Source organism: Apilactobacillus apinorum (assembly GCF_001281175.1).
GTDB lineage: Bacteria > Bacillota > Bacilli > Lactobacillales > Lactobacillaceae > Apilactobacillus > Apilactobacillus apinorum.
The window spans coordinates 1-57,671 of record NZ_KQ440395.1; the positions used below are offsets into that span (position 1 = coordinate 1).

Sequence of the window (57,671 nt, forward strand, 5' to 3'; positions counted from 1 at the left end):
ATGGATAAAGACTCATTATGGGAAGCAATCAGTGAAGCATTTGAAAAAGATGTTTCGCCAACTACCTATTCAACATGGATTGAAACAGTTAATCCAATTAGCTTAGTTGATAATAAGTTAACATTAGAACTTCCATCTCCTCTCCATCGTGATTACTGGAAAGATAAACTTTCTGATTCGCTTGTAGAATATGCATATCAAATCACTAAGAAAGATATCGTTCCTAATTTCATTTTAGAAGGAGAACTTCGAAATTCTACTAATGAAAATAACGCTGATGAATCAACGCAAAATAATCATGTTGATGAACTTTTGCGTAGTTCCCCTTTAAATCCAAACTATACATTTGAATCCTTCGTTATTGGAAAGGGTAACCAACTAGCTCATGCAGCTGCCTTGGTTGCTTCGGAAGATCCAGGTAAAATGTATAATCCGCTTCTTTTATATGGAGGCGTTGGATTAGGAAAGACCCACTTGATGCACGCTATCGGGAATAAAATTCTAGAGCAAGATCCTCAAGCTGATATTAAATACGTTACTTCTGAATCATTTACCAATGACTTCATTAACGCTATTCAAAATCACCAAACGGAAAACTTTAGAGCTGAATATCGAAACGTTGATGTTTTATTAGTTGATGATATTCAATTCTTTGCTGATAAGGATGCCACTCAAGAAGAGTTCTTCCATACATTTAATGCTTTATATGATAATCAAAAGCAAATTGTCTTAACTTCAGATCGACTACCATCGGAAATTTCCAAGCTCCAAGATAGATTGGTTTCTCGTTTCGCCTGGGGATTATCAGTAGATATTACTCCACCAGATTTGGAAACTAGAATTGCAATCCTACGTACGAAGTCTGAAGCTGACATGATTAAGGTCCCAACAGATACGCTTACCTACATAGCTGGTCAAATTGATTCTAACGTTCGTGAACTAGAAGGTGCTTTATCGAGAGTACAAGCATTTGCTAGATTCAAACAAGTTCCAATTACTACAGATTTAGTGTCTGAAGCGCTTCGCGGATTAAATAAGGGTGATTCAAAACCCGAAGTTACAGTTGAACAAATCATTAAATCAGTATCGACTTACTTTAATGTTTCAACTGATGATTTAAAAGGGAAAAAACGAGTTAAGACGATTGTCACACCACGACAAATTGCAATGTATCTTTGCCGAACTATGACTAACAGTTCTCTTCCTAAGATTGGAACTGCGTTTGGTGGTAAGGATCATACCACTGTAATTCATGCTTACGATAAAATTGCTGATGCAATAAAATCTGACTCAACACTAAAAAATCAAGTAGATGAATTGAAAGAAACCATCGAAAGATAGTATTCTTAATGTGGAAAAATGATAAAGTTATCCACAGGTTATCCACATGTGAAAAACTTTGATACGCTTTATATGAGTTAACTTTTCCACAGAATACACAGGTTCTACTACTGCTTTATATAACTATATATATTAAATTTATATAAATACACTCACGGGGAGATATGAATAATGAAATTTTCAATCAAGAGATCAGCTTTCATTCAAGGAATTAATATGGTTTCTAGAGCAATTTCATCTAAAACTACTATTCCAATTCTTACTGGATTAAAACTAACAGTTTCAAATGATGCTTTAATCCTAACTGGAAGCAATGCTGATATTTCAATTGAAACAGTGATTGATAAAAATGATGCTGACAACCAACTAATCATTGAAGAACCAGGTTCAATTGTTTTACCTGCTAGATTCTTCAGTGGAATCGTTAAAAAATTACCTAACGATACAATGACACTTTCTGTTACTAATGGTTTCCAAACTGAAATCACTTCTGGAACATCATCATTTACTATTAATGGTTTAGATGCTGCAGATTACCCACACTTACCAGAAATTGATAACGATAATGAAATCTCACTTTCAGGTGATGTCTTCAAGGAAATCATTAACCAAACAGTTATTGCGGTTTCAACTCAAGAAAGTCGTCCCATTCTTACTGGGGTTCACTTTGTGTTAAAAGATGGTACTTTATTTGCTGTCGCTACAGACTCTCATCGTCTAAGTCAACGTAAAGTGGCTTTACCTGATAACCAAGGTGAATACGATGTTATCATTCCTGGTAGCAGTTTATCTGAATTATCAAAAATGATTTCAGACGAAACCGAAAACGTAAAAATGAAGATCACTGACAACCAAGTGCTATTTACAATTGGTGACACATACTTCTACTCACGTTTACTAGAAGGAACTTACCCAGATACTTCTCGTTTGATTCCAAATGAATCAGAAACTCAAGTTCAATTTGAAGCTTACGAATTACTAGGCGCTATTGAAAGAGCTTCTCTTCTATCACATGAATCAAGAAACAACGTTGTTAAACTAAGCATTAAGACTGATGACAAAAAGGTTACTATTTCCGGTAACTCACCAGACGTTGGTAATGTTGAAGAAGACGTTGAAAGCAAAGAATTATCAGGTAATGATTTAGAAATTTCATTTAACCCTGATTACATGAAGGATGCGCTACGTGCATTTGGTCACTCAATGATTAATGTGTCATTCACAACTTCATTACGTCCATTTACATTAGTTCCATCAGAAGATGCTGAAAACTTCATCGAATTGATTACACCAGTTCGTACTTTCTAATAATGTTTCTCATAAAACACGTCCCTTATCTAATAAAGTGGCGTGTTTTTTTAATTTAAAATCTAATTTTTATTTTAATTTTTACAGATTTGAGCTAAGATATATTAAAAGAGGAGGGATTTACATGTCTAAGATAAAGTCAATCCAGGATTGGACTTACAATAATGGATTAGATTTCACGTATTTAAGTGATCCAAAGACGATTCAATATTTAACTGGATTCTACAGTGATCCGGTGGAAAGAGTGCTAGCTTTAATTGTGTTCCCTGAAAAGGAACCGTTTATGTTTGCTCCAGCATTGGAAGTAGAAGCAATTAAAGATACTGGTTTTCCATATGATGTCTATGGATATTTAGACCATGAAAATCCATGGCAAAAGATTGCAGCTCACGTAAAACAACGAGTTGATAATCCTAAGGCCGCTGGACTTGAAAAAGAAAGTTTGACAGTTGCGCGACTAGAAAACTTACACGCAGAGTTAGGAAACATGAAATTCGAAACTGACATTACCGATTTCTTAAACACAATGCGTTTAATCAAATCAGAAGATGAAATTGAAAAATTAAAAGAAGCTGGTAAAGAAGCCGACTTCGCATTTGAAAAAGGATTTGCAGCAATTAAAGCTGGTAAATCAGAAAAATCAGTTGTAGCTGAATTAGAATATGCACTAAAACAAAAGGGTGTTATGGAAATGAGTTTTGACACCTTAGTTCAAGCCGGTGCGCATGCCGCTGAACCACATGGTGCAACAAGCGATAACTTGATCCAAAACAACGAAATGGTGCTATTTGATTTAGGAACTGTTCATGATGGTTATATTTCAGATGCATCTCGTACTATTGCCGTTGGTAAATTAGACGATAAACAAAAAGACATTTACGACGTTTGTTTAGAAGCTCAATTAGCTGCAATGGAATTCGTTAAACCAGGTGTTACTGCTGAACAAATTGATAAAGTAGCACGTGACATTATCGATAAAGCTGGTTACGGTAAGTACTTCATTCACCGCTTGGGTCATGGAATGGGAATGTCAGAACACGAATTCCCATCAATCATGGAAGGCAACAAGATGGAAATCAAACCAGGGATGTGTTTCTCAATCGAACCAGGAATTTATGTTCCCGGTTTTGCTGGGGTTCGAATCGAAGATTGTGTCTATGTAACTGAAGATGGATGCGAACCATTTACTCACACACCTAAAGAAATTAAATATTTATAATAAATAAACCTCTTAGATGGAAATCTAAGGGGTTTATTTTGCTTATAAAGTCAATTTTGATAGATTTTAGCGATTTTGACGTAATTTAAATGAACTAGTCTAGTTAAATTTAGAATTGCTGAGAAAGGCAAAAATTAGCTTGTAAACTATACTTTTGCCCGCTAAAAGGGTATAATAATACATAAGTAAAGGTGGGTGAAGTTTTGAAAAAGAATGTTTTCATCGATACCGAATATATTACTTTAGGACAGTTGTTAAAAGAAGAAGATGTCGTTTCTTCTGGTGGCCAAGCGAAGTGGTATTTAAAAGATCATGCAGTGAAGCTAAATGACGAACCTGAAGATCGTCGTGGTAAGAAATTATACGACGGTGACAACGTTGAAGTAATTGATGTTGGTTTGTTTTTTATTCGCAAAAAGTAGGCGTTAGTTATGAATTTAAAAGAACTAAAATTACGACACTTTCGTAATTATAGCGATGTAGAAGTGACCTTTTCACCTTCGATTAACGTCTTATTAGGGAACAATGCTCAAGGTAAAACTAACATGTTAGAAGCAATCTACGTATTAGCTTTAACCAGGAGTCATCGAACTAGTAATAATCGTGACTTGATTAATTGGCAGAGTGAATCTGCACAAGTATACGGCGAAATTGAAAAGGAACTTGGCACGACCAAATTAGAAATTGATTTGGGAAAAAAGGGTAAAAAAGCTAAAGTTAATCATCTTGAACAAGCCAAGCTATCTTCATATGTGGGTGAATTGAACGTGATTTTATTCGCCCCAGAAGACCTATCAATCGTAAAGGGCGCACCAACGATAAGACGTCGCTTTATGGATATGGAATTCGGTCAAATGAGTAATCAATATTTATACAATAATGCTCAGTATCGCAAAATTCTAAAACAACGCAATAATTATTTAAAACAGCTCCAGATGAAAGAAGCGAAAGACGAATTGTACTTAGATGTATTGTCTGATCAATTAGCCGCATATGGAGCGAAAATCATTTTTCAACGTTTAGAATTGCTTGAAAAGTTACAGGGATGGGCTGCTAATATCCACGCTGGAATTTCTCAGGATAAAGAAGTACTGAAATTTAAATATGTATGTGCATTGAAGAAAAAGGATCAATCTAGCGTAGACGATATTTACCAGGCGTTAACGGATTTATTTGCTGAAAATAAGCAAAAAGAAATTCGCCAGGGAAGTACGTTATACGGCCCACATCGAGATGATTTACAATTTATTATTAACGGGAAAGATGTTTCCACGTTTGGCTCACAAGGCCAACAAAGAACATCAGCACTTTCAGTAAAATTAGCTGAAATTGATTTGATGAAAGAAGAGACCAATGAGTATCCGGTCCTTTTATTGGATGATGTTTTATCTGAACTAGATGATAATCGCCAAACCCATTTATTAAAATCAATTCAAAATAAAGTGCAAACGTTTTTGACGACTACCAGTCTAAGCGGCATTGCTCGTGACTTAATTGAGGACCCTAAAATCTTCAATATTTCAAGCGGGCAAGTCGAATCGGAAGAATAGTCTGACTTAAGGGAGGAATAAAGTTGACTGATAAAGAAAAAGAAGAACAAAGAAAAAAAGCTGACGAGTATAATGCCAGCCAAATTCAAGTTCTAGAAGGTCTAGAAGCTGTTCGTAAGCGTCCAGGGATGTACATTGGATCAACTAGTGTCCAAGGTCTCCACCATTTAGTATGGGAAATTATTGATAACGGGATTGATGAAGCCTTAGCTGGTTTCGCCGATACCATTCACGTAACTGTTGAAAAAGATAACAGTATTACCATTGTCGATAATGGACGTGGGATTCCAACTGATATCCAAAAGAAAACAGGTAAGCCAGCCCTAGAAACTGTCTTCACTGTCTTGCATGCCGGAGGTAAATTCGGTGGTGGCGGATACAAAGTTTCTGGGGGTCTACATGGGGTGGGTGCCTCAGTAGTTAATGCCTTATCAACAGAACTAGACGTTACTGTTACCCGTGATGGTAAGAAGTACTACATGGACTTCAAGCGTGGACACGTTGCTTCTGAAATGAAATTCGTTGGTGACGATGATCCAGATAATCACGGAACTAAGGTCCACTTTGTTCCAGATCCAGATATTTTTACAGAAACTACTACTTACAACATCAAAACTTTGACTGAAAGAATTAGAGAACTTGCCTTTTTAAATAAAGGACTAAAGATTTCTCTTCGTGATAATCGTCAAGAAGAACCTACATACGAAGAATTCTTGTATGAAGGTGGAATTAAGCACTATGTTGAATACATCGACAAAGACAAGCAACCACTTTTTGAAGAACCAATCTACGTTGAAGGTATGGAAAACGATATTTCAGTTGAAGTTGCTCTTCAATACACTGATGATTACCACAGTGAAATGAGAACATTCACCAACAACATTCACACCATCGAAGGTGGAACTCACGAAGAAGGTTTCAAGCGTGCATTAACTCGTGTGATTAACGATTACGCTCGTAAGAACAACCTACTAAAAGAAAAAGATGAAAACTTAACTGGTCCAGATGTTCGTGAAGGACTAACTGCCGTTATTTCAGTTAAGCATCCAGACCCTCAATTTGAAGGTCAAACTAAAACTAAGTTAGGTAACTCAGACGCCAGAGCTGCTACTGACCACATTTTCTCAGAACATTTCTCTAAGTTCTTATTTGAAAACCCAACCTTGGGTAAACAAATCGTCGAAAAAGGGGCATTAGCTTCTCGTGTTAGAGCCGCTGCTAAACGTGCTCGTGAAGTTACTAGAAAGAAATCAGGATTGGAAATTTCCAACCTACCAGGTAAATTGGCTAACAATACTAGTCGTGATCCTGAAATTTCAGAACTATTCATCGTCGAAGGGGACTCCGCGGGAGGATCTGCAAAGCAAGGTCGTTCTCGTTTGACCCAAGCCATCTTGCCAATTAGAGGTAAGATTTTGAATGTTCAAAAGGCAACTATGGATAAAATCCTAGCCAATGAAGAAATCAGATCAATGTTTACTGCCATGGGAACTGGTTTCGGTAATGACTTTGATATTGAAAAAGTGCATTACCACAAATTAATCATTATGACCGATGCCGATGTCGATGGTGCTCATATTCAAACACTATTATTGACATTGATTTACAACTACATGCGTCCATTGATTGATGCGGGATATGTATACATCGCTCAACCACCTTTGTATCGTTTACAACAAGGTAAGATGATTAGATATATCGCAAATGATGAAGAACTAGAACAATGGAAAGCACAACTACCTGCTTCACCTAAACCAAGTATCTCTCGTTACAAAGGGCTTGGTGAAATGGATGCGGAACAACTTTGGGAAACAACTATGAATCCTGATAACCGTCGTCTACAACGTGTTGAAGCCAAAGATGCAGCGAAAGCTTCAGAAATCTTTGACATGCTAATGGGTAACAAGGTAGAACCACGTCGTAAGTTCATCGAAGAAAACGCAACATTTGTTGAAAACTTGGATATTTAACGACAAATGTTTCACATGAAACATTTTAATGTAGTGACCATGAATTGGAGGTAAAAACATTGGCCAATAATGAAGACCTATCAAGCCATCGTATTGAAAATGTTGACTTGTCTGAAAAAATGAAAACATCATTCTTGGACTATGCCATGAGTGTTATCGTGGCACGTGCCCTTCCTGATGTTCGAGACGGAATGAAACCAGTTCACAGAAGAATTTTATATGATATGCGTGAACTAGGACTTACTCCGGACAAACCATTCCGTAAGTCTGCCAGAATCGTAGGGGATACCCTAGGTAAGTATCACCCCCATGGGGATGCTGCCGTTTATGGTTCAATGGTTAGAATGGCTCAAACCTTTAGTTACAGATATCCATTAGTTAACGGACACGGTAACTTTGGTTCTGTCGATGGTGATGGCGCAGCCGCAATGCGTTATACCGAAGCAAAACTAAGTAAAATTGGGATGGAAATGCTAAGAGATATCAATAAAGATACTGTTGATTTCCAAGATAACTTTGATGGAAGTGAAAGAGAACCTGAAGTACTACCATCTCGTTTCCCTAACTTATTAGTTAATGGTGCTTCTGGAATTGCCGTTGGGATGGCTACTAACATTCCACCACACAACTTAAGCGAAGTTATTTCTGCTATTCATGTGTTAATGAATAACCCTGAAGCAACTACTGCTGATTTAATGGAAGTTTTACCTGGACCTGATTTCCCAACTGGGGGAGTTGTGTTAGGTAAGTCTGGAATCAGAAGAGCTTACGAATCTGGTAAGGGAAGCATCGTGCTTCGTGCCAAAACTGAAATCGAAGAACAAAAGAGTGGTAAACAACGTATTATCGCTACTGAAATTCCATACATGGTTAACAAGGCTAAGTTGATCGAACACATCGCTAACTTAGTTCGTGATAAACGACTAGAAGGAATTTCCGATATCAATGATGAATCTGACCGTGATGGTATGAGAATCGTGATTGATGTTCGTCGTGATGCATCAGCACAAGTTGTTTTAAACAACCTATACAAGCTAACTTTAATGCAAACTAGTTTTAGCTTTAACATGTTAGCCATCGTTGATGGAACTCCTAAGATTTTAAGCTTGAAGGAAATCTTAAACGAATATCTAGAACACCAAGTTAACGTTATTAAACGTCGTACTGAATACGAATTAGCTAAAGCTGAAAACCGTGCTCACATCTTAGCCGGTTTGATCGTGGCCTTAGATAATATCGATCGTGTGATTACCATTATTCGTGAATCACAAACTTCAGTCATCGCCAAAGACCAATTAATGAGTGAATTTGACCTAAGTGACAAACAAGCTCAAGCTATCTTGGACATGCGTTTAGTTCGTTTAACTGGTTTGGAACGCGATAAGATTGTTAGCGAACATGCCGAACTATTAGAAGAAATCGGTCGCTTAAAAGAAATCCTATCAAGTCGTTATAAGATTAACGAATTAATCTACCAAGAATTACTAGAAATTCAAGAAAAATACGGTGATGAAAGACAAACCGAACTACGTGTTGGTGAAGTCCTAAGTATTGAAGATGAAGACTTAATCGCTGAAGAAGACATTATGATTACCTTAACTCATAATGGATACATCAAGCGTACAGCTACTTCTGAATTCAAGAGTCAAAACCGTGGTGGTCGTGGAGTCCAAGGAATGGGTGTTCATGATGATGACTTCATCGAACAACTATTAGGAACTACTACCCACCATTCACTACTATTCTTTACTAACCTAGGTAAGGTATATCGTATGAAGGGTTATGAAATTCCAGAATACGGTCGTGCTGCGAAGGGAATTCCAATTATCAATCTACTAGGCATTGATACTGACGAAAAGATCCAAGCAGTGATTACCATTGATGAAAATGAAAACAACGATGGTAAGTACCTATTCTTTACAACCCTAAAGGGTACCGTAAAGAGAACCCCTGTTGAAGAATTCCAAAACATTAGAAGTAATGGTCTAAAGGCAATTCACCTTAAGGATGAAGATGAACTAATGCGTGTTTCAACTGTATCCGAAGACCAAAACATCATTATTGGAACTCACTTGGGTTACTGTGTCAGCTTCAAGGTCGCAGACGTTCGTTCAATGGGACGTTCAGCAACCGGTGTGCGTGGTATCCGTCTAAGAGATAATGACTACGTTGTTGGTGGGGATGTCTTAAATCCAAATGATAACGTCTTTGTAATTTCTGAAAATGGTTATGGTAAGCAAACACCAGCTGAAGAATACCAAATCAAGGGTCGTGGTGGTAAAGGTATTAAGACAGTTAACGTGACTGAAAAGAACGGTCCATTAGCTGGATTAACTACTGTTGCCGGTGATGAAGACATCATGTTAGTTACTGACAAGGGTGTCATGATCAGATTTAGTATTTCTGACGTTTCACAAACTGGACGTGCAACCCTTGGGGTTCACTTAATCAAGATTGATGAAGATTCTAGAGTTTCTACTGTTGCCAGAGTGCAAAAGGAAGAGGAATCTGATGAAGAAGAAACAGAAGTTTCTACTCCAGCAGAACCAACTGAAACTGAATCAAACGATGATCAAGAATAATTAGAATTAAATTAAAAGCCATTCAACTTATGTTGGGTGGCTTTTTTGTATGCTTAAAATAAAAAAAGGAAATAGTTTGTAATTGAAATATAACTGATTTATAATTTAATTCTAATGCAAAAAACTAGAAATGGTGGTGATTAAATGGAAAACAAGAAGATGACACAAAGCGAATCCAATCTTCAAATGATTAAGTCTCTTACCAGTAATGGATTAGGTGCTTTTAGTTATGGAATTTTTCAATATGGGATTAGTTTTATGCTCCTTCATGCAACCCATTCGCCACTTAGTTTCGGGATGAATATTGCGGTAGGACCACTGATTAGTTTGCTGACTTTTATTCCAATTGGTAATTTCGTTGATACCCATAATCACAAACGGATCATCTTTTGGGGGTATTTATTAAGAGTGATTGGATTTGCCTTACTTGCATTGGCATTGCCATTCTTCTCGGGAACAGCGTTATTGATTCCAGTGGCAATCTTTATCGCGGTAGATTCCATCCTAGTGAACTTAAGAAATACGGCCTATTCTGCATCGATTCGTCAATTAGTGAAGTTATCGGATGTCGCCAAACTAACGTCGTTAACGACCGCTGTTGCATCCGCGTCTAGAATTTTATCGCCGGTCTTAGGAATTACTTTATACGCTTTAATTAGTGTGGAAGGATTAATTGGCTTAGAAATTTTAGCCACCATCATCGCAATGGCAATTATGATGACTCTCCATTTCAATCGTGTTGAAAACGAACAAAAAGAACGCCTTTCACAAAAAGAACAGTTCAAGCAAACGATTGATTATGTTAAAAAGCGCCCGTTTATTCGTGACAGTATTATCGCTGAAATCGTGGTTAACTTTTTCTATACTGCGGTGGTAACTGGAAGTCCATTTATTATCGTCAATCAACTGGGACTACCTAATTCAGTCGTAATTTGGACTGAAACTGGTTATTCAATTGGTTATTTATTAGGTAGTTTGATTACTAGTCAATTAAAGGAACAACGCCATTTCGCAACTAAGATTATCACGACATTAATCCTAGTCGGAGTCAGTTTATCGGGATTAGGAGTCTTATTCTTCCTAACCAATAACCAAATGATTGTTTCAGTGATTGGAATGTTACTATCATTAATGATGGAATTATCATTCGCCATTTTTGATTTGGCAATTGAAATTCGCCTTCAAAGTACGGTTGAACATCACATCCTCGGTCGGGTTAGTTCAACACTTTACACGGTTGGTTTCGCAATTATGCCATTTGGTACATTGGTGTACACCTGGTTATTCGATATTTTCTCAGACGGAAGTTACATTATGATTATCAGTGGAGTGCTACTAATCATATACGCATTATTTAGCGTTTCAACTTTTATTAAAAATATTAAAAAAGATGATTTATACGTACAAAATCATCTAGTCAATGAATAAAAAACGGTTGGATTTAATCTAACCGTTTTTAGTTTATAATGGATAATAATTGAGGAGATGAGCCTATGAGCAAAGGAAAAATGCAACGATCACCAGAAGTCAGAAAACGGATTAAAGAGTTTTTACAATATACTAAGGTGGCGATTGCAAATGTCATTTTATTATCACTATGCTATGACATTTATGACTTCATTGAGCATGGGGGCAAAATGGATTTAGCGAACGTCTTATTTATTTCAGCAACCACTAGTATGGTCATTTTCGCTGCCGTTGCGTTTGATAAAAATGACTTTTTAAACATGAGTAGGATCGTTATTTCAAAAAGTTTTGTTCTATATACTGCTGTATCGATTGCCCTAAGTTATTTATTGGTTGTCGGTTTAAATTGGATTGATCAAGAAGTTTTAAAATGGACTCTGGGGAGCGTAATCATCTTTATAGTTAATTTCTATAAATACACCGCGCCATCGATTAGTCTCCAAATGGTCTTTGTGTATATTCTATTTGTTGTTTATAAAAAAATGATGAAAAAGTAGCTGTCATTATTGCAATGATGGCTTTTTAGTTACCAAAATGTAACCTAATTTTTTTATTTGTTACAGGGTATCGATGCTAGAATTATAGTTGATATTTTGAAAGGACGTTTAAGATGAATTATAGAAGAGAACTATCAACTATCTTATTTTTAGGTTTAACACTAGTACTATTGTCACTCGGCGTAGATGCACATGCGGGGGTTCGTTCTTATACGCAAAAAGGGGTCGCGCTTAGAGGTGGAACAGCGACTTACTTCGTGAACAACACAAACTATGCAATCGTCCCTAAGTATTCTTACGGATCCAGTAATGGCTACTACGAAAGTGGCACCTATCAAAACCAACCATATTATATGTTAGCTACCGGTGGAAACTTCCGTCGCAATGCTAAAACTAGTTACTATTTACCAGTTTCATATAATTCCAGCGGTGACATGGCCAATCCGCAAAGTGTTGCCGTTTCTAAATCAGGGCAATATGCATATGTAATGTATCCCGGATTTAGTAGCGGAATTGTCAGATATGATTTATGGAAACTAAACAGTTTAGGCGTCAACACTACTAATATGGCTGCGTTAAGATATGGTCTCAAGCGTCGTGATCCGCAAATCATGGCAGCGGTGAAATTTGGTCCTAGTTTAAATGTTGGTCACGGCCAATCATTAGCACTAAACCCTAAAACTAATCGTCTTTGGTTCATCAGAATGGATGTTGTAACTAGACATCCAGTATTTGTGTAGGTTAGTGCGAACATATTAGCACCAATTAAAGAAATTAAAACCACATTTAGCCACTCATATTCAATCAATAATGAATTGGCATTTGATAATAACGGAAATGCATACACTTATGTCAAGTATCGTCCATCAAGAAGACATGCGGGAAGCATCGTCATCTTTAAAGGAAAAATTTATGCTAAGTCAGCTAAGTTTAGAGCTATCAAACAAGGAATTGCGAACGGACCAGGGGTACAAACTCAAGGGATGAGTTACAACCCTGCTAACAACCGTCTTTACTTGGTTTCAGATGGTGTGATTACATCTGTTCCAGTTAGAAAGTTAGGCCACTTAAAGAATAAAGATGTTAGAACCACTCGCTTTGGCACTAATTTAGAATTTGAAGGATTAGCGTTTACTGGCAGTGGAACTGGATACATTATGACCATTCGTGGTGCGCAATTATTTACAATTGAGAACTTTTAAAAAATGAAACGGGGATGCTTCGCGTATTTACAAACGTATCGCGAAAAACATTCCCGTTTTTGTATTGAATAATTTAGTTTTTAATGTTAAACTTATGGAACGTGAGTATTTGTTATAAATAACTAGTACTCCTTACTCAGCCCAAGAGGTTGGGTCTAAAGTCCACAAGGAGGTGTAATTCATGGAAGAACACACATATGAAATTACTTACATCATTCGTCCAGATATGGAAGAAGGAGCTAAGAACGATTTAGTTGCTAAGTTCGACAAAATCCTAACTGACAATGGTGCTAAGATTGCTGATTCAAAAGACTGGGCAAAACGTCGCCTAGCTTACGAAATTGCCGGTTTCAATGAAGGTGTATACCACATTGTTAACTTGACTACTGCTGACAAGACAGCTCTAGACGAATTTGACCGTCAATCAAAATTCAGTGATGACATTCTACGTCAAATGACTGTAAGAAGATAATTTAAATTTAAACGTTTAAAAAGAGAGGAGTAATTTTCAGCATGATTAATCGTACAACTTTAACAGGTAGATTAACACGGGATGTTGATTTGCGATACACTCCAAGCGGTTCTGCCGTTGGGAACTTTACCTTAGCCGTTGATCGTTCTTTTACGAACCAACAAGGTGAAAGAGAAGCGGATTTTATTAACTGTGTTATCTGGCGTAAATCCGCTGAAAACTTTGCTAACTTCACCCACAAGGGTTCTTTGGTTGGAATTGATGGTCGTATTCAAACAAGAAATTACGAAAATCAACAAGGTCAAAGAGTATATGTTACTGAAGTTGTTGTTGAAAACTTTGCTTTACTAGAACCTCGTTCAAGTAACCAAGGTGGAAACAACATGGGCAACAATGCTCCTCAAAACAATGCAGGAAATAACAATCCATTTGAATCACAACCATCAAACGGTGGGAATGCAGCGGATCCATTCGCTAATTCAGGTGATCAAATTGATATTTCCGATGATGATTTACCATTTTAATGTGTAAATAAAAGAGGAGGGAAATTCTAATGGCTCAACAAAGAAGAGGTGGCCGTCGTCGCCGTAAGGTTGACTTCATCGCCGCAAACCACATCGAATACATCGATTACAAAGATACTAACCTATTAAGTCGTTTCGTATCTGAAAGAGGTAAGATTTTACCACGTCGTGTTACTGGTACTAGTGCTAAGAACCAACGTAAGTTAACTCTTGCTATCAAACGTGCACGTATCATGGGCTTAATGCCATTCGTTTCAGAAGACTAAAAATAAATTTTGGCTAGGACTGACTATTCAGTCCTAGTTTTTTTATGTGATAATATTTCAAGAATAGATGGAATACAATTAATGATTGTATTCCATTTTTTTGATTAGTCGCCGAATGTGATAAAATATAGATATAAAAAAATAGCAAAAGAGGAGTTACAATGAAGAAATTGTTCTCATTAACTAACCTCCCACCATTTTTAAAGAATAATGTTTTAAGGTGGATTGCGTTAGCTTTAACGGTATTGTCAATTTTCGGATTGGTTGTATCCTTCCTATATAACTTGACTGCCGGAATCGTATTTCTAGTGTGCGTTTGTTCATTACTATCTTATATCTTCAAAAAGATGAATGATCTAAGCGTCAGTACCGATAATTATATTTCAGATTTATCATATCGTATGCACCGTGGCGAACAAGAAACACTTTTGGAAATGCCAGTTGGTGTCTTAATGATCAGTGAAACAGGAGCTATTGAATGGGTCAACCCATACTTAACCCCTTATTTTGGTGACCAAGATTTACTTGGTAAGACAATTGAAGAAGTAAATGAAGAATTAGCCACTATCGTTGAAAACAACTGGGATAATCCAGATTATGCAACCATTAAGTGGAATGATCATTACTTTACAATGTTAGTCCAAAAGGAATATCGCACCATTTATATGATGGATATTACAAAGTATTATCAAATTGAAAAAGACTATAACGATGAAAAAATCGCGATTGGTCAAGTTTTCTTGGATAACTATGATGAAATTACTCAATCAATGACCGACCAGGAAATTTCTAATTTGAATAACTATGTTACTAACGAATTAACTAAATGGGCCCAAGAATTTGGTTTCTTCATCAAACAAGTTGATGAAGATCACTACATTATGATGGCCTATTCTAAGATTTTGAAAAACATCGAAGATGATAAGTTTAGCATCTTAGACCAAATTCGTGAATCAACATCTAAGCAAAATTACCCATTAACATTAAGTATTGGGATTGCTTATGGTGAAGACAATTTAAATGATTTATCAGAACAAGCACAAAGCGATTTAGACTTAGCGCTAGGTCGTGGTGGGGATCAAGTTGTGGTAAAAGCTAAAGACCACGAAGCTCGTTTCTATGGTGGAAAAACTAACCCAATGGAAAAGAGAACCAGAGTCCGTGCTCGTATGATTTCTCAAGCTTTACAAGAATTATTCAAGGAAGCTGATACCATCTTTGTTCAAGGTCATAGTCAACCTGATATGGATTCTATTGGTGCTGGATTAGGGATTCGTCGTTTAGCACAAATGAATGATAAAAAGTGTTATGTGGTTATTCCTGATGGGACTTTCCATTCTGATGTTCAACGTCTAATCGATAAAACTAAGGAAGATGAAGCCTTAGCTGAATATATTATTACACCAGAAGAAGCCCTTCAAATCGCAACTGACAACAGTTTATTAATTATGGTCGACCATTCTAAACCATCAATGAGTGTTTCTAAGGAACTATATGAACGTTTAGAAAACAAGGTCATGATTATTGACCACCATAGACGTGGTGAAGAATTCCCAGAAAACCCAGTCTTGGTATATATCGAACCATACGCATCATCAACATGTGAATTGATTACTGAAATGTTTGAATATCAATCACAAGATGCTCAACCAGTAAGCAAGTTAGAAGCAACTGCGATGTTAACTGGTATCTTTGTGGACACTAAGCAGTTTACATTGAGAACAGGGACTAGAACTTTTGATGCTGCATCATATCTACGTTCAGCTGGTGCTGATTCGGAAGAAATGCAACAATTTATGCGTGAAAATCCAGATAGTTACATGGCTAGAATGCACTTAATCTCTAAGGCTCAAGTAATTGAAGGTCATGAAAACATGATGTATGTAGCTGGTGAACAAGACTTAACTTATGACCCAGTTACCGCTGCTCAAGCAGCTGATTCCATGTTAAACATGTCTGGAGTCGACGCTTCATTTGTAATTACTCGCCGTCCTGAAGATCTAGTCGGAATTTCTGCTAGAAGTAATGGTGAAGTAAACGTACAAAGAGTGATGGAAGAATTAGGTGGTGGAGGACATCTATCTAGTGGTGCCACTCAAATTGCTGATAAGACAATTGAAGAAGTCGTAGCAATGCTAATGGACTCCATCAATGAAGTCAAAAATGAAGAAGCTCCAGAAGAATCAGAAGACAATTAATTCATTTAAAAAAGCGCCTAGAGAGTTTATAATAATGTAAAGATATTAAGAGGAGTGATTTGAATGAAAGTTATATTTTTAGAAGATGTTCGTGGTAAAGGTAAACGTGGAGAAATCAAGAACGTTTCAGACGGATATGCACAAAACTTCTTAATTAAACAAGGTAAAGCGAAGGAAGCAACTAACTCAGCTATGAGCCAACTAAATGGTGAAAAGAAAGCTGAAGCCAAAGAAGCTGCTGCTGAACTAGCTGAAGCAAAAGACTTAAAGAAAACAATCGAAGATGACAAATGCGTAATTGAACTAACTGCTAAAGTTGGTGCTGACGGTCGTCTATTCGGTTCAGTTTCATCAAAACAAATCGTTTCAGAAATGCAAAAACAACATAACATTAAGATTGATAAAAGAAAGATTGAATTAGGTGATCCAATCAGAACATTGGGTTACACTAATGTACCAGTCAAGCTACACAAGGAAGTTACCGCAACATTGCGCGTCCATGTTAGTGAACAATAAAAAGTTTCAAGAAATCGAGGGGTAATATGAATAACAATTTAACAAATAGTAATTCATTGCCTCCACAGGATTTAGCTTCAGAAAAGGCGGTCTTGGGGGCGGTCTTACTAGATAATGATAGATTAGCTGAATCACAAGAGTTTATTACCTCTGAAGATTTCTACAGTCAAAAAAATCGATTGATTTTTGCTGCCATGGAAACGCTGGGTGATAAGGGTGACCCAATTGATGCCACTACTTTACGTAGTCAATTGGAAGGTGAACACAATCTAGAAGATGCTGGAAACATTGAATACATCGTCGAAATTGCTACCACTACTCCTAGTGCTGCCAACGTCGCAGCCTATGCTAAATCAGTTCATGAAAAATCAATTGCAAGACGTTTGATTAAAACTGCCAGCGATATTGTTGCTGAAGGTTATAACAACGACGGAAATATTGATGAAGTTTTAGATAATGCTGAACGATCCATTTTAAATGTTTCCGAAAATCGTAATAGTACAGACTTCAGATCAATTTTTGATGTTTTGCAAGTTACAATGCAAGACATTGAAGATTTATCAAAACAAAAGTCAGAGATTACCGGTCTATCAACTGGTTTCCCAGCACTAGATAAGATGACTACTGGTCTTCATGATGATGAATTAATCATCCTAGCTGCTCGTCCAGCCGTTGGTAAGACAGCGTTTGCCCTTAACTTAGCGCAAAACGTTGGGACTAAGTCTGGTAAGGCGGTTGCTATTTTCAGTTTGGAAATGAGTGCCGAATCATTAGTTAGTCGTATGCTTTGTGCCGAAGGAAATATCAATGCCAATCACTTAAGAACTGGTCAATTGAGTCCTGAAGAATTAGACAATTTATACGTGGCAACTGGTAGTTTGGGTGAAGCTGAAATTTACATTGATGATACTGCCGGAACTAAAATCTCTGAAATCAGAGCGAAAACGCGTCGTTTAGCTAAAGATACTAATAACCTTGGGTTAATTGTTATCGATTATTTGCAACTGGTTGATGGTGGAAGTCAAGAAAACCGTCAACAAGAAGTTTCATACATTTCACGTCAATTGAAAAAGATTGCCAAGGAACTGGGTGTCCCAGTAATTGCGCTATCTCAATTGTCTCGTGGTGTGGAACAACGACAAGATAAACGTCCGGTTTTATCAGATATTCGTGAATCTGGATCAATTGAACAAGATGCCGATATCGTTGCCTTCTTATACCGTGATGATTATTACGAACGTGAAGGCGAAGATGATGACGATGAACCATCAGAAACACAAACAAATGAAGATGTTGGTGAAGTTGAAGTAATTATCGAAAAGAACCGTTCAGGTCCTCGTGGAACTGTGAAATTACTTTTCATTAAATCGCATAATAAATTTTCATCGATTGCATACAATCCAGATGATCAAGGTTAGAGAAAAACTAAATCCTTAGCACAGCTAAGGATTTTTTTGTAAAAAATACGGGGGTGACTTGATGAATGAAATTAAGCTGCATTGGTTATTTCTAGGTTCGTTAATTAATAATATTGCGGTTAGTACCGTTTGGCCGCTGACTACGGTATATATGCATGATGCATTGGGGAAGAGTTTAACTGAGGTGGGAATAATTCTATTCCTATACTCGTCTTCAAACGTGTTGGGTAATTATATCTCAGGGAAGTTATTCGACCGTCATAACCGTTATTTTTTGACGATTTTAGGAATTATTGGTTCTATCTTAATCTCATCCGGACTGATCTTTTTTAATGGATGGCCATTTTACCCAATTGGGTTAGTTTTATTTGGATTTACGACCGGTTGGAACTTAACAATGATTAATTCGTTAGGAACAACTGTCCATTTAAAATCAGGACGATTCATTTTTAACATGTTGTACTTAGCGCAAAACGTGGGGGTTGTATTCGGGACAATTGCGGTTGGTTTCATTTATCCAATCGGGATTGGATATGTCTTCATGTTATCGACCGTTATTTTAATTATTTATGGAATTAGCGCGATTTTAACTTACCATAAACCAGGATCAATTTACCCTGTTAAACGAGATAAGGAAAAAGCGGTCAAGGTGAAGTTACCAAAACCAAATCTAACAATTATCGCTACATTCTTTTTCACATTATCAATCATTTGGATTGTCTATGAACAATGGGTATCCAACATGTCGGTCTACATTACCGGATCTGGAATTCCATTATCAATGTATAGCTTATTGTGGACACTAAACGCTTTCTTATTAGTTATCTTCCAATTGGTAATTAATTGGATTGCGCAAAAACATGATAGTTTATACTTCCAAATTTACTTTGGGATTTTATTTATTGGCTTATCATTCTTTACATTGATTTTCACGAAAACTTACCCAGGATTTGTTTTATCAATGGTAGTGCTAACTATCGGTGAAGCTTCGGTAATTCCGTCGATTCCAGCGCTAGTAAATGAATTAACACCAGTCGCAGTCAAAGGAAAATACCAAGGATTAACCAATGCATTTTCATCAATTGGAAGAGCGATTGGACCTTTGGTAGGTGGAGTCATTATTGATTTCACTTCATACGGGATGCTGTTTATTCTATGTACGATTGCCTGTGTCGCGATTATTATCGGTTCAGAAATCGTTTCTAGATATGCTCGTAATAAAGTAACTAAATATTCAGAATAAAAAGGTTTACTACAAATAAGTAGTAAACCTTTTTTATTTTTCTAATATTAAATTAATAATTCGTTTGACATTGCCCATCTATGTAGAATATTATTAACTAAACTTTTCTAATTATTTTCTAATAAAAGAAGGAGGTAATTAATATGTCCAAGCTAATCGGTAAGATTAGTCAAAAGATGAAAAATTCCAAACCGGATCAAATATTATCTTTTGGCGCTTCAATTTCTCATGTTGAGGGATTGATACCATTAACAATTGGAGAACCTGATTTCAACACTCCAACACATATTAAACAAGCCGCTATTGATGCGATTAACGACAATCAAAGCCACTACACAGACTCACGTGGAATTGAAGAATTAAGAAAGGCAGCTGTCGATTTCGTTGCCAGAAAGTATGATATTCATTACGATGCTGATTCTGAAGTGATTATCACAGTTGGGGTGACTGAAGCTATTTTCGATACTTTAGCAGCCATCTTAGACCCAGGCGATGAAGTCATTATTCCAACTCCTGCATTTTCACCATACTTTAATTGCGTTGAATTCTTTGGCGCTCACTCAGTTGAAATTGATACCTCTAAAGACGGGTTTGTATTAACGCCAGCAGTATTGGATGAAACACTTCAAAATCATCCAAAAGCCAAGGCCATCATATTAAATACACCTAACAATCCCAGCGGTGTTTCATACAACGAGGAAGAAATTAAAGCATTGTCAGATGTAATTAAAAAATATGATGTTTTCTGTATTAGTGATGAAATTTACAGTGAGTTAAATTATGAACACGAACATACTTCAATTGCAAAATACATACCAGAACAAACAATTGTCTATAATGGTGTTTCCAAGTCACATGCGATGACTGGATGGCGTATCGGGGTCATTTATGCCCCTGCTGATATCATTACAGCAATTAAATCCGTTCATGAATATACGGTTAGCGCATTGACCGCAAACGCACAATTTGCGGCTGTAGAAGCCTTTACTAACGGTAGGGATGATGGTGTTAAAATGCGTGAAATTTATCGCATTCGCCGTGATTTATTACACCAAGGGTTAACAGAAGCAGGGATTGAAAGTGTTAAACCAAGTGGAGCCTTTTATATCTTTGCTAAAATTCCAAATCGATTTGGCGATGATGATTTTGCCTTTTGTCGTCGTCTAGCTACTGAAGCAAAAGTTGGTAGTGTTCCCGGTAGTGCTTTTGGTAAAGCCGGTCGCGGTTATTTCCGTTTAAGCTATGCTACTAGTGAAGACAATCTGAAGGAAGCAATTCGTCGAATTAAAAAATTTGTGGGGGAAAATTAGATGAAGTTATTAATGTACAATGCACAATCATATGAACAAGCTAATTTTGATCGATTAGCTGAAGAAAATGGCGTTCAAATCGATATGGTCGATGTACCGTTATCAAAGGACACAGTTGATTTAGCTAATGGCTATGATGCAATTACTGTCCAACAACATAGTCCGATTCCAGATGAAATTGTATACCAAAAACTATCATCATTTGGGATTAAACAAATCTCATTAAGAACCACTGGTTTTGAAATTATTAACTTTGAAGCTGCTAAGGAATCAGATATTAAAATTACCAACGTTCCTGCATACTCACCTCGTTCAGTTAGTGAATTAGTGTTAGCAGACGTGATGGCATTGCTGCGTCATTTAAAAGAAGTGCATAATCGCCAATTGAAAAACGATTTTTGTTGGGATGGCATTCAAGCCAAAGAAATTCATAACTTAACTGTTGGAATTATTGGTGCCGGGACCATTGGTAGTGCGGTTGCTAGAATTTTTAGAGCATTAGGTGCAACCGTATTAGTTGCAGATCCAATTGAACGTACTGACTTATACGATACCGTTGAATATGTGACTTATGATCACCTATTGGCTAATTCTGATGTAGTAACAATGCATACACCACTAACAAAAGAGATGGAACATTTTATGAATTACGATCGTTTCAAGAAGATGAAGAACGATGCGATTTTCATTAATGCATCTCGTGGTGGAGTCGTTGATACCGATGCGCTATTATCAGCGTTAAAAGTTGGTGAAATTGGTGCTGCTGGAATTGATGTTTTCGAAGGTGAAGAAACAATCAGCGGAATTAATTTAGGCTCATCTGGATATGACAATGAAAATCTAGACGAATTAATTCAAATGGACAACGTTTTAGTTACACCACATATTGGTTTTTACACAGATGCGGCAGTTGCTAATATGGATAAGTTCGCGACAGAAGATGCGATTAGTATTTATCAAGGTAAGCAACCCAAACATTTAGTAGAATTTGAATAAAGGGATGAAAGATATGAATGATTATACGTTTATTATTCGGTGCATATTTGCGATAACCATTCCACTTTTAGCGATTGTATACATGTATGATCGCAAGATAAAACCTAATTTTGTATTAATGACTGTGATGCTTAGCTTCTCAGCAATTATTTCCGCAACCGTTGTTGCGAATGTATTCATGTTAATGTAAATAAAAAGAGCCCTAATCAGGGCTCTTTTTTTGCTAAAATATAATCATTTGTGATATAGTTGCATTTGCAACTAAAAGGAGAGATTATGGAAGATATTTTAAGAGAAATCGGAAGTATCGCAAGATCACTAGATTCGATTAGTAACATTGAATTCAAACAATATGAGTTATCAAAAGGCCAATATTTATACTTAGCTAGAGTATTTGAGAATCCGGGAATTATTTTAAAGGATTTGTGTGAATTGATTTGCGTTGATAAAACTACTGGTAGTAGAGCCATTAACAATATGGTGAAAAACGGTTTATTAATCAAGAAGACTGATGGTAGCAATAATAAGAATCAGCATTTATATGTAACTAAGAAAGGTGAAGAGCTTTATCCAATAATTAATAATGAAAATAATTATTCTAGTAAAGTAGCCACTATTGGACTAAATAGTGATGAAATTAAAGAATTAACTAATTTATTGAATAAAGTTAAAAACAACGTTGTAAAAGATTGGAAAGACGTCAAAAACGGTAAAAAAAGAGATTATTAAGAGGGAGCTTGATAATGACAATTAGGATGAAGAAGATAACAACAGAAGATGTAGAGACTCTTCAAAAAATTAGTATTAAAACTTTTGATGACACTTTCGGTGAATTCAATAGTAAGTCTGATTTAGAAAAGATGTATGAAACTAATTATAGTAAGGAACAACTTTCTCAAGAGATTAATGATGATAATTCTGATTTTGAATTTATTTTCGTAGACAATCAGTTAGCGGGATATTTAAAAATAAACTTTTCTGAAGCGCAATCTGAAAAAATGGGAAATGATTTTGAAGAAGTCGAAAGGATTTATATTTTAAAAGAGTTTAAAAGACGTGGATTGGGGACACATCTTATGAACTATGCACTGGATGAGGGTCGCAAGAAAAATAAAAAAGAAATTTGGTTAGGTGTTTGGGAAAATAACATTAACGCTATCAAATTTTATGAAGAAAAAGGGTTCAAACCATTTTCAGAACATGTCTTTACGGTTGGCTCTGATAAACAAAAAGATATTTTAATGAAGAAAAACATATAAAAAAAGCCCTATTTAGGGCTCTTTTTATATGCTTATTCATTTCCATTAACTAAGTATTCAGGAGAAAATAGTTGTTTTACTTTGTCTGCGGATAAAATGTTGTTTTGAATCAATAAATGCGGCACTGTATCATGTTCCTTTGTCGCACGTTTAATTAATTCGGTCGTTTTGTTGTAACCTAAGATTGGTGATAATACCGTTGCGGTAACAGCTGATTTGCGAACGTCATCTAGACATTGATCAACGTTAACATCGATTCCCACTAAACAATTATCGACTAATGTGGTAATTGCGTTGGCTAAATGAATTTCAGCGGTTAAAATGCTCTTAAACATAATTGGTTCAAATGCATTTAGCTCTAATTGACCAGCTTCTGATGCCGCAGTTACGGTTGCGTCAAAACCAATCACTTCAAATGCCACTTGGTTAACAACTTCGGGGATGACCGGGTTAACTTTGTTAGGCATGATTGATGAACCTGCTTGGCGTTTAGGAAGTAATAATTCGTTCAAACCAGATTGAGGACCGCTACCTAATAGACGTAAATCGTTACTAAACTTGGATAAGTCGACTGCTAAAGTTTTTAAACTGGAGGAGAATGCGACGAAGTGATCCGTGTTTTGGATCGCATCGATCAAGTCTGTATCTTGTTTTAATCCCATGTTGGTGATTTTATTAATTTCGTCGACGATATGTTCACGATAATATTTAGTCGTATTAGTACCGGTTCCAATCGCAGTTCCACCCATGCTGATGCTCTTTAGTTCTTCGCTAGCTTGATTAATTCGTTTTAAATCACGACGGAAGAGTGAAGCATATGCATGGAAAGATTTACCGAATGTAGTAGGAACGGCATCTTGGAGTTGCGTTCGACCTAATTTAATGGTGAATTTAAATTGTTTAGCTAAGCCATCTAAGGTTTCGATTAGGCGGTTAATTTCACCGGTTAGCTTTGGTAAACGTTTTAACATGGCCATTTTACCCGCGGTGGGGTAAGTGTCATTAGTCGATTGTGCTTGGTTAACGTCGTCATTAGGATGAATCTTAATTTCTGGATGCAATCTCATAGCGACGTTAGCGATAACCTCATTCACGTTCATATTAGTGGAAGTTCCAGCTCCACCTTGGATGGCAGGAGTGATAAAACTCTCTAAATGATGGTGTTCAAGTAAGTAATCACAAGCTTCTACAATAATGTTATGTTTTATTACATCAATTGCATTTGCATCGTAATTAGCGGTGACAGATGCTTTTTTCAGTTGAATATAACTTTCAATCACAAGTGGGTCAACTTTCTCTTTGGTAATAGGGAAATTAGTTGCGGCTCTAAGGGAATGGATGCCATATAAAGCATCATCTTCCACTTCTAGTTTACCAACGCAATCTTCTTCTAAACGCATGCAAAACATCTCCTAAATATTTATATGTTATAAAATATAACATTAAGTATAAACCAAATAGGATGATAGTCAATTAAAATTATCAAGAATGTTTCATATGAAACGAAATTAGCTAATCTATAACGTTTTTTCTTATGTTTTTCACAATAGCTTCACAAGACAAAATAAAAAGTACCTATTAATAGAGATGATCATTTAAAAATAGACATAATGACTAATTTTTATTGAAACTAAACAATCAATGAATGATATTCATGCATTAAGTCTACATAGGATAGATTCAACAATATTAGGATGCTTTTAAATTTATACAAATTGTATAAATTTAAATCGTTGACTACTGCTACTAAAAGGAATAAGTTATATATAATGATAAATCGACTAAAGAAGTAACTGTTGGTTTAAAGAAAGAAGGATGTTCTTGAATTACTTAATCGCATTATTACTTATGATTTCATTTGCTAAGTTTTTCGGATGGGTTGCTGAAAAAGCGAAGTGTCCATCAGTTGTTGGTGAAATTATTGGAGGAGTTATCTTAGGACCATCTTTCCTTCATTTAATTAGACCAAACGATATGGTAACTATCTTGGCGCAAGTTGGGGTGGTTGCTTTAATGTTTATTGCCGGTTTAACCTGTGATGTTGACAGACTAAAGAAATACTTCACTCCGGGAATTATGGTTGCTTTATTGGGGGTTATTTTCCCGGTTGCGTCCATCTATGCCATATGTCGTTACCTTCAAATCTCAATTATCGAAAGTGCCTTTATTGGGATTGTCTTCGCTGCTACATCGGTATCAATTTCAGTTGCTGTCTTAGATGAAATGAAAGAACTCAAGTCTTCAGCTGGAGTGACGATTTTAGCGGCTGCTGTCGCTGATGACATTATCTCAATTGTTTTATTAAGTGTTGCAGTTCCAGTGTTGGGAATTGGTAACGGACACGGTAGATCTGATGCAATATTCTTGGTGTTATTACAAATCGTTTATTTCCTATTTGTATGGTTATGCTACAGAATTATCATGATTATGAGATCAACTTTAGAACCACTACATATTAATCCCGGTTTGTTAGGATTGCTATTTTGTTTACTACTTTCAGGAACTGCTGAAATGGTTAAACTAAGTGGTGTTACGGGAGCGTTCTTTGCTGGTTTGATTATTAGTCAAACTCGAATAAATAAAAAATTGTCAGTTAACATGAAAGCATTAGGTGGCTTAGCGATTATTCCAATCTTCTTTGTAAGTATCGGAATCAGTATGAACATATCAAGCATCTTCGCCAACATTAATTTGTTTATTGTTTTAACAATATTGGCAATTGCTACAAAGTTCATCGGTGCTTTTATTGGCGCCAAAGTTAGTCGTTTTGATGTCAAAAATGCTGCTGAAATTGGTGCTGGAATGATTAGTAGAGGTGAAGTTGGAGTAGTTATCGCTGAAGCGGGACTAAAGAGTCACTTTATTTCTAATGCTCATTACTCAACCTTAATTGCGGTAATTGTGGTAACCACAATTTTAGCGCCGATTATTTTAAAACCAATCGTATTATGGAAACAAAAATCTGAAGAATAAAAAATAGCCGTCATCTTAATGATGATGGCTATTTTATTATCTTTAAGTTCTGAGGTTGTTCTACGATGATATTTTGGTGGTTACGTAAGTAATCAATGATGATTTTAGGCATGTCATCTTCGAATGTAGCGATAATTTTTTCTCTTGAATACATGTTATAATCACCAGCACCGACTGAGCGATATTGATTCAAACATACTTTTAACTTTTGACTATCTGAAACGGGTTTTCCTTGATAGTCCATTCTAACTACTCGTTTACCAACTGGCTTTGTTAAATCAAACGTATAGTCAATTCCAGAATAGTAATCGTAGTTAAAGTATTGCACTTTGGGTTCGCTAAATTCTTTTGAGACAACGATTTGATTATCTGTAATCGTAAAGAAACTAGCGCATCTTTCTAGTGCTGCTTTCAAATCACCACCAGACACTTCTTCCACCGCTAAGGTATTGGGAAAAATATAACTGGTTAGAACGTCTCTGACCGAGACTGAATCGTTAAATCCTGGGATGTCGTCGTTAAACAACGTGGTTGCAGCAATATCAACCTTTGCGTAATCCATCTGAATCCGGTTAATTAAGTTTAAAAAACCATTTCCAGATAGTCTAGCTTCCATTGGATTATGAACTAATCCATCACCGTTAATTTTAGCGATAGGTTGATCTAACCATGCATTGACCTCTTCTTGAACTGATTCAACCATTTCTTGTAACTGGTTATTGATTGGATATTTTTCGCAGGCTAATAATTCCGCTGTTGCGTTGGTAATCTGTTTATTTGCGTCTAATTCTAACGTTATTTCTCCGACATCTTTACCTCGATAACCAGGCTGAGTGGTTGGGATGCCATTTACCTTATCGGCAATTTCGCGATGTTGATGACCAGTAACTAGTGCATCAATTCCAGGGACTTCTTGTAATAGTTGATATCCTTCGTTTTCACCGGTGCGATTTTCTAGTAGCTCCCCGTTTTTTAAATCGCTGTCGAAACCACCATGGTAAGCAACGATAACAACGTCCGCTAGTTTTTTTAGCATAGGAACGTATTGTTTAGCGACCTCTAATGCAGAGTTAAACTGTAAGTCCCCTAAATTGCGTGAATCTTCCCAGTGGGGAACGAATTGGGTCGTTAAACCTAATATCGCAATCTTAATCCCTTTGCGGTTAATAATTGTGTAAGGACCGTCTGAGATTTTACTGATATCATCGCCAGCAATATTAGCTGCTAGAATTGGAAAAACTCGGGATTTCCATGAATCAGCAATATAATCGAGGCCATAGTTAAATTCATGATTGCCTAAAACAGCTGCATCAGGGTGTAATGCATTGGCTAACTGACTAAATAAAGCGTTTAAATGTTTTTCTTGATTAGTGCGATAAATAAAATCCGTTAAAGGAGATCCTTGAATGAAATCACCATTTTCAATATAAAGCACGATTTCATCATCATCAGCTTCACTGCGGACCTTTTCAATCCCACTGGCAGCTTTTAAATAGCCGAAACCAGTGTTTTGCGCACTGGTTTTAAAATCAGTCGGTAACAAATAACCATGCACATCACTAGTGGATAATACTCTAATTTTCATTATGAAAGCTTCTTTCTAAGGGTTCCTGAAATGAAATCGATTAAAGTTACCATGACGATGATTCCGACTAGAATAATACCGACTTTAGACCAATCTCTGGTTTGAATTGCGAATAGTAATGGTGTACCAATCCCACCGGCACCCACCATACCTAGAATGGATGCAGAACGCACCGCAATTTCGAATTGGTAAAGGGTGTATGAGATTAATGATGGAATAATGTTAGGGATTGTTGCCAAGAATAAAACATCTAATTTGTTACCGCCAGCTGATTGCAAAGCTTCGTTGGCTCCAGTATCCATAGTTTCAATCGATTCACTAAATAGTTTACCTAATTGACCGATTGAATGAATTCCTAAAGCTAATACCCCGGCGAATGAACCAGGACCAACTGCTTTGATAAACATGATGGCCAATACAATTTCTGGAAAGGCACGTACGAATACTAAAACGATTTTTCCAGAAGTAGAACGCCAGTGAATCTTATGCTTTCGATCCGTTCTAGCAGCCCAAAAGGCAAAAGGTAAGCTAAGAATGGATGAAATAAAAATTCCTAAGAAGGCAATTGCTAATGTTTGAAGGATTTGAGTGAATAAATCTTCACCACTACCATCATAAAAGTAATTCCATTGAGGATGGAAAAGTCCATGGATAATTGATTTCGTTACTGAACCAGCTGAAGCTTGTAATCCACTGAAAGACAGGCTAGTAATTGACCAGTAGTAGATGAAACCGATGATGACAATCCAGAAAATAAATGAATATCTAGAAAGCCAACTTTTTTTAATTTCTTGTTGTGCCATATTATCTTAACCTTTCTTGGAATGCGTTACTGATTCCATCGATTATGATTACTGCTATGAAAATCGTAATGATAATCACTGAAGTTTGATTATACATAAATGATGAAAGTGATCTTTGTAGGTAGACCCCAATCCCACCGGCACCTAGGTAACCTAGGACGGTTGATGCTCGAACGTTAATTTCGAATGCATATAAGAAGTAACCAACGAAGTTTTTAAAAACTTGTGGTAAAACGGCTGCGCCGATAATTTGCATCTTAGTAGCACCGGTTGAACGAAGTGCTTCGATGGGTCTTTCATCAATTGATTCGATTGATTCGTAGAATAGCTTAGAAACCATTCCAAAAGAAAAGATTGCTAGTGTGTACACACCTGAAGTAGGGCCAATTCCCACAACAGCAACGAATAATGCTGCTAATAAAAGATCGGGAATGGTTCTGATTAAGTTCAAGAAGAATCTAACAACTCCGCGGATGTATGGGTTCTTCACTGTGTTTCTAGCAGCTAGGACAGAGAAAGGAATCGCAAAAATAGTTCCAATGGTTGTACCTAGAATTGCCATTTGAATTGTTTCTAGAAGTGGACCGGTGATGATATTGAAGTATGACCAGTCTGGGTTAGACATTTTAACAATTAAATCAGCAAATTGATTCAAGTTAGTAAACAATTCAGTCCAATCTACGCCAGTAATGATGGTAGAAAGGAATAATAAAATTATGATTAGAACTAACCAAAAAATACTAACTAGGTGATACTTTTTGGTTAATGGTTGTTTTGGGATATCTGTATTCATATTTATCACTTCGCTTTGTTTGCGTAAATTTCCGCAAAGTCTTCCTTTTTAACGTTTTCAATTGGTTGATCGTAAACAATTTCACCGGCGCGGATACCGATAATACGACTAGCGTAAGTTCTAGCGATACGAACTGAGTGAAGGTTAACTACAACAGTCATTCCTAGCTCTTCGTTTAGTCGTTTTAAGTCATCCATAACGGCGCTAGAAGTTACTGGGTCAAGGGATGCGATTGGTTCATCCGCTAAGATGATGTTTGGATCTTGCATTAATGTACGGGCAATCGCAACACGTTGTTGTTGACCACCAGATAGGTCATCAACCTTAGCGTATAGTTTTTCAATCATGTTAACGCTACGTAATGCTTCAACCGCTTTTTGTTTGTCTGCTTTACTAAATAGTCCCAAAACACTCTTCCAAGTAGGGTAGTAACCAACGCGACCATTTAAAACGTTTCTTTGAACGGTTGATTGTTTGACTAGATTAAAACTTTGGAAAATCATACCAATGTTTCTACGAAGCTTACGTAATGACTTATCACGGTAGTGAACGATGGATTCGCCATTTACCAAAATGTCACCAGATGTTATGTCGTGCATTTTGTTGATAGTTCTTAATAGGGTACTTTTTCCGGCTCCTGATAAACCGACGATGGCGACGAATTCGCCTTTTTTAATATCTAAGTTAATGTTCTTTAGACCCACGTTTCCGTTAGGGTAGACCTTTTTAACGTCTTTAAAAGAAATGATTGATTCCATAGGGATGAGTTTCTCCTTTTCAAAACAATAGCCTGCAGAAATTTCTTTCTAACAGGCTATTTATCTCTTTAATTATTTGTTTAGACTTTCAGCAATTTTTTCGTATTTACGTAATTGGTTGAAGTCACTATCTTTTGAGTCTTTGTAGCCTTGGTGAGCGTAAACAGTAGACATGATTTCATGACCTTGTTTAGTCTTAATAATTGCTTTAAATGCGGCAGCAATCTTCTTTTGCCACTTAGCTGACATATCACCGCGAACGGTAATTGTGTCATTTGGAATACCAGCAGTGGTGTAAATAGGAACCACCTTACTCATAATGTCTGGGGCATCCTTTTTAACTAGGTTTCTAGCACCTTGGAATACGAAAGCAGCATCAGTGTCTTTGTTGTAAACAGATAATACAGCTTGATCATGACCCTTAACTTGAACGGTTTGGATACCGTCTTTGTTAATGTTGATACCGTGTTCCTTTAGTGCAACGACTGGGTAAACCCAACCAGCAGCAGAAGTGGTATCTTGAACAGCAATCTTTTTACCCTTTAAATCTTTTAGTGATTTAATACCGCTGTTCTTTCTAACTAAGATTTGTGCATAGTAATGATTTTGTAAGTGAGTACCAAAAACATCGTTTGGTTCAATGTAGTTAAATCTTAGAGCTTGTAATAGCACTTTAGTGTTGTATTCTTTGTGAGATAGAGTGTAAGCATCAGGTGGAAGAAAACCAACATCAACTTTCTTTGATCCCATTGCTTCGACGATAGTGTTGTAATCAGTTGAAACACTAACGTGAACTGGAATCCCAAGTTGTTTCTTTAGTAGTTTTTCCAATGGTTTAGCCTTGGCTTCCATGGTAGTAGCATTTGAAGATGGTACAAATTGAACATTTAGTTCCTTGGGGGTGTAATTCTTTGCAGATTTTTGATTCCCACAAGCAGCTAAAACGAAAACGCTAAGTAAAACGGAGCTTAAAGCAACCATTTTCTTGAAACTTTTCATCATAATCTCTCCCTATAGTTCGTGTTTTGGTTATTACATGTATTATTTTAACATAAAAAATATGGTTGTCTACATAAAATACGAACTATTCTCTAATTTTTTGCTCAATGAAACTAAAAATGTTGTCAAAACACGATTGATTTTAGTTTTAAAACCGAAAAATATTCGCGTTAACATAATGAAGCGTTCTTTTAAAATTTTTATAAGAATTGCGGCCGCTTATTGCAAAAAGGCTAATCTAAATTACTATTAAAGTATTAATTAACAGGGGATTTTATAAATGAAATTAATTAAAGTAATTGGCCAAATTATTTTACTAGCAGTTTTATTAGTGCTATCACCATTTGTTGGATTGGTATCTTACCCAGTCGATTCAAATAGTAATGCGGCGTTTTCACTATTAGTGATTGAAGTTATCCTCGCAACTTTATTTGTGATTGCGGTAACTGCCATCATATATTGGATATTATTCAGAAAAAACTTATTTCAATTATTTAAGGATAACCACTGGTCTTACAAAGTTCTGATATATGCAGCCATCATGATTGGACTAGTTCTACTAATGATGTTAGCCAGTGGCATTCCACACCAAGGACTATACAATAACTTGGTTAAAATCACTGGATTTGGTGATCCAAAATTACAATATTTCTTTATCATTATTAGTGGTGTACTGGCACCAATTGCGGAAGAACTTTATTTTAGAGGATTGATCTTTACTTATGTGAGAAGCATTTCCAATGTCACTATTGCGATTATTGTGTCATCAATTTTCTTTGGTTTAGCTCATTCTTTCGTAAATCCATACATTTTCATCTCACATGCAGTGGTAAGTATTTTCATCGGATTAGCTCGTCAAAAGTCAAATGGAATGATTGTACCAATTATCATGCATATGATTTGGAACCTACTAATTTTCGCATTAATTCTATAGAAAAAAGACACCGCGTTTTGCGGTGTTTTTATTTGAAATGAATTTAGTGGACAAAAGCAACCTTTTTGCTATAATTTAAAAAAGAGGTGATTAGGTTGCAAAAGTCACAAATTCAGGCAATTCGCCATTTTAATCGATTATATACACAGAAATTAGGATTATTAAAAAAGAACGTTTTTAATAGTGAAATCAGCTGGGCAGAAGCACGCATTTTAATGGAAATTAGTGAAATTGAGACTCCAACATTAGTGATCATTGCGAAAAATCTGGAACTAGATAAGAGTTATGTCAGTCGGGTAATTCAAAAACTATCCGGTTTAAAATATTTAACTAAGCAAGCGTCACCATCAGATAAAAGAGCCAAAATATTAGTATTAACCGCTGCTGGTCAATCGGTGGTTGACCAACTTAATCAAGCATCGGATGACCAAATTAACTTAATGTTAGCTAGTTTGAATCAACCAGAACAGGATGCATTCTATCAATCGGTAGTCAACTTAGAAAAGTTATTAGACTAGGAGGAATTTAATATGTGGGTAACTAAAGCGTTTCAAGATTTAACATTAGAAGAACTATATGAAATTTATCGTGTCCGTTCAGCGGTTTTTGTGGAAGAACAACAGATTGTTTATGCCGATCCGGACGAAAACGATAAACAAGCATTGCATTTATTTGAAATTCACGATGGCGTGATTATAGCCTACGCTCGTATTTTTGAAGATGGTGATCACGTTACTTTTGGTCGTGTGTTAACTACTTCTTCAGTTCGCGGAACGGGGAAAGGCAAAGAATTACTCCAACATATTTTAGACGTTGTGAAAAACAAATTTGATGGTGTTGAAATCAAAATCGATGCCCAAGCACATGCGGTGGGATACTATGAAAAAGGTGGCTTTACTGTCACCAGTGAACCATTCATCGAAGCTGGAATTTATCATATTAAGATGACATATCCGGAACAAAAAAACAGCTGAATTAGCTGCTTTTTTATTTCTTTTTAATAACCATGCGCAACAATATGGGTGTAATAATTGTAGTTATGATGATAACAGCAATGATAGTTGAGTAATATTCGGCAGAAATTAACTGATTTTTGAAACCAATTTCGGCAATGATTAATCCCACTTCTCCGCGACTTATCATTCCAATCCCAATTTGTGAAGCATTGTTACGACTAAACTTGAATAAACGGGCACCGCTATAGGCACCAATGAATTTGGTTAATACAGCAATTATCAACATTAGTATGAATAATCCACTATTATCGAAAATGCCGTCTAATTTAACGCTTAATCCCACGTTAATAAAAAACAATGGAATTAAAAATAGCTGACCAAATTGATCAATTTTATCTGTAAGATGTTCTTTGAACTTAGTTTGACCAATGATAATTCCTGCAAAAAATGCCCCTGTGATGGCGCTAACTTGGACTAATTCAGCAATTCCTGACAATAGCAGTGCAAACGCCAAAGCTAAGATGGGAAAGATTGATTTTAGTTTCTCGAATCTGACTAACGGTATTTTTTTAATGATAAATGATAATAACCATATTAAGAAAAAGAAGGCGATTTGATAGCTGATTAAGGAATATAAATTAACTTGATTATTACTATCCCCTATTCCAGTAAAAGATATAACAATGCTTAATAATAGAATGGATAAAATGTCATCAGCAACAGCAGCTCCTAAAATGGTTGTACCAGCCTGAGTTTTTAGTTTGTTCAGTTCTTTAAGGACGGCAACAGAGATAGATACAGATGTTGCAGCAAAAATAATGCCGACAAACAAACTTTCGATTTTGGATAATTCCATTATTTGACCCATCCAATACATTCCGATAATTGGTAAAAGAATTCCTAAAAATGCAATTGTAATACTAGGTTTGAAATACTTTTTAAGTAGCTGTAAATCACATTCTAGTCCTGCAATAAACATTAGAACGATAACGCCTAGTTCAGCCATCGATGAAATTAAGTGGTTTCCATGAATGATGTTTAAGATTGATGGACCTAAAAATATTCCAGCAATCATATATCCTAAGACGGTTGGTAATTTTATTTTTAAAAACACTTGTCTAAAAAATAATGCGGTAAATAATAGAATGGCTAAAGTCAGTAATTGATTCACGAAATCTTCCTCTCAAATAAATTACAGCAGATTATATATTGTTTTTTCAATCTCGTAAACATTACCGAGTCGGGCTTAATAAATATGAAGAAACTAGTAATTGAATAAATTTTTTATATCTTTAAAGTACTGATATATCAACTAATATAGTTAATATTCCAAAAAACTTTGACTATGTTGCCAAAGTTCGATAAGCTTTAATCATACAAACATTAATGGGGTGCTTTAACCGGCTGAGATTATACCCAAGAACCTGATCCAGATAATACTGGCGCTAGGGAAGATAACGCACTTGGACTGGCCCTATCTATTCAGATAGGGACATTTTTAATTTTTTCCGACGAATCGACTCCATTAATGTTTTTGTTTATAGGAGGAGATTTTGATGGATTCAAAGGTAAATGTTAAAAAACTGACCATATTAGCGATTATGATTGCACTTGATTTTGTGTTATCACCAATTTTTAGAATTGAAGGGATGGCACCAATGTCGAGTGTGCTAAATGTGACTGCTGCAGTCTTAATGGGACCATGGTATGCGTTAGTCATGGCGATTGTTTGTGCATGTTTAAGAATGATGTTATTAGGAATTCCGCCATTGGCGTTCACTGGAGCGGTCTTTGGTGCTTTACTAGCGGGATTATGCTATCTTACATATCGTAAAAGTTGGATGGCAGTGATTGGTGAAATTTTTGGGACTGGAGTATTAGGTTCACTTGCATCATACCCTGTCATGGTTTGGTACACAGGAACTCACAACCAATTATTTTGGTTTGTGTTCACCCCTAAATTCTTCGGTGGTGCGATTTCAGGTTCAATCATTGCGTACTTATTACTATTGAAGTTATCTAAGACAAAACAATTTAAAGATATTCAAAAACTATTTTTATAAATAAACTAAAAAACCACTCATCGTTGAGTGGTTTTTGTTTAGGATATTTTTTACAACAAAAAAGACATCGCCTAAGCGATGTCTTTTTTCAGTTATGGGCAGTCAGGGGATCGAACCCTGGACCCACGGATTAAGAGTCCGTTGCTCTGCCAGCTGAGCTAACTGCCCAAATTATTTAAGTCGGTCATAACCAACAAAAAATATAATACCATGTTTGAGTAAGTATTGCAATAACTTTTTTGAAATTATCAATCAGTTAATTACTTTTTCCTCAAAATCAACGATATTTATAATAGCATGTCCCACAAAGTTTTGACAAGACCCAAATTTACGAAAAAGACAATTTTTAAGAATTGATAACGAAAAGATTACGTTTAGAAATCAAATGTCTAAGCGTGTTATAATATAAATGTTAGACGGCACAAAAATGTATATAATGAAGCTGCTGAATTTAAGGACAGCCCGCCACTAACATAAAAACGGATTTTTAAAAGAATAGATTCCTGTTAAGGAGATAGAATATTATGGCAAAAATTTTAGTTGTAGATGACGAAAAACCAATCACAGATATCGAAAAATTTAACTTAGAAAAAGAAGGTTACGATGTAGTCGTAGCATACGATGGTGAAGAAGCACTTCAAAAAGTAGAAGAAGAATCACCAGATCTTATTATCCTAGATTTAATGTTACCAAAGGTCGACGGTCTAGAAGTCGCACGTGAAGTTAGAAAGACTCGTGATATGCCAATTATTATGGTAACTGCTAAAGACTCTGAATTAGATAAAGTTTTAGGTCTTGAATTAGGTGCTGATGACTATGTTACAAAACCATTCTCAAACCGTGAACTAGTTGCGCGTGTTAAGGCCAACTTAAGACGTCAATCAAGCAATGATAACGGCCAGGTTCAAGATGGCGAAAATAAAGACATCAAGATTGGTGATTTAGTTATTCACCCAGAAGCATACACAGTTACAAAACGTGGTGAAAACATCGAATTAACTCATCGTGAATTCGAATTATTACATTACTTAGCTCAACACATTGGCCAAGTAATGACCAGAGAACATTTATTACAAACCGTATGGGGTTACGACTACTTCGGTGATGTACGTACAGTTGATGTTACTGTCCGTCGTTTAAGAGAAAAAGTCGAAGACAATCCAAGTCACCCATTATGGTTGATTACTAGACGTGGGGTTGGTTATTACCTACGTAATTCAGAACAAGAATAATCATTTAATCATGTACAAGGAGTAGTTTGCGGTGAATAGTAGGATTAAGTATTTTCAATCGATTCATTTTAAAATTGCGCTAGTATTGGCGTTAATCTTATTGGTGACCCTAGAAATTGTTGGGGCCGTTTTTGTGAACCAATTGGAAAATAAAAATATGGCATCATTTAAAAAACAAGTCCAAGTGCCAACTTACATAAACACCACTCTAACCAACGAACTTTCTAGTTCAAACACCAGCAAGGCCAACATTCGTATTAAGTCATTGCTTTCAAATATTGATAGCAATAACTACACCGAAATTAAGGTCGTTGATGCGAAAAATACCATTCGTGGAACAAATGAATTAGGTGATCAAAGCTCAGTTGGTCAAAAGAACTTCCGTACTGACATTAAAAATGCGATTTTAACCCGTCGTTCATCGAGTTCAATTACCAGCAACCCTGGTGATAACTCTAGATACTACACTGTGATTACACCGTTAATTAAAAGTAGTAATAATGAATTAGTCGGAATCGTGTATATTCACGCTAATTTAAATACGGTTTATAACGAAATCAATCAGATTACGGTTATTTATGTTGCCGCCGCGATTGTGGCTATTTTAGCGGGTCTATTGATTTCTATTGTGATTTCCAAAGCGATTACCAAACCGATTGATGAAATGAAGAAACAAACCTTACAAATTGCCAGAGGGGATTACTCTGGTCAAGTTCACGTATATGGTCGTGACGAATTAGGTCAATTGGCCAATGCCGTTAATAACCTATCTGTAAAGGTTGAAGAATCACAAGAATCCACTGAATCTGAAAGACAACGACTAGATTCTGTTTTGACTAATATGACCGATGGGGTTATTGCGACCGATCGTCGTGGATACGTGATTATTATGAATGACGAGGCTGCCAGCTTCTTGGAAATTAACGAAGAAGAAGCCCTTGGTAATTCTATTTTAGATATCTTAGATATCAGAAAAGAATACAGCCTTCGTGATTTAATTGAAAATCCAGATGAAACCATTATTGATCGTTCAGATAAAGATCATGATTTAATTTTGCATGCTCATTTCTCACTAATCCAACGAGACTCTGGTTTCGTTTCAGGGTTAGTCTGTGTGCTACATGATGTTACTGAACAACAAAAGATTGATAATGACCGAAAAGAATTCGTTTCAAATGTTTCACACGAATTGAGAACACCATTAACTAGTGTGCACTCATACATCGAAGCGCTTCAAGATGGGGCCTGGAAAGATCCAGAAATAGCGCCTAATTTCTTGAAAGTAACGCAAGAAGAAACCGATCGTATGATTCGTATGATTAATGACCTATTGACGCTTTCTAGAATGGATTCTGGAACCCAAAAAATTGATAAAGAATTAGTCAATATTACCGAATTGTTCAACTATATTTTGAACCGTTTTGACATGATTATTAAATCAGATGGTAATAATGATGAAAAACCAAATAAACACTACCGAATTGAACGTCGATTTACTAAGTCTGATTTATGGGTAGAAGTCGATACTGACCGTTTTACACAAGTAATAGATAACTTAATGAATAATGCGATTAAATACTCTCCTGATGGTGGTGTAATTACTTGTTCTCTATACAAGACCAAGAATAGCGTTATTTTAAGCGTTCGTGACCAAGGTTTAGGAATTCCAAGAAGTTCTATTCCACACATTTTTGACCGTTTCTACCGTGTTGATAAGGCTCGTTCTAGAGCTCAAGGTGGAACTGGTTTAGGACTAGCCATTTCTAAAGAAGTGGTCCAAGCACTAGGTGGTAAGATCTGGGTAGAAAGTACCGAAAACCGCGGTTCAACTTTCTACATTTCACTACCATACGAACCAATTGAGGAGGACTTATGGGATGAAGATTAAACAACTGGTTTTACCAATCTTATTAGCATCAGCAGTTGGTGTGAGTCTATTTCTATCTGCTTCGATTTTGGTTAACCCGGCGCACTATGACCGCTCCAATCAAAAGGAAAGCAGTCAAACTGCTCAAATTGATTCCAAACCAATGTCATCAGTTTATTCACCTACTCAGGTGGTCCAAACCAAGGACAACGGTAAACAATATTTGTTAACTAACCAATCAGTCAACTTGATTACTGAAATTGGTTTACAAATGAACAACTACAAGGATGCTAAATATACGGCATTAAATGGTGACGAAAAAGATTACTTTAATCTTTTGAATACCCGAGATTCAGTTTTACTAAGTTATCCTAGTAGCATTAATCTAAAAATCGTTAGCAAGTTCATTAATAACGCTTTTGATAAGCTACCAAACGTAACGATTAATCGTATTTTGATTCCTTTTGATAATAGTAATAATATCTATTTACTATCTGATAATGGTTTTAAAATATATCGTGTCAACGTGAAGAACACTAATATTTCAGGAATTCAAAAGATTATTTCTGAAAACGTCAGATCAATTGACGTTAGCATCAAAAAGTTAAACGATAAACCATTTATCGACTTTACTGATTCGTTCAAGATGCCACAATATGCATACTTGATTAACAAGACTTCACAAAACTACTATGTAACTAGATTACTTTCTGATTCACAAGACGTGACGGTGAAGAGACATCGTGACTCAACGGTTTATAACGATGAAAATTCTAGACAAATTACATTCTCTAACGACGGAGAAGTTAATTACTACGACAGTCATCCGGGTGTAATTTCAACCAATATGACCCAGTTCTTAACGGATTCGTATAATAATATTTCGCAAATTTCAATTAACGATAACTTAGCTAATATTCGTTTCTTCGATTACAACTCTAAGAGTTCTAAGGTGGTTTATAGAAACTATGTTGAAGGTTTCCCAATCTTTGACCAAACACCATATGGAGCAATCGAGATGAAATTAGTGGATAACACTTCATTGAAGTACAACTTCTCATTGAAGACACTCCAAATTCCGGTACCAACAGGTCGTGGTGATATTGAGTTGCCTTCTAGTGACAATGTTTTAAAATTAATTCATGCATATGGATACGACATGTCCAAGGTAACTGGCATCGAATTAGGGTACCAATGGAGCAATACCAAGTCATCAAGCATCTTGATTACCTTGGAACCCACTTGGTTCGTTAAATATAACGGAAAGTATGTAAACTACCACCAATTACTTGGTAGAGGCATTCAATAAATATAGGAGGAGCGCTAGATGGATTTCAAAAAAATTCAAATCATCTTTTTGGTTATCTTTGTGATGATTGATTTATTTCTATTTTCTTTGTTTAGACAAAACGCTAACTTACAAACTGAAAATAGTAATAAGGGTAGTGATACTGAAATCATTAAGCAAATGCAAAATGATCAAATCACGGTATCGCCTAAGCTATCAACTAGCGGTGAAACTGGTTATTACTTATCAGCAGTTAACGACGATACGTTAGATACCACTAAGTCGAAGTTGAAAAATCAAAAAACCACATATAGTAACCATATTTTAAGAAGTACCTTTAAGCGTCCTATCGGGTTATATTCAGGTAACTACCATGAAATTTTAGATAAATTAATGAAAAAAGATACATTCGTCGCTCATGGTAGTTCATACGAATATAATTCAGACCTATCTACCAAGACTAGTGTAGTTTACTCACAAAAAATTGATGATGGTGGAACCATGTATGGTCCCCGTCATGGTGAAATTATTTTCGATGTTTCAGCAGATCATTTATTAGTGGGTTATACCCAAAGTTATATGAATGATGTTAGTGTTTTACGTGAAAAAACCGATATTATTTCACCAACCAAAGCGCTAGTTTGGTTATATCAATACAATGAAATCCCTGACAATTCTAAGATTAAATGGGTTAAAATGTATTACACTCAATTACTATCAATTAAAAACAATGTCGTTTTAATTCCTACGTGGGTAATTGGTTATACTAGCAGTGGTTCTTCATCAATGACCATTAAGCGAATTAATGCCTTTAATGGTGCTATCCTAGATGGTGAAGGTACTACTAAAGCAGCAACTTCAAATGATAATTAGAAATGAGGATCAACATGAACAACGATGCAGATGATATGAGGATTAGTGTTTTATCAAGTGGAAGTGGTGGAAACGTCATCTACATTGAAACTAATCAGCATAAAATTCTATTAGATGCGGGTCTGTCGGGGGTTCGTATCGAACGATTGATGGCATCCATTAACCGTTCTATGAAAGATGTCGATATGATGTTAGTAACACATGAACATACCGACCATAGTAAAGCAGTCGGGGTCTTAGCCCGTCGCTATCCTCAAATTAATGTTTACGCTAATCAACCAACTTGGGACGCCATGGCAGATACCATCGGTGAAGTTCCGTTAGCGCAAAAAAATATTTTCCCCCCTAACATGGCAATGAGCTTTGGGGACGTTGATATTGAAAGTTTTGCCGTTTCACATGATGCGGCGCAAGCACAATTTTATAACTTTCATCATCGCAATAAGAGCTTTGTGGTCTTAACCGATGTGGGATACATTTCAGATTACATTTACGGCACGATTAAAAATGCCAATACCTATCTATTGGAATGTAATCATGATGTGGAAATGCTACGTAGTGGTGATTATCCATGGTCATTAAAACAACGTATTTTAGGGGATGAAGGGCATTTATCTAATGAAGATGGTGCCAACACCTTGATGGAAGCAATTGGGAATTCCACCGACCGGATTTTTATTGGCCACCGTAGTCATCACAACAATATTAAGGAATTAGCGCACCTTACCGTTGCTTCTATGTTAGAAGAAAACGATTTTGGTGTCGGGACAGATTTTGAATTATTAGATACAGATGTGGAAAAAGCATCCGATTTATTTACACTTTAGTTTGATTTAAGTTTACTAGATATAATAATGGTAATTAATTTGATAGGGGGAAAACCTTATGAAAAAAAGTGATCGTTTTGTTGTTAAAGTTGGAGTTGTTGCATTAGTCGCTGGATTATTAGGTGGTGGAATCGCCTATGGTGGGATTAATTTACTACAAAATTCAGGTATCGACGTTGCTGTTCCAGGTGGATCAAATTCTGGTGGAACTGCATCAACATCTAATTTGAAGGTAAATGTGCAAACCCAATCTGAAAAGGCTTATTCAGCTGTGAAAGATTCAGTTGTTTCAGTTATTAACTTAAAGAAGAGCAGTAGCTCAGATATTGAATCTGCCCTAGGTGGCAAGAGTTCAAGTAAATTAGAAGCTAATAGTGAAGGTTCTGGGGTAATTTATAAGAAGAGCGGTAACGCTGCTTATATCGTTACTAATAACCACGTGGTTTCTGGTGCCGCAGCATTACAAGTTCAATTAAGTAATGGTAAACAATTAGAAGCTAAATTAGTTGGAACTGACTCAGTTACCGATTTAGCTGTATTGAAGATTAATGGAAGTACCATTAAATCAGTCGCTACATTTGGTAACTCAGATAACATTAAAGTCGGTGAAACTGCTTTAGCTATTGGTTCTCCACTAGGTTCAACTTATGCTTCATCACTTACTCAAGGGATTATCTCGGCTAAGAAACGTCAAGTGCCATTGACTGGTTCAAATGGTCAATCAACTGGGAACACTGCAACGGTTATTCAAACCGATACAGCAATTAACCCTGGTAACTCAGGTGGTCCGCTAATCAACTTAGCTGGTCAAGTGATTGGAATTAACTCCATGAAACTAGCATCTGATGGTGAAGGAACTAGTGTTGAAGGAATTGGTTTCGCAATTCCAAGTAATGAAGTAACTTCAATCATTAACCAACTAGTAAAAAAAGGTAAAATCGAACGTCCAGCCTTAGGCATTCGTTACCTTGATTTATCAAATATCGCGGTTAGTGACCAAAAATCAACATTAAAACTACCATCTTCTGTTGAAAATGGTGTGGTTGTGTACGATGTTACATCAGGTGGCCCTGCTGCCAAAGCTGGTTTGAAGAAATACGATGTAATTGTTTCACTAGCTGGTAAGAAGATTACTACGCAGGACGAAATCAAAAACATTCTATACAGCCAAAAACTAGGCTCAACCATTAGTGTTCAATACTACCGTAATGGACATCTAAAAACGGGATCGATTAAGTTGAGCGAAAGTACATCTCAATTGAAAATAACTCAATAAGCGAAATTTTTTGAAAAAAGTTTTTCTTATGAAAACGCTGACATTATAGTGGTTGTCAGCGTTTTGGCGTTTTTAGGGGGTTGTAATTGAAAATGATTAGGAGTATAAAATTATATATTGGATTTTAAATTGATATATAAAAGGAGTTTTTCATTATTACTATTTTTGGTTTTAGTGTATGGACAATGCTATTATTCATTCCTGTTGGTATCGTTGCTGGAATTTTAAGTACAGTAACCGGACTAGCTTCACTTGCCTCATACCCAGCACTATTATATTGGGGTGCGTTAAACCCAATTTCAGCAAACATCACAAATACTTCCGCTTTACTATTTAACGTAGTAAGTTCAGGTCTTTCATCAAAGCGTGAATTATCTGGTCACTGGAAGGAACTATTTAAGGTTATGACAATCATCTTCTTTGGTGGAATTGTCGGAGTTATCCTATTAACTCTTCTACCTTCAAAAGATTTCTCATACGCAGTTCCTGTATTTATTGCAGCTGCTGGTATTGGTATCTTACTACCTTCAAAAGACACTGATAAGGCACCTACTGCTAAAGTAGTTGAAGAAGGCGAAGTTGGTACTAAGAAGATGGTAGCAGATGTTGCTATGATCGTCTTATTCTTTGCTATTGGTATTTATGGTAGTTACTTCGGTGCAGCTGCTGGTGTTATCTTACTAGCTGTTCTTTCCAGAACAAGTAAAGATCCATTCCCAGTTTACAATGCAATTAGAAACGTTGCCATGGGTTCAGCTAACGTTATCGGTACTGTTCTATACTCATTCAAGTATGGTCAACATGGTAGCACCCACATCTACTGGGCACTTGCTATTCCTCTGGGAATTGGTTTCCTAATTGGTGGATACGTTGGTCCTAAGATGGTTCGTGTATTACCAGTTAAATTAATTAAGATTGTTACAGGTATTTTAGCTCTTGTCCTAGCTTACACTCAATTCGTGTCAGCTTACGGCATCCGTCTATTTTACTTCTTCTAAAAACACTAAAAACACCGCTTGGTATCTAAGTGGTGTTTTTTTATCCTTTTCTTTTATCATAAAAATGGTAAGATGAAATTATGATTTTATTCTAATAGAAAAAGAGATGATTATCATTACGTTTTTAGGAATTAGTATTTGGACTTTATTAATATTTATTGCAGTTGGGATAGTTGCAGGAATGTTAAGTACAGTGACTGGACTTGCATCACTAGTATCATATCCAGCGCTATTGTACTTTGGCGGACTACCTCCAGTTGCAGCTAATGTAGTTAACAAAGCATCTTTAACGTTTAATTCATTAGGTTCATTTATTTCTTCGCTTCGTGAATTGCGCGGGCACTGGAAAGAACTATTCAAAGTAATGATTGTCATCTTCTTTGGTGGAATTACCGGTGCGATTTTATTAACAAAACTACCAGCAAGTAGCTTTACGCATGTGGTTCCATTCTTTATCGCGTTTGGTGGAATTATGATTTTAATTCCAACCAAGAAATCAGTAAACAATAATACTGAAGGGGCATTGAACTTTAATCCTGCTTCTGGTAGTAAGAACCGCACATGGGTTAGATCATTAATTATGATTATTTTAACCTTTGCAATTGGTGCATACAGTGGTTACTTCGGTGCTGCTTCAGGAATCTTATTATTAGTACTATTAACTAGAACTTCAAGTAATGAATACGCAGTTAGCAATGCAATTAGAAACGTTGCGATGGGTGCAGCCAACATTGTGGCCACTATTTACTACGCACTTTATGCCCACGTTGATTGGTCATTAGTAGTACCTCTAGGAATTGGTTTCTTCATTGGTGGCTACATTGGTCCTAAAATTGTCAGAGTGGTTCCAGCTACTTTCTTAAAGATTTTGACTGGAATTTTAGCGCTAATTTTAGCTTACACTCAATTCGTAGCGGCCTATCACATTAGTTTATTCTAAATAAAAAAGAGCGATTTTATCGCTCTTTTTTGCGTCTTCATTAGTGTTGTGGAGTTAAGTTATTGGCAACTTCCACATCGATAATTTTTTGTTGGTCGAAGTCGTATAGCCCTTGATCTGTTAATTTCAATGTTGGAATTACGGGAAGGGTTAGGAATGATAGTGTGATAAATGGATCAAAATCAACACCGTCACTAATTTGGTTGAAAGCATCTTCGATCGCATGAAGTTCATGACTAGCTGATTGCCATGATTTATCAGACATCAAACCAGCGACTGGTAATGGCATTGTTGCTAATGTCTTTTCTTCATCGACCACAGCGATTCCACCGTTGGTAGAAGTTACTTCTTCAATCGCACGATAGATGGCGTCAGGAGTAGTTCCTACGGCGACAATATTATGTGAATCATGGGCGACAGTTGTGGCAATCGCACCGTTTTTAATATTGAAACCATGGACTAGCGCTAGTCCGAAAGTTCCTAAATCATGGTGACGTTCAGCATCAACCATTAGTAAAACGTCATTTTCTAAATCGCTAACGAATTGACCGTTATCAATGGGGACATCCATTTCTAAATGGGTAGTTTCAATATGATTGGCAATAATGCCCATTACATGACATTTGGAATTGTTTAACGGTAGTTGTAAGTCACTTTCTTTTAAGTGGTGATGGACGCAATTTTCGCCAAATTCAAGGGGTTGTGATGAGAAGTCAGCTTCACTCATTTCTTTTCCCGCTTTAATGACCTTTTTAACGTCGACTTGTTTAGGGTGGTCAATGATTACTAAATCAGCAGCGTAATCTTTTTCAATCGCGCCAATTTGATCTAATTTATGTGCTTTGGCAGCGTTATAACTGGCCATGGTATAAGCTGTTTCTGGCTTAATTCCGTATTGGATTGCTAGTTGAATGTTAAAGTTAATGCTACCTTCTTCAACGATTGTTGAGATGAATTTATCATCGGTACAAAATGAGAAACGGTCTGCGTTGTCTTCAGTGACAGCTTGAACGGTGTTTTGTAAGTCGCGTTCAACGGTTCCTTCTCGTAAGAAAATATCCACGCCAGCAGTTAAGCGGTCTTTCATTTGTTCTAAATTAACTGATTCATGGTCAGTAGAAATCCCATTAGCCTTGTATTCATTTAGTTGATCAAGTGATAATCCGGCACCGTGACCATCAATTTGGTAGCCATGGTCTTTGGCGTCTTGTAGTTTGGCCATCATGTCGGCGTCTTGATTGTGGACAGCAGGATAGTCCATTACTTCTGCTAAACCAATCACTGATTCTTCATCATATAGTGGATGTAAATCCGCAGCAGTTAAGGTCGCACCGTTATGTTCAAAACTAGTTGCGGGAACTGATGAAGGTAACATTACAAAGACATCTAATGGTGATTGTTTCGCATCTTCAATCATGTATTTAATCCCGTCAGCACCAGAAACATTGGCAATTTCATGTGGGTCAACCACGATTGATGTTACTCCCATTGGGACTAGCACTTTACCTAATTCACTTGGTGTCACTAGCGCACTTTCAATGTGCACGTGAGAGTCAATAAAACCGGGAACAATATATTGATCAGTTGCATCAATTACATTTTTGGGTTGGTAATTATCATTTTGGAAGTTAATAATCTTGCCGTCATTAATGAAAATATCTTTATTTTCAAATTTTTTGCTAAAAACATTTAAGACATTTCCGTTTTTTATATGTAAATCAATTGTTTGCATTTTTCCACCCCTGAATGTTTTTTTAATTTGATTAAAATTATCAAGTATTATGAAACATTAACGAACTAATGTCAAATTTAATTTAATGTTCGGAAATTAACGACGCAAGTAAGCTAACGTTAGAAAAAAACTTACTGAGTGATAGAGTATTTTTTAATATCTAATAGAGTAATTTTTCAGTACTACCTAAAAAATTGTTTCAAAAGAAGTGAATTTAGTGTACAATAATTATGTTCTTAAAAATAGAAAGGGTGAAGAACTTTGAGTGAAAACGTTTCACAAGAAAAAAAGGGCTTTGTAGAATATGCTAATGGTCCTTCACTAGAAGAAATCAATGGTGGAATTAAGGTTCCTAAGGATTGGGGCTTCTGGAAAACATTATTTGCATACTCTGGTCCAGGTGCATTAGTTGCCGTTGGATACATGGATCCAGGTAACTGGGCTACTTCAATTACCGGGGGTCAAAACTTCGGTTACTTACTAATGTCTGTCATCTTGATTTCAAGTTTGATTGCGATGTTACTACAATACATGGCGGCTAAACTTGGTATCGTGAGTCAGATGGATTTAGCGCAAGCTATCCGTTCTCGTACTTCAAAAACACTAGGTGTTGTTTTATGGCTTATGACTGAACTTGCAATTATGGCTACTGATATCGCGGAAGTTATCGGGGGAGCCATTGCGCTTTACTTACTTTTCCATATTCCACTAGTTCTTGCGGTATTCTTAACCGTATTTGATGTTTTACTATTGCTATTATTAACTAAAGTGGGATTCAGAAAGATTGAAGCAATTGTTGTTTGTTTAATCATGGTTATCCTAGTTGTATTTATCTACGAAGTTGTACTATCAAGACCTGATTGGTTGGGCTCAATCAAGGGACTTGTACCAACTCAACGTACTTTTGCTAGCGACCATCCAGTTGCTGGTATGACACCACTAGCTGGTGCTTTAGGTATTATCGGGGCAACTGTTATGCCACATAACCTATACCTACATTCAGCTATCGCTCAAACTAGAGCTATTGATCATAATGATGAAGAAGACGTTGCAAGAACTGTTCGTTTTGCTACTTGGGACTCAAACATCCAATTAACATTCGCATTCTTCGTTAACGCTTTACTACTTATCATGGGGGTTGCCGTATTTAAGACCGGTGCCGTTCAAGATACATCATTCTTTGGTTTATTTGATGCTTTAAATAACACTAAGATGCTATCAAACCCAATCTTAATTGGTGTTGCTAAATCAGGTATCTTATCAACATTATTCGCTGTTGCATTACTTGCTTCAGGTCAAAACTCAACTATTACTGGTACACTATCAGGACAAGTTATCATGGAAGGTTTCGTTAACTTGAAAGTTCCTCTATGGGCTCGTCGTTTAATTACTCGTTTAATTTCAGTTGTTCCAGTGCTTATCTGTGTTGCTTTAACTGCCGGTGAATCAACATTAAAACAACATGCTGCTATCAACGACTTAATCGAAAACTCACAAATTTTCTTAGCATTCGCATTACCATTCTCAATGCTTCCATTGTTAATGATGACTAACAGTGCTCAAGAAATGGGTAGCCGTTTCAAGAACAGCTTATGGGTTAAGATTTTAGGTTGGATCTCAGTATTAGTTCTTATCTACTTAAACGCAATCAACATGCAAGGTGCCGTTGCTGGATTCTTCAGTGACAACCCAACTGCTGCTCAAAATGCAGAAGCTGGTGTTATTGCGAACGTAATTAACGTAGTAATCATTGCGCTATTAATTTGGACATTGGTTGAACTATACATTGGTAACAGAAGACTTAGAAACAGATAAAAAATAATTCAAGAATAGAAGGCGAAAATATGGAAAACATGGACGTCAATATTAACTTCAAGAATATTTTAGTTGCAGTTGATGATTCTGATGATGCCATTCTTGCATTCAAGTATGCAATTTCTCGTGCGAAATCAGAAAATGCAAAACTAACAATCGTTTCAGTTCTAGAAGATGAAGAAATCAACGTTTTCGAATCATTATCAGGACAATTTATCCATGGTAAGTACGAAGACTTAGAAGAACATCTAAAAGAATATAAACAAACTGCGCAAGCAGCCGGTTTAACTGATGTTGATGTAATTGCATCAACTGGTGAAGCTGGAGAAACTATCGTTGAAGATGTTATCCCTAAGGTGAAACCTGATCTACTAATCGTAGGATCAGAATCAAAGAAGGGTCTAGCTCGTCATTTCGGTAGTCAAGCCGCTTACATGGCTAAATACTCACCAGTATCTGTAATGGTGATTAGATAAAAACTGTTAATTAATACTCCTAATAATATAAAAAAGACGTAAGTATAATGCTTGCGTCTTTTTTGTTTAGTATTCATTCATTTATGGATTAAAGATAAAAAAAGGGTCTTTTTAGCACGGCTATAGTAATATACTTATATTTAATCATTTAATTATATTTCTAATAATAGCGAAGAAAATAAGACAAAGAAAAAAGGCATCGTGATTTCACGATGCCTTTTCTCTGCTTGATAAATTACTTTATATACACATTATATAACTATTTTAATTAATTTCAAATTAACAAAATATTACAGTTTTATTGCGAAACTTTTTCATATTCGCCTTTAACGAATAAGTAGTACTTGGCGTAAGTGATTCCCATGTATGGGAATGCATAGATACCAACGATTCCGGCAGTGATTTCTGTCAAAATCATCCAACCAACAAATGTAAGTTGTAATACGAAGTATTCTAATTTATGGTGGTTCATCATTCGACGACTTTGGGTGATGGCTTCTAAGTAACTAATTTTATTACCACTTAGGTAAGCGTCACGATAAATCCAAATGGCTTGAGAATATGAGAATGTTTTGATAATTCCAGGGATAAAGAATAGCAATGTCCATAGGAAAGTGAATACTTTAATGATGATCACTAATACAACGGTGTGCCAAAATAGTCCTTGGTTATCGATAAATGAGAATGATTTACGAAGTGGGTTGTTGAAATCATTGTTACCACGTAATACATCAATCGCGGTAGCAAATGCTCCCCAGTAAAAGATTCCAGCGATGATTTCGAAAATAATAGTCCCAAATAAAGCGGGATATAGTTGTTGGAAGACGGTGTTTATATTATCTGTGTCGGGTGTAACTTGAAATGCTACTGATCCAACGATAGTCGCAATTAAAAATGGGATAAATAAAACAAAGAAGAAACGTTGTTGATAATGAAGTAGTTTCTTCGCCGCATTTTTTTCTTCAAAACGATCGAACATAGTTATTCCTCCAGTATGATTTAATACTTTAATAATACTATAGATACTAAAAAAACCATAGCCCTCGCTATGGTTTTTCCATTATCCTTAGATATTTTTCCAAGTGTCATGACCGATTGATGGGAATAGGTGCACGTTTCTTTCGATTTCTAGTGGAGTCATTTTCATGTTAACGGCTGGGACAATCATGTCGATTGCGTTATCAGCTTGGTCAGAAATTTCAGTGAAACCAACTAGACGGTGTTCTTTATCAAAGATGTAGGCATTCTTAACAACTGGTTCTTTAGTGATTTGTCTGAACCAAGTGTTAGTTGAGTCATGTTCTTCAACAGTGTATTCGTCACTAGCGTTTGCTTCATCAACAGTCACACCCATTTGACTGATACGAGGTGAAGTAAATACAACTGATGGAATAGCTGGGAAGTCGATTGGTTGATCAGTTTCTCCGGCAAATAGATGCTTTAGGTATTGTGATTCGAAAGTAGCGGTAGGAGTTAGGTTTGGTTGACCAGTAGCAGCAACGTCACCAGAAGCATAAATGTTTTCAACTGAAGTTTGTAGGTATTCGTTAACTTCAATTCCTTTCTTATCGTCAAACTTAACACCGACTTCTTCTAGTCCCATGTTGTGAACCATTGGAACACGACCAGAAGCATCTAGAATGTAATCAACAGTTAGTTGTTGGTTGTCAGCGTAAGTAACAGTGTATTCGTCACCGTTTTGTTCAAATGCACGTAAGCCAGAGTTTTCAACAAACTTGATACCTGATTTTTTCATTTCGTCCATTAGTATTTGTACGTATGGTTGGTAGAAAGGACGTAGTGCTTTGTCACCGTGCATGAACATAGTAACGTCTGCACCAGCTTCGTTAGCCATAGTAGCAAATTCCATCGCAATGTAACCAGTACCGATTATAGCCATACGTTTTGGCATGTCTTCTAGTTCCATGAAGTCTTGTGAATCATGTGATAATTCAGTACCTTCAATTTCAACTTTGTGTGGAGTTAAACCAGTAGCAATAACGATTTTATCTGAAGTAACGTGTTCACCATTGATTTCTAGAGTGTGAGTATCAGTGAATTTAGCAAAACCATGGATAACATCCATGCCTAGGCTCTTCATAGTAGCTTCACGGTCTACTTTGATTGGTAGAATTCCTTCACGTTTGTGTTTGATGTTTTCTTTCCAGTTAAGCTTAGTATCGCCTTCAACGATATCTTTCATTCTTCTTTGAGTCTTAGCCAAAGTAACAGGTCCGTCTAAAGTGATTTTGGCGTTACAACCCCAGTTAGGGCAAGTTCCACCAACAGCAACTGCTTCTACGAAAGCAATTTTGAAACCTTGTTTGCAAAGTGTCTTGGCACCGTCGAAAGCGGCGTGTCCAGATCCGATGTAAACAACATCGTAATCAAAGTTAGGATTTTTCATAATTAGTAGCCTCCATATTTTTAATGGCATATTTAATTTATTTGTATACTTTAAATTTACATTATTATAGGAAAGAACACAAATATATTGACTATGATTTAATTGTAAAAAACCGCATTAGACATAGTGTCCAATGCGGTTTTAACTGGAAAGCTTAATTTAGTTTTATAGTTGTTGCCATGCATCGCTTCCGATAGTTGGGAATAGGTGCACGATTTTGTTAATTTGTGATTTGTCTAATTGTAAAGCAACGGCTGGTAGAATTGAATCAATTACGCTGTCAGCTTCGGGAGAAACTTCAGTTGCACCAACTAAATGGTGTTGTTTGTCAAAAACTAATGTACGTTTGGCGATATGTTCGTTAGTGATTGCACGGTACCAATCAGAAGCCATGTCGTGTTCTTCAACAGTGTATTCGTCGCTCTTCTTAGCTTCTTCAACAGAAACACCCACTTGAGCGATACGAGGGCTGGTAAAGACAACAGTAGGGATGGCTGGGAATTCGATTGGATCAGTAGTTTCACCAGCAAATAAGCTAGTTAGGTATTGTGATTCAAAAATGGCAGTTGGAGTTAACTTAGGTTGACCAGTAACAGCAACGTCACCAGAAGCGTAAATTCCTTCTACAGAAGTTTGTAGATGGTCATCTACGATAATTCCACGTTCGTCATATTTAACACCAACTTCGTCTAAACCAATGTTTTCGACGTTTGGAATTCGACCAGTTGCATCTAATGCAAAGTCAGTGAAGATAGGACCGTTGTTAGTTTCAATAGTCATCTTACATTTTTCGCCATGGAATTCTTTGATTTCAGTGTTTTCAACAAACTTAACACCTTTTTCTTTTAGATCGTTTACGACCTCATCTACGTATTCTTTGTCAAATTGGCGAAGAGCACGGTCACCATGCATTAACACAGTTACTTCAGATCCTGCTGCATTTGCGATTGTAGCAAATTCCATTGCAATATAACCAGAACCGATAATTGCAATGTGTACTGGAAGTTCTTCTAGGTTTAAGAATTCCTTTGAGTCAGATGCCATTTCCTTACCAGGAACATCTAGACGGTTAGGACGTAAACCAGTTGCTAACACGATTTTGTCTGCAGAGTAGTTTTTACCATCAACATCGACGGTGTGGTTATCAACTAATTTACCGTAACCGTGAAGCACGTCGATACCGAATGCTTTTAATCCACCTTCAATTGCACCAGGTAGACCATCGATTACTTTGTGTTTGTTTAACATGTTTTGTGTCCAATCAATTGAAAGGTCACCTTTAATAATGTTTTTTAGACGTTGTTGAGTTTCTTTTAATTGAACTGGTAAGTCTAACGCAATCTTTCCGTTACAACCCCAGTTAGGACAAGTTCCACCGATTTTATCGGCTTCAACAACAGCGACTTTGTATCCTTTAGCGGCTAATGGCATTGCGCCATCAAAAGTACCGTGTCCGGCACCAATGTATAATACGTCATAATCAAAACTATTAGTCATATTTATCATTTCCTTTTCAATGGATATTTAATGAATCATTAATTACTTATAACATAAACTTAGTAACTGATTAATTCAAACATTTAGCCTTAGATTAGTTAGTACAAGATTAATAAAAACTTTTAACACAGTTATTATATTATAAAAAAACATAAAAGTAATCTCTTTAAATAAACATAAATAAGTATATACTTCTTACTGTAAGTTATTATTGTAAAGAAATGAGGAATTAATATGACAAAAAAAGTTGCATTTGTTACTGGTGCCGGTCAAGGTATCGGAAAAGCTATTGCTATTCGTTTAGCACAAGATGGTTTTGCAGTTGCTGTTGTTAACCGTACTGCTGAAAAAGGTGAAGCAGTTGCTAAAGAAATTAATGATAACGGCGGACAAGCTATCGCCGTTCAAGCCGACGTTTCAGATCGTGAACAAGTATTCAGTGCTGTAGAAACTACAGTTAAAGAATTTGGTGACCTAAACGTTGTTGTTAATAACGCTGGTGTAGGTCCAACTACTCCTGTTGACACAATTACTCCAGAACAATTTAACACTGTTTACAATATTAATGTTGCTTCAGTTATCTGGGGAACTCAAGCTGCTAAAGCTAAGTTCGAAGAACTAGGCCATGGTGGTAAGATTATCAACGCTACTTCACAAGCTGGTGTTGTTGGTAACCCTAACTTAACTCTATATGGTAGTACTAAGTTCGCTATCAGAGGTATTACTCAAACCACTGCTCGTGATTTAGCAGGTGAAGGTATCACTGTTAATGCATTTGCACCTGGTATCGTAAAGACTCCAATGATGATGGACATCGCCCACGAAGTTGGTCAAAACGCAGGTAAGGATGACGACTGGGGTATGGAACAATTCTCTAAGGATATCGCTTTAGGTCGTTTAGCTGAATCAGAAGACATCGCTGCTGGTGTATCATTCTTAGCAGGTAAAGACTCAGACTACATGACTGGTCAAACACTAATCTTAGATGGTGGTATGCAATTCCACTAAAATCATATTATTATATGAAAAAAAGAACCACTTCTAAATGAAGTGGTTCTTTTTTGTGAGATATACAAAAACAAACTTTATTTCTTTAACAAAAAAGTACCCCAAAGATAAAATCTTCAAAGTACTTTAGTTAGTGAGCTGTGATGCTTTGAACACCATCTTCTCAGCAAAGGACTGAGTGCTTTTACCTTAAGCTAACAGCTCAAAATATTAAGTTTGTCTGTGAGATGTAATATCAAGCGACAAATAATATTAAACCACATTCATAAATTGAATGCAAGATTTTTTGAGAAAAAATTGATTCTCAGCTATAATTTAACTAAATCTTTAAAATTAACGATAAGGGGATAGACTCTAATGAATTTAATGACTATATTATTCTTTATTTTAGGTTTCATTGCACTATTTATTATTTCTACATTATCAACAATGTTAGTAATATCTTTAAAAAACAAACGCGAAAAAAACGATCAAAACAAGTAATACCGACGTTTCTCTTATCAGATATAAAAAATATTTATAACAAACTAATCCTTTGACTATATCTTTTAGTGTGTTCTATAGTGTTCTACATTGATTAAATAAAGATAATTATATTTGAATATCTATAGGAGGATTTCACAATGGGAGTATTTATTAACTCAATCCAAAGTGTCCTAGTTGTTGTTCTAATTATGTTATTAGGATACATCTTAAGAAAAACCGGTTGGTTTGCTGACACTTTTAGTAAAAACATTTCTAAATTAATCAAAAACGTTGCTTTACCTGCATCAATCTTTGTTGCGGTATTGAGTCGTCTAACTAGAGATAAGCTAGTTAGTTTTGGTAGTTACTTAATCTGGGGAATTATCTCAGTAGTAATTGGTTACATTATTGCCTTCATTTTAGTTAAGGTAATGAAAGTTAGAGCTGGTCGTCGTGGTGTATTTATTAACGCCATCGTTAACGCCAACACTATCTTTATTGGTTTACCATTAAACATCGCATTGTTCGGTGACAAATCAATGACTTACTTCTTGGTTTACTACATCATTAACACTGTTTCAACTTGGGCATTTGGTGTCTTCTTGATCAGTAACGATGATCCTACTAAACAAGATCAACCAAAAGAACACCACAAGATTAACTGGAAACAAGTTATTCCAATGCCTCTAGTTGGTTTCTTGGTTGCTTTAGTATTCTTACTACTAAACATTCCAGTACTACAAGTACCTTTCTTAGCTCAGACTCTAACTTACGTTGGTAGTTTAGTTACTCCATTATCACTAATCTACATTGGTATCGTATTAGCTGATGCTGGTTTGAAGAGTATTTCATTCGACCGTGACACTGTTGTTGCTCTACTTGGTCGTTTCGTATTAGCACCAGTTATCATGATTTCAATCTTAGCTGTTGCTGCTCACGGTGGTGTATCACTACCAGGTATGTTCAACCAAACTATGATTGTTCAATCTGCTACTCCAATGCTAGCAGTGCTACCAATCTTAGCTGCTGAATCACACGGTGACGTTAAGTACGCAACTAACATTGTTACTACTTCAACTGTATTATTTATCGTAGTTATTCCTATCTTAATGACTATCGTTCAATACATCTAATTACTAAAAAACGTCGGGATTGCACCGGCGTTTTTTTAATACATATAAAATTGACAAGTGGGCTGACATAGCCTAAACTTTAGATAAATTAAATGCGGAGCAAAGAAGGAATTCTCATGTTTGAAAAAATCTGTTACACATTAATGGTAATCGCTTTAATCATCATCGCTGTTATTTACATTGTATGTTACTAAAATAAAAAGCACTGACATAGTCAGTGCTTTTTTGTGTTTAACCTAATTTTTGTAAATCGCTAATTTGGGAATCGCTTAATTGGTAAAGAGTATCGAAAACGGTACTTAAGAAGGTGTAAGGGATGTTTTCAGTGGTTTCACCAGCGATTTCACCGGAAATGCTTAAGATGCTAGCTGCTAGTACAGCTGAATCTAAACTATTATCAACTGCTAAACAGGCTCCTAAAATGCCGTCTAACATATCACCACAACCGACGTTAACTGCGAAGTAGTGATGACCGTTTTGGACTTCTACTACCTTTTGTCCGTCGGAAATGACGTCGACGACCCCTGATAGTAAGCTTACACAGTTAAACTTCTTAGCAACCGCTTTAGCGATTTCGTGTAAATCACCATCACCTTCTCCAGCATCGATGCCTTGGGCGTTCCATTCGATGTCAGCTAGAAAGGCTAATTCACCGGCGTTACCACGCACACCGTCGAATTTGACTTCTTTGGCCACTTTAGCAAAGTTATCTTGGCGTAATTGAGAAGCACCAATTGCAACTGGGTCAATTACGACTGGAATTCCTTTTTGGTTGGCGTACTTACCAGCAGCAATTGATTTTTCAACATCGGCATCATTTGATGATCCCATATTGATTACTAGTGCGTTAGAAATATTGACCAAGTCAGCAGCTTCTTTGATATCGTCAAACATGATAGGGGAAGCGCCGATAAAGTTAATGGCGTCCGCCACGTGTTGGGGGGTTACCATATTAGAAATATTTAAAATAATTGGTGATTGAGCACGTATTTGTTTAATAGTAGTCATTATAGTTCTCCTTTTAAGGTGCTGATTGTTTTGGCAAAGTCATTAGTTTTAGTAATTGCTGAAATCACGGAGATTCCATCAACGTCTGTCGCCAAGACTTCTTTGACGTTATTTAGATTAATGCCACCGATGGCAACAGCGGGATGATTAGCTAGTCCATATAGGTTCACTAGGCTATCAATACCAATCGCTTCTTTGACGTGTGCCTTCGAATTAGTCGCAAAAATGGGACCAATCCCGATGTAATCTAATCCATCGATTTTGTTGGCAGCTAGCACTTCGTTTGGATCATGGGTCGATAGACCAATAATCTTGTCGCTGCAAGTACTGATTACTTGTTCGATTTTAGTGTCGTCTTGGCCGACATGAATTCCGTCAGCGTCAACGGCACTCATTAATTCAATGTCATCATCAATAATGAATGGCACGTTGTATTGACTAGTAATCGCTTTAAGTTTTTGTGCGACTGAGACTTTATCTTCAAATGATAAAGTTGAGCTGTCTTTTTCACGGTATTGAAACATCGTAATGCCGTTTTGACAGGCTTGTTCGACAATCGAAATTAATTCATCAACATCATGGTTGGTGTTTTGGCTTCCAGCAATGAAGTAGACCTTTAATTGAGCGGGACTAAAATGCATTTTCAGCCCCCCAATGGTTAAGTGGGCCGTGACCATGACCAACTAAAATTTCTGATTGTAAAATCTTATCAATGTATGTTTTACCTTCAATGATGGCATCTTCAACGGAGTTTCCTTTCGCTAAACTAGCGACAATTGCTGATGATAGCGTATCACCAGTGCCGTGTTTTCTAACGGTGTCATATTTAGGACTTTCCATAATGAAGCTATTGCCGTTTTCTAACAGAACGTAATCTTCAATTAAATCACCATTTTGGTGACCACCTTTAATAATGACGTTTTTGGCCCCTAGTTGTTGAATAAAACTAGCGGCATCGATGACGTCTTCTTTAGTTTCGATTGGTTTGTTGTACATAACTTGCGCTTCAGGTAGATTAGGTGTCACGATATCAGCTAATGGCAATAAGTCATTGATGATGGAGTGAATTCCTTGATCATCCAATAAGCGAGCGCCGCCTTTAGCGACCATTACAGGATCGACTACTAGGGGATGGATATTATGTTTTTTAACGTTTTTAACGACTGCACTAACTCTAATTTGGTCAAACAAAGCCCCGGTCTTGGCAGCTTTAATATCGAAGTCGTCAAACAACGAATCAAATTGCGCATCAATCATTTCAACGTCAGTAGGTTGAACCATTTGAACGCCTAATGTGTTTTGTGCAGTTAAACCAACGACGACATTAGTTGCGAAGACGTGGTTTTCTTGCATCGTCTTGATGTCGGCTTGCATTCCGGCACCGCCACCGGAATCGGAACCAGCAATGGTTAAAGTTTGGGGGACTTCTTGACTACGCATTCTTGTCACCTTCAATCACGTCAGCAAAACGCCAACCTTCTTGATAAAAGGCTTGTTGCCAGAATTCCCATTCTAGTTCAGTACTCTTTAAGAAGTATTGTTTAGCTTCGTTTAGGTCATCTTCGCTTAAGTTGGCAGCTAAATTATCGACCATATCAAATAAACGACGAGTTAAATCACCATCACT

Annotated in this window: 55 protein-coding genes and 1 tRNA gene (1 of these 56 running past the window's edge); 40 read left to right on the forward strand and 16 right to left on the reverse strand. The window is 36.4% G+C overall.

All coding sequences use genetic code 11. From position 1 onward, the window contains the following. The 23 genes from dnaA (at position 1) to RZ74_RS00110 (ending at position 23,338) form a co-directional block, all read left to right on the forward strand. Positions 1 to 1,341: a chromosomal replication initiator protein DnaA gene (dnaA, locus tag RZ74_RS00005; protein ID WP_053949416.1), complete on the forward strand. Its 1,341-nt coding sequence runs from the start codon at positions 1 to 3 to the stop codon at positions 1,339 to 1,341. Positions 1,342 to 1,512: 171 nt separating this feature from the next. Next, entirely contained in the window at positions 1,513 to 2,649 is a 1,137-nt protein-coding gene (gene dnaN / locus RZ74_RS00010) for a DNA polymerase III subunit beta (RefSeq protein ID WP_053949417.1), read from the forward strand. Positions 2,650 to 2,773: 124 nt separating this feature from the next. Next, positions 2,774 to 3,868, forward strand: a complete 1,095-nt coding sequence (locus tag RZ74_RS00015) for a M24 family metallopeptidase (protein ID WP_053949418.1) — start codon at positions 2,774 to 2,776, stop codon at positions 3,866 to 3,868. A gap of 203 nt (positions 3,869 to 4,071) precedes the next feature. Continuing rightward, positions 4,072 to 4,290, forward strand: coding sequence for a S4 domain-containing protein YaaA (gene yaaA / locus RZ74_RS00020; RefSeq protein ID WP_187155851.1), 219 nt, complete (start codon positions 4,072 to 4,074; stop codon positions 4,288 to 4,290). A gap of 9 nt (positions 4,291 to 4,299) precedes the next feature. Then, positions 4,300 to 5,418 carry a DNA replication/repair protein RecF gene (gene recF, locus RZ74_RS00025; RefSeq protein ID WP_053949419.1) on the forward strand — a complete coding sequence of 373 codons (1,119 nt, stop codon included), beginning with the start codon at positions 4,300 to 4,302 and terminating at the stop codon, positions 5,416 to 5,418. 23 nt (positions 5,419 to 5,441) lie between these two features. Next, positions 5,442 to 7,388, forward strand: a complete 1,947-nt coding sequence (gene gyrB / locus RZ74_RS00030; RefSeq protein WP_053949420.1) for a DNA topoisomerase (ATP-hydrolyzing) subunit B — start codon at positions 5,442 to 5,444, stop codon at positions 7,386 to 7,388. 119 nt (positions 7,389 to 7,507) lie between these two features. Continuing rightward, positions 7,508 to 9,970, forward strand: coding sequence for a DNA gyrase subunit A (gene gyrA / locus RZ74_RS00035; protein ID WP_237756915.1), 2,463 nt, complete (start codon positions 7,508 to 7,510; stop codon positions 9,968 to 9,970). A 144-nt stretch (positions 9,971 to 10,114) separates the two neighbouring features. Continuing rightward, a complete protein-coding gene (locus tag RZ74_RS00040; RefSeq protein ID WP_053949422.1) occupies positions 10,115 to 11,398 on the forward strand; it encodes an MFS transporter in 1,284 nt (427 codons plus the stop codon). A gap of 65 nt (positions 11,399 to 11,463) precedes the next feature. Then, positions 11,464 to 11,934: a hypothetical protein gene (locus RZ74_RS00045; RefSeq protein ID WP_053949423.1), complete on the forward strand. Its 471-nt coding sequence runs from the start codon at positions 11,464 to 11,466 to the stop codon at positions 11,932 to 11,934. A 113-nt stretch (positions 11,935 to 12,047) separates the two neighbouring features. Next, entirely contained in the window at positions 12,048 to 12,674 is a 627-nt protein-coding gene (locus tag RZ74_RS00050) for a hypothetical protein (protein ID WP_053949424.1), read from the forward strand. A gap of 75 nt (positions 12,675 to 12,749) precedes the next feature. Further along, a complete protein-coding gene (locus RZ74_RS00055; protein ID WP_053949425.1) occupies positions 12,750 to 13,136 on the forward strand; it encodes a hypothetical protein in 387 nt (128 codons plus the stop codon). 181 nt (positions 13,137 to 13,317) lie between these two features. Next, positions 13,318 to 13,608 carry a 30S ribosomal protein S6 gene (gene rpsF, locus RZ74_RS00060; protein ID WP_053949426.1) on the forward strand — a complete coding sequence of 97 codons (291 nt, stop codon included), beginning with the start codon at positions 13,318 to 13,320 and terminating at the stop codon, positions 13,606 to 13,608. A 41-nt stretch (positions 13,609 to 13,649) separates the two neighbouring features. Then, positions 13,650 to 14,132 (forward strand): single-stranded DNA-binding protein, encoded by a 483-nt coding sequence (gene ssb, locus RZ74_RS00065; RefSeq protein WP_053949427.1) that lies wholly within the window; start codon positions 13,650 to 13,652, stop codon positions 14,130 to 14,132. A 29-nt stretch (positions 14,133 to 14,161) separates the two neighbouring features. Further along, positions 14,162 to 14,398: a 30S ribosomal protein S18 gene (gene rpsR / locus RZ74_RS00070; RefSeq protein ID WP_034530639.1), complete on the forward strand. Its 237-nt coding sequence runs from the start codon at positions 14,162 to 14,164 to the stop codon at positions 14,396 to 14,398. Positions 14,399 to 14,559: 161 nt separating this feature from the next. After that, positions 14,560 to 16,596 (forward strand): DHH family phosphoesterase, encoded by a 2,037-nt coding sequence (locus RZ74_RS00075; protein WP_083437108.1) that lies wholly within the window; start codon positions 14,560 to 14,562, stop codon positions 16,594 to 16,596. 63 nt (positions 16,597 to 16,659) lie between these two features. After that, positions 16,660 to 17,112: a 50S ribosomal protein L9 gene (gene rplI, locus RZ74_RS00080; protein ID WP_053949428.1), complete on the forward strand. Its 453-nt coding sequence runs from the start codon at positions 16,660 to 16,662 to the stop codon at positions 17,110 to 17,112. Between the two features lie 26 nt (positions 17,113 to 17,138). Continuing rightward, entirely contained in the window at positions 17,139 to 18,530 is a 1,392-nt protein-coding gene (dnaB, locus tag RZ74_RS00085) for a replicative DNA helicase (RefSeq protein WP_053949429.1), read from the forward strand. Between the two features lie 61 nt (positions 18,531 to 18,591). Continuing rightward, positions 18,592 to 19,773, forward strand: a complete 1,182-nt coding sequence (locus tag RZ74_RS00090) for an MDR family MFS transporter (protein WP_053949430.1) — start codon at positions 18,592 to 18,594, stop codon at positions 19,771 to 19,773. 143 nt (positions 19,774 to 19,916) lie between these two features. Continuing rightward, positions 19,917 to 21,083: an aminotransferase class I/II-fold pyridoxal phosphate-dependent enzyme gene (locus RZ74_RS00095; RefSeq protein WP_053949431.1), complete on the forward strand. Its 1,167-nt coding sequence runs from the start codon at positions 19,917 to 19,919 to the stop codon at positions 21,081 to 21,083. Next, positions 21,084 to 22,079: a D-2-hydroxyacid dehydrogenase gene (locus RZ74_RS00100; protein ID WP_053949432.1), complete on the forward strand. Its 996-nt coding sequence runs from the start codon at positions 21,084 to 21,086 to the stop codon at positions 22,077 to 22,079. It begins immediately after the preceding gene. A gap of 13 nt (positions 22,080 to 22,092) precedes the next feature. After that, positions 22,093 to 22,269 carry a hypothetical protein gene (locus RZ74_RS06930; RefSeq protein ID WP_187291381.1) on the forward strand — a complete coding sequence of 59 codons (177 nt, stop codon included), beginning with the start codon at positions 22,093 to 22,095 and terminating at the stop codon, positions 22,267 to 22,269. Positions 22,270 to 22,355: 86 nt separating this feature from the next. Continuing rightward, on the forward strand, positions 22,356 to 22,808 hold the full coding sequence (locus RZ74_RS00105) for a MarR family winged helix-turn-helix transcriptional regulator (protein WP_053949433.1): 453 nt from the start codon (positions 22,356 to 22,358) through the stop codon (positions 22,806 to 22,808). A gap of 14 nt (positions 22,809 to 22,822) precedes the next feature. After that, a complete protein-coding gene (locus tag RZ74_RS00110) occupies positions 22,823 to 23,338 on the forward strand; it encodes a GNAT family N-acetyltransferase (protein ID WP_053949434.1) in 516 nt (171 codons plus the stop codon). Between the two features lie 32 nt (positions 23,339 to 23,370). Here the strand turns inward: RZ74_RS00110 and RZ74_RS00115 are convergent, their stop codons facing one another. Further along, a complete protein-coding gene (locus RZ74_RS00115; protein ID WP_053949435.1) occupies positions 23,371 to 24,738 on the reverse strand; it encodes an aspartate ammonia-lyase in 1,368 nt (455 codons plus the stop codon). Positions 24,739 to 25,159: 421 nt separating this feature from the next. Between RZ74_RS00115 and RZ74_RS00120 the strand changes: the two genes are divergently transcribed. Next, positions 25,160 to 26,311: a cation:proton antiporter gene (locus tag RZ74_RS00120; protein WP_053949436.1), complete on the forward strand. Its 1,152-nt coding sequence runs from the start codon at positions 25,160 to 25,162 to the stop codon at positions 26,309 to 26,311. 28 nt (positions 26,312 to 26,339) lie between these two features. On the opposite strand, the gene RZ74_RS00125 is transcribed toward RZ74_RS00120, so the two are convergent. The 5 genes from RZ74_RS00125 to RZ74_RS00145 all read right to left on the reverse strand — a co-directional run bounded on the left by RZ74_RS00125 (position 26,340) and on the right by RZ74_RS00145 (position 31,249). After that, the gene (locus RZ74_RS00125) at positions 26,340 to 27,896 is read right to left on the reverse strand and encodes a bifunctional metallophosphatase/5'-nucleotidase (RefSeq protein ID WP_053949437.1); all 1,557 of its coding nucleotides are present in this window, start codon (positions 27,894 to 27,896) and stop codon (positions 26,340 to 26,342) included. Next, positions 27,896 to 28,699, reverse strand: coding sequence for a phosphonate ABC transporter, permease protein PhnE (phnE, locus tag RZ74_RS00130; RefSeq protein WP_053949438.1), 804 nt, complete (start codon positions 28,697 to 28,699; stop codon positions 27,896 to 27,898). Before phnE (RZ74_RS00130) ends, RZ74_RS00125 begins: the two co-directional genes overlap by 1 nt. A gap of 1 nt (position 28,700) precedes the next feature. Continuing rightward, positions 28,701 to 29,492, reverse strand: coding sequence for a phosphonate ABC transporter, permease protein PhnE (phnE, locus tag RZ74_RS00135; protein WP_053949439.1), 792 nt, complete (start codon positions 29,490 to 29,492; stop codon positions 28,701 to 28,703). 5 nt (positions 29,493 to 29,497) lie between these two features. Continuing rightward, entirely contained in the window at positions 29,498 to 30,256 is a 759-nt protein-coding gene (gene phnC / locus RZ74_RS00140; RefSeq protein WP_148562056.1) for a phosphonate ABC transporter ATP-binding protein, read from the reverse strand. A gap of 66 nt (positions 30,257 to 30,322) precedes the next feature. After that, positions 30,323 to 31,249: a phosphate/phosphite/phosphonate ABC transporter substrate-binding protein gene (locus tag RZ74_RS00145; protein WP_053949441.1), complete on the reverse strand. Its 927-nt coding sequence runs from the start codon at positions 31,247 to 31,249 to the stop codon at positions 30,323 to 30,325. Positions 31,250 to 31,529: 280 nt separating this feature from the next. Between RZ74_RS00145 and RZ74_RS00150 the strand changes: the two genes are divergently transcribed. The 3 genes from RZ74_RS00150 to RZ74_RS00160 all read left to right on the forward strand — a co-directional run bounded on the left by RZ74_RS00150 (position 31,530) and on the right by RZ74_RS00160 (position 33,157). Next, complete coding sequence (locus RZ74_RS00150; protein WP_053949442.1) at positions 31,530 to 32,183, forward strand: CPBP family intramembrane glutamic endopeptidase; 654 nt, start codon at positions 31,530 to 31,532, stop codon at positions 32,181 to 32,183. Between the two features lie 95 nt (positions 32,184 to 32,278). Beyond that, positions 32,279 to 32,701: a MarR family winged helix-turn-helix transcriptional regulator gene (locus RZ74_RS00155; protein ID WP_053949443.1), complete on the forward strand. Its 423-nt coding sequence runs from the start codon at positions 32,279 to 32,281 to the stop codon at positions 32,699 to 32,701. Between the two features lie 12 nt (positions 32,702 to 32,713). After that, the gene (locus RZ74_RS00160) at positions 32,714 to 33,157 is read left to right on the forward strand and encodes a GNAT family N-acetyltransferase (protein ID WP_053949444.1); all 444 of its coding nucleotides are present in this window, start codon (positions 32,714 to 32,716) and stop codon (positions 33,155 to 33,157) included. A gap of 13 nt (positions 33,158 to 33,170) precedes the next feature. Here the strand turns inward: RZ74_RS00160 and RZ74_RS00165 are convergent, their stop codons facing one another. After that, positions 33,171 to 34,310 carry a cation:proton antiporter gene (locus RZ74_RS00165; protein WP_053949445.1) on the reverse strand — a complete coding sequence of 380 codons (1,140 nt, stop codon included), beginning with the start codon at positions 34,308 to 34,310 and terminating at the stop codon, positions 33,171 to 33,173. A 385-nt stretch (positions 34,311 to 34,695) separates the two neighbouring features. Between RZ74_RS00165 and thiW the strand changes: the two genes are divergently transcribed. Next, positions 34,696 to 35,202: an energy coupling factor transporter S component ThiW gene (gene thiW / locus RZ74_RS00170; RefSeq protein ID WP_053949446.1), complete on the forward strand. Its 507-nt coding sequence runs from the start codon at positions 34,696 to 34,698 to the stop codon at positions 35,200 to 35,202. Positions 35,203 to 35,297: 95 nt separating this feature from the next. Here the strand turns inward: thiW and RZ74_RS00175 are convergent. Further along, positions 35,298 to 35,370 (reverse strand) — tRNA-Lys (locus tag RZ74_RS00175). Between the two features lie 353 nt (positions 35,371 to 35,723). On the opposite strand from RZ74_RS00175, the gene yycF reads away from it, so the two are divergent. The 8 genes from yycF to RZ74_RS00215 all read left to right on the forward strand — a co-directional run bounded on the left by yycF (position 35,724) and on the right by RZ74_RS00215 (position 44,503). Further along, positions 35,724 to 36,434 carry a response regulator YycF gene (yycF, locus tag RZ74_RS00180; protein ID WP_187291387.1) on the forward strand — a complete coding sequence of 237 codons (711 nt, stop codon included), beginning with the start codon at positions 35,724 to 35,726 and terminating at the stop codon, positions 36,432 to 36,434. A 31-nt stretch (positions 36,435 to 36,465) separates the two neighbouring features. Then, complete coding sequence (walK, locus tag RZ74_RS00185; protein ID WP_053949448.1) at positions 36,466 to 38,322, forward strand: cell wall metabolism sensor histidine kinase WalK; 1,857 nt, start codon at positions 36,466 to 36,468, stop codon at positions 38,320 to 38,322. Further along, complete coding sequence (locus RZ74_RS00190; RefSeq protein WP_053949449.1) at positions 38,312 to 39,610, forward strand: YycH family regulatory protein; 1,299 nt, start codon at positions 38,312 to 38,314, stop codon at positions 39,608 to 39,610. Before walK ends, RZ74_RS00190 begins: the two co-directional genes overlap by 11 nt. An 18-nt stretch (positions 39,611 to 39,628) precedes the next feature. Next, positions 39,629 to 40,462 carry a two-component system regulatory protein YycI gene (locus RZ74_RS00195; RefSeq protein WP_053949450.1) on the forward strand — a complete coding sequence of 278 codons (834 nt, stop codon included), beginning with the start codon at positions 39,629 to 39,631 and terminating at the stop codon, positions 40,460 to 40,462. Positions 40,463 to 40,476: 14 nt separating this feature from the next. Further along, the gene (locus tag RZ74_RS00200) at positions 40,477 to 41,289 is read left to right on the forward strand and encodes an MBL fold metallo-hydrolase (RefSeq protein ID WP_053949451.1); all 813 of its coding nucleotides are present in this window, start codon (positions 40,477 to 40,479) and stop codon (positions 41,287 to 41,289) included. Positions 41,290 to 41,347: 58 nt separating this feature from the next. After that, positions 41,348 to 42,565, forward strand: a complete 1,218-nt coding sequence (locus RZ74_RS00205) for a S1C family serine protease (protein ID WP_053949452.1) — start codon at positions 41,348 to 41,350, stop codon at positions 42,563 to 42,565. Between the two features lie 185 nt (positions 42,566 to 42,750). Next, positions 42,751 to 43,563: a sulfite exporter TauE/SafE family protein gene (locus tag RZ74_RS00210; RefSeq protein WP_053949453.1), complete on the forward strand. Its 813-nt coding sequence runs from the start codon at positions 42,751 to 42,753 to the stop codon at positions 43,561 to 43,563. Positions 43,564 to 43,669: 106 nt separating this feature from the next. Beyond that, complete coding sequence (locus RZ74_RS00215; protein ID WP_053949454.1) at positions 43,670 to 44,503, forward strand: sulfite exporter TauE/SafE family protein; 834 nt, start codon at positions 43,670 to 43,672, stop codon at positions 44,501 to 44,503. A gap of 40 nt (positions 44,504 to 44,543) precedes the next feature. Here the strand turns inward: RZ74_RS00215 and ade are convergent, their stop codons facing one another. Beyond that, positions 44,544 to 46,235: an adenine deaminase gene (ade, locus tag RZ74_RS00220; RefSeq protein WP_053949455.1), complete on the reverse strand. Its 1,692-nt coding sequence runs from the start codon at positions 46,233 to 46,235 to the stop codon at positions 44,544 to 44,546. 261 nt (positions 46,236 to 46,496) lie between these two features. Here ade and RZ74_RS00225 point away from each other — a divergent pair, with 261 nt between their 5' ends. Together RZ74_RS00225 and RZ74_RS00230 are read left to right on the forward strand one after the other, a co-directional pair. Further along, positions 46,497 to 48,050 carry an Nramp family divalent metal transporter gene (locus RZ74_RS00225; RefSeq protein WP_053949456.1) on the forward strand — a complete coding sequence of 518 codons (1,554 nt, stop codon included), beginning with the start codon at positions 46,497 to 46,499 and terminating at the stop codon, positions 48,048 to 48,050. Between the two features lie 29 nt (positions 48,051 to 48,079). Next, entirely contained in the window at positions 48,080 to 48,526 is a 447-nt protein-coding gene (locus RZ74_RS00230) for a universal stress protein (RefSeq protein WP_053949457.1), read from the forward strand. 298 nt (positions 48,527 to 48,824) lie between these two features. On the opposite strand, the gene RZ74_RS00235 is transcribed toward RZ74_RS00230, so the two are convergent. From RZ74_RS00235 to RZ74_RS00245, 3 genes are all read right to left on the reverse strand, one after another. Further along, a complete protein-coding gene (locus RZ74_RS00235) occupies positions 48,825 to 49,505 on the reverse strand; it encodes a DUF975 family protein (protein WP_053949458.1) in 681 nt (226 codons plus the stop codon). A gap of 87 nt (positions 49,506 to 49,592) precedes the next feature. Then, on the reverse strand, positions 49,593 to 50,933 hold the full coding sequence (locus RZ74_RS00240) for a dihydrolipoyl dehydrogenase family protein (protein WP_053949459.1): 1,341 nt from the start codon (positions 50,931 to 50,933) through the stop codon (positions 49,593 to 49,595). A gap of 165 nt (positions 50,934 to 51,098) precedes the next feature. Then, the gene (locus tag RZ74_RS00245) at positions 51,099 to 52,430 is read right to left on the reverse strand and encodes a dihydrolipoyl dehydrogenase family protein (protein WP_053949460.1); all 1,332 of its coding nucleotides are present in this window, start codon (positions 52,428 to 52,430) and stop codon (positions 51,099 to 51,101) included. Positions 52,431 to 52,664: 234 nt separating this feature from the next. Between RZ74_RS00245 and RZ74_RS00250 the strand changes: the two genes are divergently transcribed. Further along, the gene (locus tag RZ74_RS00250) at positions 52,665 to 53,438 is read left to right on the forward strand and encodes a (S)-acetoin forming diacetyl reductase (RefSeq protein WP_053949461.1); all 774 of its coding nucleotides are present in this window, start codon (positions 52,665 to 52,667) and stop codon (positions 53,436 to 53,438) included. A 623-nt stretch (positions 53,439 to 54,061) separates the two neighbouring features. Further along, complete coding sequence (locus RZ74_RS00255) at positions 54,062 to 55,036, forward strand: AEC family transporter (RefSeq protein WP_053949462.1); 975 nt, start codon at positions 54,062 to 54,064, stop codon at positions 55,034 to 55,036. A gap of 231 nt (positions 55,037 to 55,267) precedes the next feature. On the opposite strand, the gene thiM is transcribed toward RZ74_RS00255, so the two are convergent. The 4 genes in view from thiM to tenA are tightly spaced (each overlapping or abutting the next) and all read right to left on the reverse strand, a layout consistent with a single transcriptional unit that may run on beyond the window. Further along, the gene (gene thiM / locus RZ74_RS00260; protein WP_053949463.1) at positions 55,268 to 56,044 is read right to left on the reverse strand and encodes a hydroxyethylthiazole kinase; all 777 of its coding nucleotides are present in this window, start codon (positions 56,042 to 56,044) and stop codon (positions 55,268 to 55,270) included. Further along, complete coding sequence (gene thiE / locus RZ74_RS00265; RefSeq protein WP_053949464.1) at positions 56,044 to 56,685, reverse strand: thiamine phosphate synthase; 642 nt, start codon at positions 56,683 to 56,685, stop codon at positions 56,044 to 56,046. Before thiE ends, thiM begins: the two co-directional genes overlap by 1 nt. Beyond that, entirely contained in the window at positions 56,675 to 57,484 is an 810-nt protein-coding gene (gene thiD / locus RZ74_RS00270) for a bifunctional hydroxymethylpyrimidine kinase/phosphomethylpyrimidine kinase (protein ID WP_053949465.1), read from the reverse strand. Before thiD ends, thiE begins: the two co-directional genes overlap by 11 nt. Next, positions 57,477 to 57,671, reverse strand: the 3' portion of a protein-coding gene (gene tenA, locus RZ74_RS00275) for a thiaminase II (protein WP_053949466.1). Its footprint extends 510 nt past the window's final position; only the last 195 of its 705 coding nucleotides appear in the window; its start codon lies off the right edge, out of view; it ends in the stop codon at positions 57,477 to 57,479. Before tenA ends, thiD begins: the two co-directional genes overlap by 8 nt.

Coding starts and splice junctions, on each gene's coding strand:
- thiE (WP_053949464.1), bottom strand. CDS start 56,685: ATGCATTTTAGTCCCGCTCAATTAAAGGTCTACTTCATTGCTGGAAGC.
- phnE (WP_053949439.1), bottom strand. CDS start 29,492: ATGAATACAGATATCCCAAAACAACCATTAACCAAAAAGTATCACCTA.
- RZ74_RS00075 (WP_083437108.1), top strand. CDS start 14,560: ATGAAGAAATTGTTCTCATTAACTAACCTCCCACCATTTTTAAAGAAT.
- thiM (WP_053949463.1), bottom strand. CDS start 56,044: ATGACTACTATTAAACAAATACGTGCTCAATCACCAATTATTTTAAAT.
- RZ74_RS00190 (WP_053949449.1), top strand. CDS start 38,312: ATGAAGATTAAACAACTGGTTTTACCAATCTTATTAGCATCAGCAGTT.
- RZ74_RS00205 (WP_053949452.1), top strand. CDS start 41,348: ATGAAAAAAAGTGATCGTTTTGTTGTTAAAGTTGGAGTTGTTGCATTA.
- rplI (WP_053949428.1), top strand. CDS start 16,660: ATGAAAGTTATATTTTTAGAAGATGTTCGTGGTAAAGGTAAACGTGGA.
- thiD (WP_053949465.1), bottom strand. CDS start 57,484: ATGCGTAGTCAAGAAGTCCCCCAAACTTTAACCATTGCTGGTTCCGAT.
- RZ74_RS00235 (WP_053949458.1), bottom strand. CDS start 49,505: ATGTTCGATCGTTTTGAAGAAAAAAATGCGGCGAAGAAACTACTTCAT.
- RZ74_RS00250 (WP_053949461.1), top strand. CDS start 52,665: ATGACAAAAAAAGTTGCATTTGTTACTGGTGCCGGTCAAGGTATCGGA.
- ade (WP_053949455.1), bottom strand. CDS start 46,235: ATGCAAACAATTGATTTACATATAAAAAACGGAAATGTCTTAAATGTT.
- RZ74_RS00090 (WP_053949430.1), top strand. CDS start 18,592: ATGAATGAAATTAAGCTGCATTGGTTATTTCTAGGTTCGTTAATTAAT.
- thiW (WP_053949446.1), top strand. CDS start 34,696: ATGGATTCAAAGGTAAATGTTAAAAAACTGACCATATTAGCGATTATG.
- RZ74_RS00195 (WP_053949450.1), top strand. CDS start 39,629: ATGGATTTCAAAAAAATTCAAATCATCTTTTTGGTTATCTTTGTGATG.
- RZ74_RS00115 (WP_053949435.1), bottom strand. CDS start 24,738: ATGCGTTTAGAAGAAGATTGCGTTGGTAAACTAGAAGTGGAAGATGAT.
- ssb (WP_053949427.1), top strand. CDS start 13,650: ATGATTAATCGTACAACTTTAACAGGTAGATTAACACGGGATGTTGAT.
- RZ74_RS00045 (WP_053949423.1), top strand. CDS start 11,464: ATGAGCAAAGGAAAAATGCAACGATCACCAGAAGTCAGAAAACGGATT.
- RZ74_RS00110 (WP_053949434.1), top strand. CDS start 22,823: ATGACAATTAGGATGAAGAAGATAACAACAGAAGATGTAGAGACTCTT.
- phnE (WP_053949438.1), bottom strand. CDS start 28,699: ATGGCACAACAAGAAATTAAAAAAAGTTGGCTTTCTAGATATTCATTT.
- RZ74_RS00105 (WP_053949433.1), top strand. CDS start 22,356: ATGGAAGATATTTTAAGAGAAATCGGAAGTATCGCAAGATCACTAGAT.
- RZ74_RS00245 (WP_053949460.1), bottom strand. CDS start 52,430: ATGACTAATAGTTTTGATTATGACGTATTATACATTGGTGCCGGACAC.
- dnaB (WP_053949429.1), top strand. CDS start 17,139: ATGAATAACAATTTAACAAATAGTAATTCATTGCCTCCACAGGATTTA.
- RZ74_RS00100 (WP_053949432.1), top strand. CDS start 21,084: ATGAAGTTATTAATGTACAATGCACAATCATATGAACAAGCTAATTTT.
- RZ74_RS00230 (WP_053949457.1), top strand. CDS start 48,080: ATGGAAAACATGGACGTCAATATTAACTTCAAGAATATTTTAGTTGCA.
- rpsR (WP_034530639.1), top strand. CDS start 14,162: ATGGCTCAACAAAGAAGAGGTGGCCGTCGTCGCCGTAAGGTTGACTTC.
- dnaN (WP_053949417.1), top strand. CDS start 1,513: ATGAAATTTTCAATCAAGAGATCAGCTTTCATTCAAGGAATTAATATG.
- RZ74_RS06930 (WP_187291381.1), top strand. CDS start 22,093: ATGAATGATTATACGTTTATTATTCGGTGCATATTTGCGATAACCATT.
- dnaA (WP_053949416.1), top strand. CDS start 1: ATGGATAAAGACTCATTATGGGAAGCAATCAGTGAAGCATTTGAAAAA.
- RZ74_RS00050 (WP_053949424.1), top strand. CDS start 12,048: ATGAATTATAGAAGAGAACTATCAACTATCTTATTTTTAGGTTTAACA.
- RZ74_RS00240 (WP_053949459.1), bottom strand. CDS start 50,933: ATGAAAAATCCTAACTTTGATTACGATGTTGTTTACATCGGATCTGGA.
- RZ74_RS00015 (WP_053949418.1), top strand. CDS start 2,774: ATGTCTAAGATAAAGTCAATCCAGGATTGGACTTACAATAATGGATTA.
- RZ74_RS00150 (WP_053949442.1), top strand. CDS start 31,530: ATGAAATTAATTAAAGTAATTGGCCAAATTATTTTACTAGCAGTTTTA.
- RZ74_RS00210 (WP_053949453.1), top strand. CDS start 42,751: ATGCTATTATTCATTCCTGTTGGTATCGTTGCTGGAATTTTAAGTACA.
- RZ74_RS00215 (WP_053949454.1), top strand. CDS start 43,670: ATGATTATCATTACGTTTTTAGGAATTAGTATTTGGACTTTATTAATA.
- gyrA (WP_237756915.1), top strand. CDS start 7,508: ATGAAAACATCATTCTTGGACTATGCCATGAGTGTTATCGTGGCACGT.
- RZ74_RS00040 (WP_053949422.1), top strand. CDS start 10,115: ATGGAAAACAAGAAGATGACACAAAGCGAATCCAATCTTCAAATGATT.
- RZ74_RS00255 (WP_053949462.1), top strand. CDS start 54,062: ATGGGAGTATTTATTAACTCAATCCAAAGTGTCCTAGTTGTTGTTCTA.
- recF (WP_053949419.1), top strand. CDS start 4,300: ATGAATTTAAAAGAACTAAAATTACGACACTTTCGTAATTATAGCGAT.
- rpsF (WP_053949426.1), top strand. CDS start 13,318: ATGGAAGAACACACATATGAAATTACTTACATCATTCGTCCAGATATG.
- RZ74_RS00145 (WP_053949441.1), bottom strand. CDS start 31,249: ATGAAAAGTTTCAAGAAAATGGTTGCTTTAAGCTCCGTTTTACTTAGC.
- RZ74_RS00200 (WP_053949451.1), top strand. CDS start 40,477: ATGAACAACGATGCAGATGATATGAGGATTAGTGTTTTATCAAGTGGA.
- RZ74_RS00125 (WP_053949437.1), bottom strand. CDS start 27,896: ATGAAAATTAGAGTATTATCCACTAGTGATGTGCATGGTTATTTGTTA.
- RZ74_RS00095 (WP_053949431.1), top strand. CDS start 19,917: ATGTCCAAGCTAATCGGTAAGATTAGTCAAAAGATGAAAAATTCCAAA.
- RZ74_RS00160 (WP_053949444.1), top strand. CDS start 32,714: ATGTGGGTAACTAAAGCGTTTCAAGATTTAACATTAGAAGAACTATAT.